Source organism: Paenibacillus sp. P5_B5, assembly GCF_056400365.1.
Window position 1 is genome coordinate 57,672 of the sequence record NZ_JBFULK010000008.1, and the last position, 57,671, is coordinate 115,342.

Sequence of the window (57,671 nt, forward strand, 5' to 3'; positions counted from 1 at the left end):
ATCCTCAGGGATCAAAATGATCGGATCACAGGTTGACCTTAATCGTCATGAGAATCTGTTAATTATCGCTTGTTCTGTAGCAATGGGGTTAGGTGTAACTGTTGTTCCTGGGCTATTCGATCAACTGCCTACAGGCGTTCAAATCTTAACGGATAATGGTATCGTAGCAGGAAGCTTTACGGCAATTGCATTAAATCTACTGTTTAATGTGTTAGGACAGAAGAATAAGACAGCTGAAGCTGGCGAATAGGATATAAAGCTTTGGACAATATTAAATGATAAATGTATAATAATTCTAATATTTTTAAAAGTGATGAAGAGAAGAGTAGATAAATCCATTCTTCTGGACAGAGAGCTCCGGTTGGTGCAAAGGAGCAAGAATGATTTATTGAACCAAGCCTCCGAACAGCATGTCGGAACGAATAACCGTAAGAAACGCATCCGTCTATAACAGACAGTGAAACCGTTTCTTCACGGGGGATGACATGACAGGTGCTCCTGTTACAGAGCTAGAGTATAAGCATTCTATGGAATGCCGTACTTGATGAGGTTAATATGGCGACATATTAATAAACCTGGGGTGGTATCGCGAGAATCTCGTCCCCAAGACAATTTGTCTTGGGGGTGAGATTTTTTTGTTTGTATGAATGAATTCAATTCGCAATACGCTTGATAATAAGAAGGAGGGTATAAGCATGAGTAAGGACTTAGAAGCGGTCACGGACAATTTTATGTATAGAATGATACATGAGGATCTTCAAGCTGGGACATATGGTAGAGATATTTGCACCAGATTTCCGCCTGAACCAAATGGTTACCTCCATATCGGCAACGCATATGCCATTCATACGAATTACCTTATAGCCCAAAGATTTAATGGCAAGTTTAATTTGCGCTTTGATGATACGAATCCTCTGAAAGAGAATATAGAGTATGTGAACGCCATCATTGAAGACATGAACTGGCTGGGCTACGATCCAGGCAACAATATATTCTATGGATCAGACTACTCGGAAGAAATTTTCGATGCTGCTGTAACTTTGATTAAGAAGGGTAAAGCCTATGTTTGCGATCTTTCTCCAGAAGAAGTGACAGCATACAGAGGCACGCTTACTGAATTAGGTAAGAATAGTCCTTACAGGAACCGCTCTATCGAGGAAAACCTGCAATTGTTCAGCGAGATGAAGGAGGGTGTTCATCCATCAGGAGCTAAAGTACTACGAGCGGTGATTGATATGAGTTCACCAAATATGAATATGAGGGATCCTGTGATCTATCGAATTATTCATAAGGAGCATTATCGAACAGGGAATAAGTGGTGCATTTATCCGATGTATGATTTTGCTCATCCCATTCAAGATGCTATCGAAGGGATAACCCATTCCTTGTGTTCCATTGAGTTTAAGGATCATCGTCCCCTGTATGAGTGGGTATTGAATGAACTGGGTGTTATCGAACCGCCTAAACAAAGAGAATTCGGTAGACTAAGTATTACAGGCGTTGTAACGAGTAAACGTTATTTAAGACAATTAGTTGAAGGGCATTATGTTGATGGCTGGGATGATCCCAGAATGCCTACGATCCAGGGACTAAGAAGAAGGGGATATACACCAGAGAGTATAAGGAATTTTATAGAAGAAATTGGTTTGATTAGAAATCAAAGTACAGTTGATATTGCTATATTAGAACATGCTTTGAGACAGGATCTCAAGTCCAAAGTAAATAGTGTTATGGTCGTATTAAATCCGCTGAAAGTAGTCATTACAAATTATCCAGAAGACGGCGTGGAATACGTAACCATTGAGAATAACAGCGAGAATAAGGAGATAGGGGAGCGAAATGTACCTTTTTCGAGGATTATTTATATTGAAAAAGATGATTTTATGGAGCAGCCGTCTAAAGGCTTTCATAGGCTTACTCTTAATTCAGAAGTGCGACTTAAAGGTGCCTATTATATTCGATGCAATGAGGTAATAAAGGATGAACAAACAGGTGATATTATCGAGCTTCACTGCACCTATGATCCTAGGACCAAGAGTGGTACTGGGTTTAATGAGCGCAAAGTAAAGAGTACGATTCACTGGGTATCAGCAGAGCATGGAACCAAAGTAGATATCCACCTGTATGATAGGCTTATTCTGGATACAGATCTTGTGAAAGATGACACCAAGTCGTGGGATACCTTAATCAATCCTGAATCTTGTGTAGTCGTTAAGGATTGTATCGCCGAGTCATCATTGGCAATAGCACAGCCTGAGGATAAATTCCAATTTATAAGACATGGGTACTTCTGTGTGGATAGTCAGAACACGGCGACAAATAAACTGGTCTTTAACAGAATCGTTCCACTGAAAGATACATGGAAGAAACAAAGTCATAGCTGATCACCATGAGTATTTAAATAAAAAAGTGCTTTAATGCAACCAATTTCATTTAATAATCGTTAATAAAGGATAATAAGTTCATTGAAATGGAGAGGAGAGTTCAATTCATGAAAATAATTAAAAAATGGGGAATAAGCTTTCTAATTGCAATCGTTGCGTCATTTACTATTAAAACATTTGTCGCAGAAGCTATGGTTGTTCCGACTGGTTCGATGCTTCCAACCATTCAAATTAATGACCGATTAATTGTTGAGAAAATAATATGGATGGATGATTATCAGTTTGGTGATATTGTTGTATTTTATCCACCTATAACCGAGAAAGTTAATGAAAGGTATGTAAAAAGACTCATAGGAATTCCTGGTGATGTGATTGAAATTAAGAACGGGGCACTGATTCGTAACGGTGTTAAAGTATCAGAAACTTACTTAAACGAGCCAATTCGGTATGAATTTGGTCCGATTACTGTCCCCGAAAACAAATACTTTTTTTTAGGCGACAACCGTAATGAAAGTTTCGACTCTCATTCGTGGACTACCCCTTTCGTGGATAAAGAAAGATTGATAGGGAAGGTAGTTTTAAAAATTCCAACGCATTTAATTGATAAGAGGGATTTAAGGTAAGCTTTTTACTAGGACTTGTCTCAAGAGCGGTCAACTTCGTAAAAACCCTTATATAACAAACAAAAATGGCGTGTCAAATTGGTTGTCAATTTGCACGCCATTTTATTATCTACACTACAGAGCTTTTAACGATTTCTTTTTCCAGAAAAATTGATAATACGTAAACTGAGCTGCGAGGTTGAATAAGAAAGCAAGGGGATAGGCTAGCCATATACCTTTGATGCCAAGCGTTGTGTATTGAGATAGTAAATAAGCTGCTGGCACTTGGATAAGTAGAATGCTTGTAATTGTAAAGAGCGTCGGCCACAATACAGTTCCCGTTGCTCGCATAGTTGCGGAGATCGCCTGTGTGTGCCCCAGAATGACATAACTCCAGAACGAGATAAGAATAAGCTGATGTGCAATATGGATCGTTTCTTCATGATCCACAAATATGCCTAAGATAGGTATTGCTAGGAAGCAAACGATCAATATAAGTATGCCTCCAAGCAGATAATTCAGCATAATTCCTGTTTTGGTTATATGCTTTATATCCGAAATCCTCCCAGCACCCATCGCTTGTGCAACAAATACTGAAACTGCAATCGAAATACTGAGAGCTGGTATCTGAACATAACTCGCAATCTGATTAACTATACCATACGCCGCAGTTGCGTTTGAACCATAGTCATTTACAAAAGTAACAACGGCAATTTCAGACATGGCCATTGTCACCATGCTGATAATCGTTGGAATTGCCAAACGGAGCAAGGTTTTCAGAATCGAGCCTCTTAACTTAAGGTTCTTAAATACAAGTCGATCCAATTTAAGCACGTGATCTTTTTTGTGTAAATACCCGAGCAAGAGAATTAACGTCAGTAAGCCGGATACCACAGAGGCATAAGCAGCGCCATATAATCCGAATATTGGCAATCCGAACCAACCGAAAACGAGAATAGGGAGCAGAACGATGTTCAAGATCGTACTGATCAGCAAAAAGATGAAAGGCGTCTTGGAATCTCCAACTCCACGTATAAAGGTTGTGTAGACCATGTACAAGAAGGTAATAGGTAAGGTAACGAAGAGAATACGAGCATAGCCTGCACTCTCACTTAGAATATTCTCAGGCGTACCCATCCATAGCAATATATGGTCTGCAAAAATACCTCCAAAAAGCGCGACAATGATGGAGATAAGCAGCGTAAAGGCTAGTGTAACCCCCACGACTTCCTTCATCCTAGGGATATTACCCCCTCCGTAAGCCTGGGCTACTAGAATTGAACTACCTGAGCCTATACCAATCGCAAAAGAGATCAGGAAAAATAATAAGGGGAAAAAGGCTGAAATGGCAGCAAGCGCATCTACTCCAAAGGCTTGCCCAACTAGGATGATTCCAAATACTTGGCCTAATGATTGTATAACGCTAGCTAAAATCACTGGCATAAGAAATACAATTAACGGTTTTACTTTTGAAAATGTAGGATTTTCTTTGCTTGTAGTATTCATTGAAACAGGACTCCTTTAATTAAAATATCACTAGGAAACTTTAATATATGGAGCACTCGGTGTCAATAATTTTTTATAAACAATTATTTTATTTGTTTAGTAATTAGTAGATATTTTTACAAAATGTTTATTTTTAATTGTTTCCCAAAGAATAAATAGAACCGTCAATCATACAAAAAGGATAGATAAAGCTGTTAGGTGATCAGCTTTATCTATCCTTTATTTATCCGTATATCCTGTGGACAGTATAAGTTTCGTATGATTTCATAGCTCGTTTAATTATTTTGGAATTACAGAAGTGAAGGCAGAGATATCGACATGAAGTCCATCTGCTAGACGTTGTCCTAACTCGCTATCAGCGCGGAAGAAATTACAAATCGCGAGTAGCTTTGTCTTGTCATGAACATCTTGTAAATCATTCACTAAGTTCTTCACTAGGTTATTCTGATCTTGTTCTGAGAACGTGCGGTAGCGCTCACCTGCTTGGGTGAAGTTATCCGTTTTCTCAATCTGTTGACGTGTAATAGGGCCATTAGTTGGAATTACGCTATCCCGATAAACTGGAGCTTCTTTGGGTTCCTGTTCATGACGAGTTGGCTCATAATTGACAGTTGATGTGTTCTGGTTTACTTGCATGAATCCGTCACGTTGTTGGTTACGGACTGGTGCGTAAGGGCAGTTGACCGGAATTTGCAAATAGTTCGGTCCAAGGCGGTGACGCTGTGTATCTGGATAAGAGAATAATCTTCCTTGAAGAAGCTTATCTTCTGATGGCTCAATACCAAGTACAAGAGCGCTAGGAGAGAAAGCTGATTGCTCTACCTCAGCGAAGAAATTGGCCGGATTACGAATAAGTGTCATTGTACCAACTCTATGGTAAGGAAAGAGGTCTTCAGGCCATACCTTTGTAGGGTCAAGCGGATCGAAGCTGAGCTTGTCAAAGTCATCAGGTGACAAGTATTGAACTTCCAAATCCCATTTAGGGAAATTACCACTCTCAATGTTCTTGAATAAGTCCTTCGTTGCATGGTTGAAATCTTGTCCTTGAACTTCACGTACTTCATCTGCAGATAGGTTGCGAATTCCTTGGTGTGGATTCCAGTGATATTTTACATATGTAACCTTTCCAGCATCGTTAATCCACTTGAAGGCATGGATGCTAAAGCCTTCCATTTCACGATAGCTAGCAGGGGTACCATAGTCAGAGAATACCCAAGTTAACATATGGGTTGATTCTGGCGATAACGTCATGAAATCCCAATAGCGATCTGGCGTTTGGATATTCGTATCCGGTGCTGGTTTTAAGGAATGTACCATGTCTGGGAACTTGATTGCATCGCGGATAAAGAATACAGGTATGTGATTACCCACAAGATCATAATTACCATCTTCCGTATAGAACTTCGTTGAGAACCCACGGGGATCACGTGCAGTTTCTGGCGAACCAGCAGGATGTATGACGGTCGAGAAACGAACAAATACGGGTGTTTCTTGTCCAGGATTTTGTAAGAAAGCTGCTTTCGTATAATCTTTCATACTGTTTTCTAAGACGAAGACACCATGTGCACCAGCGCCACGAGCATGTACGACGCGCTCTGGAATACGCTCACGATCAAAGTGTGCTATCTTCTCAATTAAATGATAGTCTTCAAGCAGAGTAGGGCCATTCGGGCCTGCTGTTCGGGAATTCTGATTATCGCCAACTGGTGCGCCTTGATTCGTAGTTAAGTAATTATGATTGCTCATTTGTTTCACCCTCCAAAAATTATTAGACTTAGACTTAATCTAAATCTATCCTATGAAAGAATCATATCATTAACAAATATGATGAACATGAAGGATTTATGAATACAAGATGAAGGTTTGATGAAGGGATTACATTAGTCAGCAAGACGATATCCGATGCTTCGAATAGTAGCAATATATTTAGGTAACTTAGGGTCATCATTAAGCTTATTACGCAATCTTTTGATATGGACATCTACAATATTACTTCCGCCAAAATAATCCTCTCCCCACACATCATCCAAAATTTCTTGCCTAGTTAATACAGCACCATCAGCCTCTAGTAAAACTTTAAGTAAACCAAATTCCGTACGTGTTAACTCAATTCTCGTGTCCGCTTGATTGACAGTCATTCGGCGATAATCGAGCACAAGGTCTTTAAAGCTTGCTTTCCGAGTTTGATTCTCAGACGGGTGATCATGCCCTGCGATTAGCTGTTTTAAGTTAGATACAATTTGAAGTGCGGGAGCAGGCCACTGCATATAGAGGTTTCTATTGTCATTTGTACTAGTGATAAATCGAGTAAGCATGAAATGTATAGTTGGGATGCTGACCTCGCTTAGGATTTCGTTCATCTCTGATTCGAATTCCAAATTCCGCCGATCAAGTATCAGTGCATCTGGATGCATTTGATTTAATAAATGGGGATTCATATGGTGAAAAACCATAATATCATAGCGATGAGCGGTCAGCTCCCTCACAAGTTCATGAAGAGAGGAAGGCTGCGAGCTAATCAGAATAATACGCTTTGTAGAGTCACTTGAAGCGCCGATCATCTGATTGTCTACTTTTTGTTGGACTGACATTTTGGACACACTCCTTTAAAAACAATATTCTCCTCTTCGATGTTATATCCCGTTTCTTGTGCAATAGCATCTAACCACTCTTGAGATGGCTTCGCAAATACTTCATCAACCTTGCCACACACACGGCAGACAATATGTTGATGGTCTTCGACATGCCCGTCATAACGGCTAGAATCGCCTTCAAGCTTTAGTTCTCGAATCATTCCTTCTTCGGTTAAATAGCGTAAGGAATTATATACAGTTGCATAAGCGAGCTGATGCCCTTGTTTTCTTAAGATTTCAATGATATCTGCAGCTGTCGGGTGGTCATTAGCTTGTGAAACAATTTCATAAATAATTTTGCGTTGTGGTGTCAGGATTCCTTTTCTAGTCATGATGATGTACTCCTTTGGCGATCTATATTTAGACTTAGTATAAATATAATCGAGTAATAGTTCAACTATTTTTAGCCGTAGAAGTAAGTGTAGGTCGAATAACGGATCAAGGAATCAACAATAATCAAGGAATCATGTTATAAAGTTAGCATCACGATGATCTTGTTTTACAGTAAGCCAAATTGGTTATGCTGTTAATGAGGTGATGGTAATTGTGATGGTTTTTCTTGTAACACTTAGCGTTGTTGTACTTCCCTTTATTATGCTTGCAGTTTATCAATTGCTTGGTCGCTGGGTAGTTATCCTAGATGTAGTAGCTGTAATCGCAGTTATTCTGTTCGAAGTAACCTCAGCTGTTGCAGTTTATCTAATTCGCAGGGATGGAACGATATTCATGACGAATATTCATAGACTGTTTGATAACTATATTTTCCTTATAAGTGCTGCTTATCTTGGTATTTATGGAGCCATGCAATTGATTCGATATATGTTCAGGCATTACAAATAAATATGAGTTGCCAAAATGCTTTCGTTGATGAAATTCTCATCTGACGGAAGCTTTTTTGTCTGCATAAAATAATTCATATTATTAAATAGTTATTGAGCTTTGTCGAAAGGTATGATATGGTAAAAAATAAATTTTTGAAAATATAGTCTAATTAGAATAGTTAATTAATACTAGTTAGTTCAAATATAACAATATTAATTACATAATTTAGATAAATTTAAAAATACAAGGAGGCTAAGTATGGGAAGATACATACTGAAACGGCTAATTGCAATTATCATCACCTTATTTATGATTATTACACTGACTTTCTTCCTCATGCATGCCATACCTGGGGGTCCATTTACAGGCGAGAAGAATGTACCAGAAGTAGTAGCCAAGGCTTTAAATGAAAAATATCATTTGGATGATCCTTTATGGAAACAGTATGTGGACTATCTGAAGGGTGTTGTTCAATTTGATCTAGGTCCTTCCTTTAAATATGAGGGGATGACAGTCAATGATTTAATTCGTGCAGGGTTTCCTGTGACAGCTAAGGTCGGATTGTTAACGATCATTGTCATTCTAGTTATTGGAATACCAATTGGTATTTTTGCAGCGATTAATCAGAATAGATGGCCGGATTCGGTCATCATGTTGCTCGCTACACTTGGGGTAACCATACCTTCCTTCGTCGTGGGAACATTGCTGTTATATGTGTTCTCACTGAAGCTTGGCTGGACACCTGCTTTTGGGGTAGAAGAATGGCAGGGCTACTTGCTGCCTGTTCTAGCACTTGCAGGATACTCCTTATCCTTCATCTCTAGGTTAACGAGATCAAGTATGATAGAGGTTTTTCAGCAGGATTATATGCGTACAGCAAGAGGGAAAGGGCTTCGTCCTTCTAAAATTATATTCAAGCACGGACTACGGAATGGGATGATTCCAGTCGTTACAGTTGTAGGACCGCTTGTTGCTTCTATGCTGACGGGATCTTTTGTCATTGAGAAGATTTTTGCTCTTCCCGGTATTGGTAGACATTTTGTGCAAAGTATTACGAATCGCGACTATACAACCATAATGGGAATAACAGTTTTCTACGCGGTTATCCTTGTTGTGATCGTATTTATCGTTGATTTAATTTATGGATTAATAGATCCGAGAATTAAACTTAATAAATAGAAGGAATGATATGATGAGGGACTCTACTAATAACGTTGTTAACCTATCAAATGGCACTTTCGATCCTTCTCTTTGGAATAAATTATTAGATGAAGATAAGGATGAGGGAAGTGTAGGAACTGTCAGTTTAACTTACTGGCAAGATGTATGGAAAAGACTGAGGAAGAACAAAGGAGCATTATTTGGGCTCATAATTATATTTTTGCTGATCTTATTTGCATTATTCGGACCTCTATTAACGAACCATTCCTATGAAGAACAGAATTTATCTTTTTCGAATATTCCGCCAAGATACGATATTTATCAAGTAGGCAATGAGTATTTCTATCTACATAAGAATATCAAGTTATATGAAACGAAGGCAGACGGAACCTTAGTTCAGCAGCTTTCCAAAGACAAAGAAGACATGATTAAGAAGCAGCTTTCTTATAAAACGGGTAGCGGCACTGTATTCATTGATTATAGCCAAAAAAATAATATCGTTCTCAAGGATGCCAGTGGTCAAACTCTAGAAACGTATAAGAATGTATCCAATAAAACCTATCTATTAGGCACAGATCATTTAGGTAGAGATTTATTAACAAGAATTATGTACGGAGCCAGAATATCACTGCTTGTTGCAGTAGTCGCAGCACTTGTTAATCTTATCATTGGGATGATGTATGGCGGAATTGCCGGATTCTTTGGTGGCAAAGTCGATAATATCATGATGAGAATCGTGGATATTATCAGCATTATTCCATTAACTCTCTACGTTATTCTGATCATGGTTGTGCTGAATTCAGGATTGCTAAGTATTATTATTGCACTTGGTTCTGTTTATTGGGTTGATATGGCACGGATCGTTCGTGGACAGATGCTTTCTTTGAAAGAAGAGGAATTCGTGTATGCGGCCAAAACAATCGGTACAAGACCACTCAAAATTATTACGAGTCACTTATTGCCTAATGCAATGGGAGCGATCATTGTAACGTTAACCATGTTGATCCCTAGTGCGATTTTTACGGAAGCCTTCATGAGCTTTATCGGACTTGGTGTAACGGCGCCCATGGCTTCATGGGGAACGCTCTGTAATGAAGCATTAGAATCCATTCGCTCCTTCTCGTACCAGTTGTTTTTCCCTGCGATTGCTATTTGTATCACAATGGTTGCATTTAACTTGATAGGCGATGGGTTACGAGATGCATTAGATCCGAGACTTCGCAAATAAGTGATAGGAGGAGGTGTAACGATGAGTCAACAAATGAAAGATAGTTCAGTGTTACTAGAAGTGAATCATCTGCAAACTTCTTTCTTCTCACATTTTGGGGAAGTTAAGGCAGTTAGAAACGTAGATTTCAAGATTAATAAAGGTGAAGTTATTGGTGTTGTGGGTGAGTCTGGTAGTGGGAAGAGCGTAACAGCGATGTCCATACTTAAGCTTTTGCAGAATCCAGGTAAAATTGTTGGCGGTAATATTCTGTATAAGGGCGATGACTTAGCGAATAAATCGGAGAAGGAAATGAGACGTATTCGAGGCAATGAAATTTCGATGATATTTCAAGATCCGATGACTTCGCTCAATCCATTAATAACCGTCGGTGAACAGATAGTTGAGACGATTATGGAGCATCAGCGTCTGTCCAAGAAGGAAGCTAAGGAGAAGGCAGTCAAGTTACTCAAGCTCGTTAAAATTCCAGATGCTGAGAAAAGAATGTCGAATTATCCCTTTGAATTCAGTGGTGGTATGAGACAGCGTGTCATGATTGCCATTGCATTATGCTGTGAGCCTGATTTATTAATTGCAGATGAGCCAACAACTGCACTTGATGTCACGACACAATCGCAAATACTTAAGCTGATGAAGAACTTGAAGTCCGAATTAAATACGTCGATTATGCTGATTACACACGATCTTGGTGTCGTAGCAGATATATGTACGAGAATTATCGTTATGTACGGTGGCATGATTATGGAGGAGGGGTCTGCGGAGGATATTTTCTATAACCCTAAGCATCCTTATACAGCTGGACTTCTACAATCGATACCTAAAGCTGAAATGCAGGATAGTAAGCGACTTACTCCTATCAAAGGCTCGCCGCCTAATCTAGTAAATCCACCTAAAGGCTGCCCATTTGCTCCAAGATGTGATTATGCGATGGGGATTTGTGCTACTGCTTGTCCTGAGTATACTGACTTAGGCAATGGCCATCAGTCGATGTGCTGGCTTTTACATAAAGACGCACCTAAGAATGATTTTGTAAGTAAAGGCGGTGTAACTATTGGCTAATGAGAATATGCTTGAGGTTCGTAATCTAAAGAAGTATTTTAGCGTAGATAAGAAGTTTCTGGCCAAGGAACCTACTTATCTTAAAGCGGTAGATGATGTTAGCTTCTCCATTAAGAAAGGTGAAACGCTTGGACTTGTCGGCGAATCTGGCTGTGGTAAGTCCTCTACTGCAAGAACAATTATTAGACTTCATGAGTTAACAGCAGGTGAAATCATTCTAGATGGTGTTGACATTGGGCATATGAATGAAAAGCAACTCTTGCCACATCGCCGTAAGATGCAGATGATTTTCCAAGATCCTTATGCATCGTTAAATTCAAGAATGACAGTTAAGGATATTATATCCGAACCGCTTAATGTCCATAAGATCGGCTCTAAGAACGAAAGAATCGATATTGTTGAGAATCTGCTCGACAAAGTCGGCTTAAAGAAAGAACATGCGAGAAGATATCCTCATGAATTTAGCGGAGGGCAAAGACAGCGAATCGGTATTGCTAGAGCACTTGCGGTTAATCCGGAGATTGTCATTTGTGATGAGCCCATATCTGCACTTGATGTCTCAATTCAAGCACAGGTTGTCAATATGCTGCAGGATTTACAAGAAGAGATGGGTCTAACTTATCTATTCATCGCGCATGATCTTTCGATGGTTAAATATATCTCCAATCGCATGGGTGTAATGTATCTAGGTAAGCTAGTCGAAATAGCGGATAGCGAAGAAGTCTATAAGCATCCTGCACATCCTTATACACAGGCGTTACTATCATCGATACCAGCTCCCGATCCTAGAGCTCATCAAGCTGAGGAAGATGTGCTGCTTGAAGGGGACATTCCAAGCCCGATTAATCCACCTCAAGGATGTCGATTTGCGACGAGGTGTAAATATGCGATAGAACGATGCAGGCAAGAGGAACCTTTATTGAAAGAAATTGGTCCTAATCACCTAGCAGCTTGTCATCTAGTGTAAGTAAATAGGGTGTAAGTAAATATTGTGATTGTAACCCATAGAAGTGAATCAATTTCATAACTGATCTAAATGGTTATATTGAAACTATATATAGACAAATTAAAGCGTTTTGATCTATATATAGTCCCGATTGAAGCAGCTAAAGGTATTATGAAATTGATTCTAGTAGCAAGTAAAGTAATTAACTCTTCATCGGATATGACTTTAACGCGGTGATTGAATAAGATTTAGCTGCTATGGGGGAGATCATTTTATTATATAAATCTATTTTAGGGGGAGATTGTGTGTTAAAGACGAATGGTAAATTTCTAGTCATTGCAGTCATGATTCTTACGCTTATAGTTGGCTGTAGTAGCTCACCGAAGACTCAAGAAACAGGTGCGCCAAGTACGACTCCAGCAGCGGAAGCAACTAAGGCACCTGCAGCAAGTGGAGATACGCAAAAAATCGTTTATGTTCTGAATAATGAAGCGGATAAGCTGGATCCAGGTCTTACAGCTGAAACCTTCGCTACGCCAATTATTTCGAACGTATTCGAGGGCTTGGTTCAAATGAATGACAAGTATGAAGCACAACCAGGTGTAGCAAAAGAATGGAAAGTAAGTCCTGATGGTCTCGTATATACATTCACATTGAATGAAAATGCGAAATGGTCTGATGGCAGCCCATTAACAGCTAAGGACTTCTTCTACTCATGGAAACGAGTGATGACTGCTGAGACAGCATCTGACTATTCTTTCATGATGTATCCATACATTAAGAATGGTGAGAAGTTCTTCAAGGGTGAAGTGAAAGAAGAAGAGCTTGGTATTAAAGTAATCAATGATACGACGCTTGAAGTGACGCTAGAAGCTCCATCTCCATATATAATGCAATTGTTTGCTTTCTCTTGCTATATGCCGGTTCAACAAGCTGCAGTAGACAAGGATAAAGAAGCTTGGCACAGAAAAGCAGAATCATTCATCAGTAATGGTCCTTTTAAAGTAAGTGAATTGAAGTTTGGCGAGTCTTATACGTTAGTGAAGAACGAACACTACTGGGGTAAAGACAATGTGAAGCTTGAAGAAATTAAGTTCAGCATTGTTCCTGAATTAGCAACTGGTCTTACAGCGATGGAATCCAAGAAAGTGGATGGCATCAACGGGGTTCCTGCAGCAGAAATCGCAAGATTAAAAGCTGGCGATGATCGCTTTATCGTTCTACCTGCACTTGGTACTACGTACTACTTATTGAATAATAAAATTAAGCCTTTAGATGATGAGAAGGTAAGAAAAGCACTAGCTCTTGCGATTAATAGAAAAGAAATTGTTGAGAACGTAACACAAGGTGGTCAACAGCCTGCATTTGCATTAGTTCCTAACGGAATGGTACTTGAAGGTAAGGACTTTAGAGAAGTTGGCGGTAACTTCGGCTTAACTGAAACGGCAGACGTTGAAGCAGCAAAGAAATTACTAGCAGAGGCTGGTTTCCCTGATGGTGCTGGATTCCCTAAATTAACATTGAAATACTACTCAGGAGATATTCCTAAGAAGGTAACAGAAGCTCTTCAACAAATGTGGAAGAAGAACTTAAATATTGACTTAGAATTAAAATCATCCGAGTGGAAAGTGTACTACAAAGAGATTCAAGATTATGACTATGGAATTGCTTCTATGGGTTGGGGTGGGGACTATGCGCATCCGATGACATTCCTTGATGTGTTTAACTCCAAGAGTCCAAATAATATGACAAACTGGGGTAGTGCAGATTACGACAAGTTTGTAGATCAAGCTAAGAAGGATCTAGACCCAGCTAAGCAACTAGAAGCTATGCATAACGCTGAGAACATTCTGATGAATGAAATGAGAATTCTTCCGGTTTATCATAGTACGAATGTGATGATGATGGCTCAGCATGTTAAGGGCTGGAACAAAAACATTCTAGGTAATATCTATTTCAAAGATGCTTATGTTGAGGGTAGAGGCAAATAATTTGGAGGTGGGTCAAGATGCAGGATAATCCAATCGTAACGATTCATATGGCAAGTGGAAAACAGATTAAGGTTGAGCTGTATCCGGATCTTGCACCAAATACAGTTCGGAACTTTATTCATTTAACGACAAGTGGATTCTTTAATGGATTAACATTCCACAGAACGATCTCCGGATTCATGATACAGGGGGGCGATCCACTTGCATGCTGCGAGGGAGGACCTGGTTATGCGATTGTTGGGGAATTCACCGAGAACGGTCATGAGAACAACTTGTTGCATACGGAGGGTGTCATCTCAATGGCAAGAACTGATGATCCGAATTCAGCAGGCTCCCAATTCTTTATCATGCATAAGCCAGCAGTGCGTTTAGATGGTAAATATGCTGCTTATGGTAAAGTGATTGAAGGATATGAGGAAGTGGACCGGATCGCTAATGTGTCAAAGGATGAGAAGGATAAACCCTTAGAAATCGAGCAAATGCTAGTAGTTTCAGTAGAATTGTTTGGCAGAGTTTATGAGAAGCCAGATACGATTCAAGAACACGTATAAAACAATACAGCAAGGAGGAGCTATTCTAAAAGTAGTAATCTACTAATGGAATAGCTCCTCCTCTTTACATTTTCAACTCGATATAACATAAACAGAATTGCTAATTTGAAGTATTTGATTCTCTTAAGAAATCATCATTATATCTTTCCTGATATAAATCAATCAGTGGTTGAGCGTCTATAAGAGCAGATTCTGGAACCTTCCCCTTGTTGTAATCGATCATGATCTTCATCATTCTTTGATAATCTGACTGGCTTATCAGTTTGGTTACTTTGCAGAGGTTTGAATTGACGAGCTTGGCGGTGAAGAAGGCACTGCGTATCCTATGTTTCCTTGGCTGAATTCCTGCTCAATTTGATAAGACTCTGCTAGGCTTGGACGACGACTAGGGTCATTACCATCTAAGATCTCTGTTACTGGAGGGGAAACAGGTGGAGCGTAATCACCAAGATAAATTTTCCATACATCATCTTGCTTAATCAATCGATAAGCACTTGTCCATTGACCTTGCTTCTCTGTTAATAAGGAAAGGTAGGCACTAGCATGAGTGTCGTCGTCATTGAAAAATTTAATGATTTTGTACGCTAAAAGTCGATCTTGTCTTGATCTACCTTCCCAATCTTCTCTTAAATCAGAAGGACTTATTCCAGTAGCTGTGACAAAAGAAAATGCCTGATCAATATTGCCATCTATTCTAGTATCAAGGAATGCTTCAAGAATATGTTGAGGCTCTGAAACTGTAGCTGATGTTTTGCTATTTGTTAATAAGATACAACTAAGTGCAATCAGAATGATCAATCCGAATATGGAACGTCGATTCGTATTATGGTTAAATAACGTAATCATGGTTATTCTCCTTTTTAGTTTATCCTTGTTTCCTGATAGTCTAGCTATGCCAGGAATTGTCTTATGTTCAGTATAATGATCTAGCATTGTGATGATGGTTAGTCCATAAGCTTTAGATTCATGAGGGTGGAGATATGTCAGCGCGAGATTATCACAAGCAATTTCTTGATCCTCACGCATTCGGCGAAAAGCATACCAAAGTATGGGATTAAACCAATGAAGAATCAATAATCCTTGCATAAGCCAATTGATTGCAATATCCTTACGTTTGTAATGTGATAGCTCATGAAGGAAAATAAAGTGTAATTGTTCTAAGCTAAGATTCTGAGTGATTTCTTTGGGAAGGATTAAAGAGGGCTTCAGAATTCCATAAAGTGTAGGACTAACTACTTGATCTGACCACTTTAATCGAATATCCCTGTTTATGGACATGAGTTGTTTTGATTTATCCAATAAATCAAGGATGGAGGGATCGTTAATAGCTGGTAGATTGAGAAGCTTCTTAGCGTACTTTCTGTTAGTAGCAATCATCTGAATAATAAGTAAAATGACGATAAACAACCAAACATAGAACGCAAATTGCCAAATAGAATTGGAGCTGTTTACAGTTGATTGGGAGTTAACTAAAGTAACTTCTGCATCAACTATAGGCTCAGTTGTTAGGGGGATAATATCTGAGTTAGATGTATATGAAACAGAACTTGTTGAATTTGTAATTAGATTAATTAGATTAAATAGGCTAAAAGAGCTTTCAGGTGTCCATGGCAATATGAGGCGTAGCACGACAATGAACCACAACAGATAGTGCCAGCTAGGTTGTAATCGATTACCGATTATGAATTTGACTGCTAGAATAACACATACAATTAGACTAGCAATCGCTGATGTAGTTAATAACCATTGCAAATAATCTATCGGTAGGGTAGTTACTTGAAACACATGCACCTCATCCTTTCATTAGCTATTTCAATTTATTTTGTTTTTTGTTCTAGAATACGTTTTAATTCTTCAATATCATTGGGAGATAATTTTTCTTCTTCCAAAAAATGAACGAACATGGGCTTAAGAGCTCCGCCATAAATACGATTCAAGAAGGTCTTGCTTTCAGCCTGTATGCATTCTTCCTGAGTCAGTAGAGGATAATAGTTATAGGTTCTACCATCTTCTATAAAACTGAGTACCTTTTTGCAAACTAGTCTGCTAATCAATGTCTTGATAGTTTTAGCTTTCCAGCTTGTATTTCCTTCTAACCTTGAAACAATTTCATTAGATGATAATGGTGATTGTGTCCATAGAATTTTCATTACTTCCCATTCTGCTTCAGAAATTTTGGGTATTTCCTTCATGTGCTCAACTCCTTGACTACATATGTAATCCATAGTTAATATTTAAATATTACAATTGTAATCCAAATAAGTCAAATAAGAAGAATATAGAAGTAAATAAGCGAATGTAGATGCATTGAATGTTGTATGTATTTACATGTTGTAAGGAAGTTCATTATACTTAAGGTTATTATAGTTAGTTGGAGGAATAAGGATTGAAGAGAAGTCATCGAATATATGGTTTATTATTTATTTTAATTTGTTTATACCTATTACTAACAGCTTGCAATTCTCGTCCTTCTGAGAAAATTGATCTTACCATTTCAGCAGCGGTAAGCTTAACGGAAAGTCTCAAGGAAATTCAAACGTTATATGAAGCGAAACATCCTAATGTGAAATTAAATTTGAATTTAGGGGCATCAGGGACCTTGCAGCAGCAAATCGAGCAGGGAGCACCGTCAGATTTGTTTATTTCAGCAGGAAAGAAGCAAATGCAAGCACTTCTAGATAAACAATTAATTGACGTAGAGCATCATGCTAACTTATTAACGAATGAACTGGTGCTTATTGTCCCAACTGATGCAGAAGCGTTAATTAAGAAGCCCGAAGATTTGGTAGATTCAGAAGTGAAGAAAATCGCGATTGGGCAACCGGAAAGTGTACCAGTCGGTGCATATTCGAAGGAAGCATTGACTACAATGAGCCTATGGGATCCTTTACAACCAAAGGTTGTGCTTGCTAAAGATGTTCGCCAAGTACTCAGCTATGTAGAAACCGGTAATGTGGATGCGGGCTTGGTCTACAAGACAGATGCCCTTAGTTCAAGTAAAGTACATATTGTTCACACGCTAGATAAGTCTACTCATCAAGCAATTGAATATCCGATTGGAATCATTAAGGAAACCAAGTACCCTGAAGAAGTGAAGCAATTATTTGATTTTATACGGAGTAAAGAAGCGAGCGATATTTTTGTGAAAAATGGATTTTCGCTTCCGCAAACCTAATATGTCGACGATTAACTGGAATGAATTCATGTCGCCAATTTGGTTATCACTTCGGATATCACTCGTCTCAAGTGTGATTGTTTTTCTTCTAGGCATCCTAGCTGCACGCTTAATGACTAAAAGAAGGGTTAGGGGAAGAGTCTGGATTGAAACTTTGTTTATGCTGCCACTCGTTCTTCCTCCAACTGTAGTAGGCTTTATATTGCTTGTTATGCTCGGTAGAAGAAGCTTTATAGGAGAGGCAATCGAATATATATTTCAGCAGCCGATTGTATTTACCTGGTGGGCAGCTGTTGTTGCAACAGTGGTTGTTGCTTTTCCGCTCGTGTATCAGACCATGAAGGTAGGCTTTCAGTCTGTGGATCGAGATCTTGAGGATGCCGGTAGATCGATTGGTGCGAATGAGTGGCAAGTTCTGCGTCATATTACATTACCTCTAGCTGCTCGTTCCTTATTTGTTGCCTACATGCTCGGATTTGCCCGTGGACTAGGAGAATTCGGTGCAACGTTGATGATCGCGGGGAATATCCCATACAAAACACAAACGTTATCTACGGCTATTTATGTGGCAGTGGATTCAGGCAATATGAATCTTGCATGGCTCTGGACATTTGCAATTATCGTCATTTCATTTCTGTTACTGGTTATTATTAATTTGAAAAAAAGCTGAGGCTGAGCTTTCACATTATGTTGACGTATAATGATTACAAGTTATCCTAATTTGTAAAATTGCAACTTATCAGATTTTAATACGTCTGAATAAATAGAAGGGAGATGTACCAATGAAATCTAAATCGAAGTTGCTCATTATGCTATCAGTTGTCTGTGTATTCTTGTTTACAACATCAGCATATGCTTTTCAAGACATTAAAGGTGATCCTGCCGAGCAAAGTATTCTTAGTTTGAAGGAAGCAGGGATTGTGAGTGGGGTGGACGCGAATCATTATGACCCCAAAGGGAAGCTGTCCTTTGCACAAGCTGTCTATTTGATAACCAAAGGATTAGAATTAAACATTAACCACATTAAATTTGTCAAACAACCACTTGCGAGTGATTATTTTACATCTGTTTCGGATAGCGCCTGGTATGCAGATTCTCTGGTAATTGCACACTTGAATGGTTTGCCGCTGGGTAAAGATTTGAATCCAGACCAAATCATCACACGAGAACAATTCGCTGATCTGCTAAAGCACGCGATAGAGAAGAAGGGAGAATTCCCGCTTATTGAAATCTATATAGATATTGCAGATATGGATGAGGTACAAATAGCGTATAAAGATAGTGTCCAAGCCTTAACAATCATGAACATTATTCGATTAGATGACAAACAGAAATTCCTGCCGAAGCAAGAAGTGACCCGTGCACAAGCAGCGATGTGGGTACATGCAGCAAGGGAATTTGTGAAGACGCATACTGACAATACCACTCCTGATGAGCAGCTTATGCCCGATAAGGATGTAGCGGTGCTGGTTGAGAAACATACGAGTGAAGTGAGTAAGGTTACTGTCTCTTGGGGTGAGCAATCAAACTCGGGTTATGGCATAATTATCAAAGGGATCGAGTTTAAGAATAACAAAGAAGCGATCATCTCCTATGAGCTTAGCTATCCGGAGCCAGGAATGCATTATTTGATGGTTCTAACCCATCCGAAGGCAGTAACTTATATTCCAAGTCAATATAAGCCTGTATTGAAGCCTTATGCTGCTAAATTACGATAACTAGATTAATTAAGGGGATGTCCCAAACTTCCCACTCTTTCCCTGTAATTTTCAAGTCACTAACAGAAACTAAAAGTGCGTTTGATCAACTAACGTAATAAAGGAGCTTCCCTGTTAAGTAGGAAATTCTACTTAAGGGACAGCTCCTTTGTTTGTTTATAGAAATTAGGATGAGCTTTTCTTTGATTGAATCAAGATCGTCAAGCTGACCAAGCTAACGAATATGGTAGCTCCCATATCAGATAAGATTGCGATCCATAGAGTAAGCAGACCTGGAATTGTAAGAAGGAGGGCAATTATCTTAAGTCCTAATGCTACGCCTATATTAAATCGAATAGTGCGGTTCACTCGTTTAGCAATGGAGACTGCTTCAGGAAGCTTTCCTAAGTGATCCTGCATCAAGACGATATCTGCGGTTTCAATTGCGCTATCTGTACCCTTACCCATTGCAATGCCAAGGTTTGCAGAAGCTAGAGCAGGGGCATCATTGATCCCGTCGCCAATCATCGCTACACGGCCTTGCTTAGCCAAAGCTTTGATCTGATTGACCTTATCTTCTGGTAGTAGATCTCCATAATAATCGGTTACACCTACAGCCTTCGCAACCTTCTCAGCAGTTTTCCTATGATCACCTGTCAGCATAACAGTGCGGCGAATTCCACTTCGATGCAGGGCAGCAATAACTTCTTTACTCTCAGATCTGATTTCATCCGCGATACCGAACATACCGAGTATTTGTTGTTCATCCGCAACGAGAACTAAAGTTAAGCCTTGATCTTTGAGAAGATTGATTTGAGTCTGAATGGACGCTGGTATATTCAAATGAACTATCGTTTGCTCATTCCCCAGCCAATATTTAACCCCATTAATAACTGCTTCAATTCCACTGCCAGACATGGTTTGTATGTCATCTGCATCCACAGCTACGATTCCATGCTTATCGATTTCCTTCATGATTGCCTTCGCTAACGGGTGAGAGGAAGTCTTCTCAATGGATGCTGCAATCGTGTAGAATCTATCTTCATTATAGACAATTGCTTGTTCTACATGTGGCTCACCTTTGGTGAGTGTGCCTGTTTTATCGAAAGCAAGTGTATTTATTTTACCTAACTGTTCAAGATGAACGCCGCCTTTGATCAGCACGCCATTACGGGCGTTCCGAGTGATTCCAGCTACAATTGCAATTGGTGAAGATAGGATAAGTGCACATGGACAACCTACGATCAGAACGGCTAAGCCTTGATATAACCAGTGTATCCAATCTCCACTTAGGAATAAGGGAGGGATAAGCATGACAAGAGCAGCTACTATCATAATGAGTGGTGTATAATACTTCGCAAATTTGTTAATGAATAGTTCCGTTGGCGTCTTCGTTTCTTGTGCTTCTTGTACGAGATGAAGAATTTTGGCCAATGAAGAGTCGTGATAAGCTTTAACAATTCGTACTTGTAGAACTCCTTCATTGTTGATACTTCCACCAAATACGGATTCACCAATTGCTTTGTCTATAGGAAGTGATTCTCCCGTAATCGCTGCTTCATTGACGGAGCTTTTGCCTGCATAGACGGTTCCGTCAGATGGGATTTTGCCACCGGGCTTTACAATTACAATATCGCCAACCGCTAGAGAGCTAATCGGGACAACAGTTTCTTGACCGTCTATAAGCTTCGTTGCTTCTTTAGGTGCAACCTGCAACAAGGATTCCATCGAACGGCGCGCTTTCTCCATTCCAAGTCCTTCGAGCAGTTCGTTGAGTCCAAATAGAATAGCTACAAGTGTTGCTTCTTTCCATTCGCCTATCGCTAGGGCACCAACAAGAGCAATCGTCATTAACGTATCAATATTGAAGTTGAGTCGAGATAAGTTCTTCAATCCACGGAAGAAGGTCGTATAGCCACTAATAATAGTAGCAAGTAAATACAGAGGAATAACTATAAAGTCGGTTATTATTCCATCTAGAGCAAAAGCTGCTATGTAGATAACAGCAGACACAATCAATAGACGAAGCATTTTGTTGTTACCGTGACTATGACTATGTTCATGACCTGCATGATCATGGCCTTCATGATGATGACCCGCATGATGACCTTCCTGAGAATCTTGTGCTTTCTCAATATAGGCACCTTCAGATTTCAGGATTGCTTCGACTTTAGGAAGGGATACCTCCGAGGCTAGCTTCAAACGACCTGAATTGTAACTTAATGTAGCGGTATTACCATGTTCAAGCTGCTGAATTTCACGTTCAATTTTGAGTGTACAATTGCCGCATGATAAGCCTTTAACTCTATATTCGTTCATTCTGCATGCCTCATTTCAAATAAATGGACTACGATATATGAATACTTGCTCATATAATATTCCTGAATACTTATTTTGTCAACACAAATAGGATTAATTTCCCGATTTAGGATACCCAATTGTAATCATTTCGTATAAGCTATTCTTTTGTTATAATGTTTGATAACGATCATGCACGAAGAATCCAGATAAACCGTAATTTTCATGAGGACTGTGATATAGTTTTATATAACGAACAAAGAAGGTGAGACTATGGAACAACCAATAATCATGACTGAAGATTGTGAATCTACATGTATGGGAACTGAAACGGATCTTAACCTGATTAAAGCACGTATGATTGAAGATCAATATGCTGTTCAATTGGCTGATTGGTTCAAAGCGTTTAGTGATCCGACGCGGGTTAAATTAATTGATGCTTTATTGCAAAAGGAACTTTGTGTACATGATTTGACTGTACTACTGGATATGGGGCAATCTGCTATATCACATCAGCTTCGCTACCTTCGTAACATGCGTATTGTGAAGCGTCGTAAAGTCGGAAAGACCGTATTCTATTCATTAGATGACACCCACATCGAGCAAATATTCGTTCAAACCTTACAGCATACTAAGCATACCTGAGAGAGAACGTGAGAGTACGGAGTTCGCTTAAGCCGTTTTGATCTATATATAGCCTTGATTGTAGCAGCTAAAGGTATTATGAAATTGATTCGATTAACTAAATATTGTGGAAGTATAAGGGCTACTGACTTCGTTCAGTAGTCTTTTTTTTATTGGTAGCACTGATAAATTTAAGTGTTGATAATTGGTTGTTAAGTCAATGGATAGAACAGTTAGTCATTCAGTTGCAATTTAATGGTATAATATGGAATACGATATAACCAAACAGGTGGTGAATTGGATAAATGGAAAATGATTTTTTGAATGATGATAAACAAATTAAGACAGTACAAGAAGAAATACACAGAGAAAAATGGATCAAAATATTAGTCTGGTTGACCATCATTCTATTAGTTATTCCTGTATGTTATATGGGTTATTTTATATTTCTGATTTTCATTAAATAGTGGTTTGATGTTGATGAGTTAAAGCTGAGGAGGCTATACTTATGGAAATAACAACCTTAGAAGAGCAGGAATCACATAACAAGATTACTAATATGGTTAACAAACRTGAGTCGATATTTGGTTATATTTCATGTGTGCTCGGTATTATTCAGTTAATCATTTTAAATGTTGCGCTACTTTTAAAAATCAATATTTTTAGCAACATCATTTTATCGATGTTTTATGTATTACCTCCGATCGGATTGTGCATCAGTATAATTGGTATGTTCGTGATAAATAGAAGCAAGAAGCTATCTATTATAGGAGGCTCAGTACATATATTTTCACTTGCCTATGTCGTTCTATTTTTTGTACTGATAATGGGAGGCATATAAGAGCGGTGAAGGCAGGAAATCAAGTCCCAGCGGTTGGTAAATTCAATAACGTAACTTAGGGCTGCCGACGATGGTAGCCTTTTTATAAATTTATTGGAAAATTAAAATTAATTGTTGCTTTACAGCGTAATTTGATTTACTATTCAGAGTAATAAGATATTTTATATTATAAGGAGGTTATTCAAATCGAAGATTTACAGCTCAATGTAGCTTTACTTCGGCGGCGTGTCCCCAATTTGACTACTGCAGCTAAAAATGTTGGTTTACGTCCAGCTACAGTATCTAATCTGTGTACAGGTAAAATACCAGTTGGACGCGCTGAGGTTCGAACTCTGGTCACACTTGCTTCAATTGCTGGATGTACTTTGGATGAATTAATTATTCGAGGAGGTAATTTGGGTATGATCGAAACGGGAATTAAAGTGTTAGATTTATTCGCACCTGTTGTAAGAGGGGGCACGATGGGTTTCGTTGCACGTCCAGGAATGGGCCAGCTAGTTTTACTTGCTGAGCTGTTCCGCAGAGTTAATCAACGTGGGTATGAAACCATCATGTGGGTTCCTGAAGCTGAAGCACTTGGTATTAGTGATGCTGTTGAGGAAGCAAGTATGGTTTGTTCGAGTCTAGAAGAAGTGATCGAGCAAATTTCGCGAATTAGGGAAGACAAGGATATTTTCTTGGGCGCGGATCGTTCGATTGTGCTATCGGGTGAATTACACACATTGCGCGAAAGAATCAATGAGCCTGGTGCAAGACCCGTAACCATTGCACTTGTTGATTGTATAGGTGAATCAGTCGATGAGCAGGCTCCATATGGTCCGCTTGACACCTTATGGAAACTGGATATGGATCTTGCGACTAGACAGTTTTATCCGGCTATAGATCCAATTACTTCTACTTCTGTCATACTCGAAGGTGCACAATTAGAAGCGTCTCATTTAACGATTCAGCAGCGTGCACGCAAATTAATGAGGCGTTATCGGGAGCTAAGATCCCTGGTTCAAGTACGCGGCCTAGATAAGCTCTCCGAAATGGATAAGGCTGTTTATGAACGTGGGGAAAGACTAGAAGCATACTTCACGCAGCCTTTTTATGTGGCAGAGCCTTTTACCAAAAAGCAAGGTGAGTGGTTATCCTTACAAGAGATATTAGATAGTGTGCAAGGTATACTAGATGGAGCAGTTGATCAGCTAGAACCTGCACAATTAATGTATATCGGTTCTATTACTAAATAACAGGTGAGTGATCGAATGACGATGAAAATTATTGATGCCCATATTCATTTATCTCGTATTGCCAGTTTTCAACAGACTGCGGATGAGAAATCATATGTAACTTATACTTCAGAAGGGCTCAAACGCGAATTTGATGCCAGTGGAGTTGTTCTCGGAATAGGTATGGGTGTAACGGAGCAGACGGATGGAGCTTTTCCTGACTCAGCTTCTCCTAATCCAATGCCACTTGATTTAGAAGAAGTATTGCCGGACTTTCTACTTGAGTGCGTGGGTATTAATCCAGATAGGCTCGTGAATGATCCAGGTGAGAAGCAGCTGCAAGCACTTGAGAAGGCATTACAAAGGTCGTCAACAGCAGGGATCAAGCTGTATGCGGGTTATTATCACTATTATGTGTATGATCCTATATATTCTCCTGTATACGAGCTAGCTGCGCAGTACAAGATGCCAGTCGTTATTCATACCGGCGATACTTATTCACCTCGTGGACTGTTGAAGTATTCACATCCACTTGCAGTCGACGAATTGGCAGTTGCATATCGCGATATTAATTTTATGATCTGTCATCTCGGTGATCCATGGGTGATGGAGGGCGGCGAAATCGTCTCGAAGAATGATAATGTATTCGCAGACATTTCTGGCTTACAAGTGGGTAACCAGCAGGTGTTCAACAGATTCCAGAATGAGCCTCTCTTTATGGATCATTTGCGTCGTGGCCTAGTATATGCAGATCGTTATGATAAAATCGTGTTCGGAACGGATTGGCCGCTTGCGCCAATTGATGTATATATTAATTTTGTTAAACAGCTAGTTCCGGAAGCCTATTGGGAAGATGTGTTCTACAACAATGCATTTCGCGTATTCCCGAAAGTGCAGGAACGATTAGGATAAACGGAGTGTGCAGGATAGCATTGACAAGTTTCAATATATTGATTTAATCTTATACGCATCAACTATATATTGTGGGAATAGGTGCTTTGAACAACAATGAGGTCAAAGCTTAAAAGGGAAGTTCGGATTAAACCGACGCGGTCCCGCCACTGTAGCAGACCATAAACATTAACACCATTAAATATGTGAACAAATTAGTTTTATTTGTAGACATAGCAGTTTTAGTGGTTGTTAGCATTCATGTCTGTTAGCCAGAAAACCTGCCTATTCTGACGACACTATTTAAGTAACCTACGAGCGATAGGGAAGTGTCAGAGGACATCATTTATAGGATGAATTCTGAAGACATTTCCACTTTTACTCTTAAAAGTGGAGATGTCTTTTATTGTGGAAGAGTAAGTGTGATAATTCACAATTGCATTCAAAGCTTTCTTATCGTTATGTAACTGATATTCATGTTTACGTCATATCTAAGAACTTACAGAAAGTAGGCTTGTCTAATGCATGTAATTAAACGAGATGGTACACGAGTTGAATTTGATCAATCACGGATCTTCAAAGCAATAGAGAAGGCGATGAATGAAACGGGTACTCTTGATCAAGAGCTATGTACAGTCATAGCGAATACGATTAAGGGTTATGCTGAAGCTAGTTCTATCGATATGTCTGTGGAACAAATCCAAGATAAAGTCGAAGAGGAGCTAATGGCTAGTAAGCGTAAAGATGTGGCGAAGAAATACATGCTCTATCGGCATAAACGGACGGAAGAAAGACTGAAACGGACGCAATTATATCAAATTGGGCAAAATATAGTTCACACTCTCGATTTGGATCTCGTACGAGAAAATGCGAACCTAAACGGTGAATCATTCTCTGGCAAAATGTCTAAATTCGGTTCCGAATTTGCAAAATGGTACGTCGGTTATGCGATCCCGCCTAGAGTTCAAGAAGAAATAAATCATAATCATCTCTATATACATGACATGGATCAATATATCCTAGGAACGACGAATTGTATTTTCATTCCGTTCGGTCAACTGCTGCGTGAAGGCTTTCATACAAGTAACGGTACGATTAGACCACCGCAATCGATTATGACGGCAGCAGCGCTAGTTACGATTATTTTTCAAAATCAACAAAACTCACAATACGGTGGTGTGAGTGCGAATATGATTGATCATGACTTGGCACCATTTGTAGCAAAGTCCTTTCGCAAGCATTTTAATAAAGGGATGCGTTATTTACAAGAGGGGCTAAGTGGTACGGATTGCAACAGTACCGATAAACACAGTACCGATAACCACAGTACCGATGATAGGCAAGTTGCTGAGGATAACATTCACATGGGTAATGAGTGGCTGCAAAGTGAGTATCCGAGAACTTACGACTTTGCGATGAACGAGACGGTAAATGAGACGTATCAATCAGCTGAAAGTATGATTCATAACTTGAATACAATGAGCAGTAGAGCAGGGGGCCAGATTCCTTTTAGCTCCGTAAACTATGGGACATGCACTTCACCAGAAGGGCGTCTCTTAATCTATGCATTATTAGACTCCACGATTAGAGGACTTGGTAATGGAGAAACACCGATTTTTCCTCAACAAATTTTTAAATGTAAGAAGGGGATTAATCAGCATCCGGAAGATCCGAATTATGATTTATTTATCAAGGCTGTGGAATGCTCGGCCAAGCGTCTATATCCTAATTTCGCCAATATTGATGCGCCATTTAATCTGCAATACTATCAAGAAGGAAATCCAGATACAGAGTTTGCAACAATGGGCTGTCGCACACGTAATATTAGCGATCGTTTTGGCTGGAACCATCTTTCTGGAAAAGGAAATTTATCATTTAACACCATTAACCTTGTTCGGTTAGGGTTAGAGAATGGGATAGCTACGGGTGAGCGGTTAGCCCCTGATGAAGCTGGATTTATGTCTTCACTTCACACAGCGATGGAAGCTGCGTTAGAAGGATTATTACATCGTTATGAGATTCAAGCTATGCAGCAGGCCAAAGCTTCTGATTTCATGATGAGGGAGGGTGTATGGAAGCAAGGGAAGACCTTGAAGCCGACAGATTCCGTAAGAGAATTAATTAAACATGGTTCATTGTCAATTGGGTTCATTGGACTTGCAGAGTGTATGAAAGCCATGTACGGTAAGCATCATGCTGAGGATCCAGCTATTCATGAGAAGGCAGTTGAGCTTATCCGAATCATGCGGGATCATTGTGATCGATGGTCGGAAGAATATGATCTGAATATCACCTTATTTGCGACACCAGCAGAAGGACTATCAGGTAAGTTTGTAAAGAAGGATAGTCATGAGCTTGGTTGTATACTAGGTGTAACGGATCGTGAATATTATACAAATTCATTCCATATTCCTGTTTATCATTCAATCTCTGCTGCACGTAAAATTGAGCTTGAAGCACCTTTTCATGAGTTATGTAATGCTGGCGCCATTTCTTACATCGAATTAGATGGTAATGCTCGTAACAATCTGGAGGCGTTCCGGAAAATTGTCCAATATGCATTAAGTAAAGATATTAGCTACTTTTCTGTAAATCATCCGATTGATCGATGCCCAGCATGTGGATATGAGGGCGTGATTGGTAGCTCATGTCCGCACTGTGGAGCACTTGAATCTGATCATAGCTTCAGCCGATTGAGGCGGGTAACTGGTTATTTAACGGGTTCTTATACAGAAAGATTTAATGCAGCAAAACAAGCTGAAGTTCGAGATCGGGTTAAGCATCTATGAATATATGCGGCTACTATCCAGAAAGCATTAATGAGGGAAGTGGCATTCGAGCAGTCATTTTTATAAGTGGATGCAAGCATTATTGCCCTGGTTGTTTTAATCCGGTAACATGGAATTTCAATCATGGTAAGCCATTTGATCAGAATGAGCAGAAGCGAATAATAGCAGATTGTCAAAGCAATCCTTTACTCGATGGGATAACCTTGTGCGGAGGCGATCCTTTCTTTTCTGCAGGTAAGCTACAGCCCTTCGTGGAAGAATACCGAGCTAGTTGCCCCAGTCATACGGTGTGGGCATATAGTGGATTTACTTACGATGAAATTATGTCGGATCCAGTAAAGCGCCATCTGCTTACATTATGCGATGTGTTAATCGACGGTAAATTTATTCTGGAACAACAAGACTTAACACTTGCGTTTCGCGGAAGCCGTAATCAGCGCATTATTGATGTCCAGGCAAGTTTAATAGCTGGAGAAGTAATTGAGATGTAGTTCTAATGTTATAAAATAAATTAGCTATGTAGTTTAAGGAGCATCCGCGTGAAGACAGAAAAAGAGAAAATGCTAAATAGTGAATTGTATGATGGTGCTGATCCACAGCTTGTCAAGGAACGAGAGCATGCCAGAAAATTAACGCGGCAATTTAATCAGACTTTAGAGACTGAACTAGATGAACGTCGCGATATATTGAATAACTTATTTGGCTCCATAGGAGAGAGGATATACATTGAACCAAGCTTTCGTTGTGACTACGGCTCCAACATATATATTGGCGATAATTTCTATGCGAACTTTGATTGTGTGATTCTGGATGTAGCTGAAGTCCGAATTGGAGCTAATTGCTTTTTAGCACCTGGAGTCCATATTTATACCGCTGGACATCCACTCGAACCAACCTTAAGAAACACCGGTTTAGAGTTTGGTAAGCCGATTACAATTGGAGATAATGTCTGGATTGGTGGAAGATCGGTCATTAATCCAGGTGTAACGATAGGTCATAATGTAGTTGTTGCCTCGGGGTCGGTCGTAACCAAGGATGTTCCAGATAACGTAGTTGTGGGTGGGAACCCCGCGCGAATCATTAAACATATTGCTGTGAATGCATGAGGATTAATTTATAAATTAATGTCATTAATAATCGCGGAAGAACCTCTAATCTAACTAAGGGTTAGAGGTTTTTTTATGCTGGCAACGTTTTTAGCAAAAGTTGATGAATTGAGAAACAAATGGGAAAAATATGTTGAGCATTGGATCAAAAAGGTTTAATATATGGGTCATTATTGCTAGGAGGCCATAAAGTGAAATTTATTAAACTGCTGTTATTCATTCCTTTTATCGGGACATTAGGTTTTATACCTTATGTGAATCGGGTTGAGCCATATGTTCTCGGTTTACCTTTCTTTCTATTTTGGATATCGATGTGGATGGTCCTCACATCTATTATCCTAGCTATTGTTTATAAGTTCGATCCTGAGAATACAGGGAGCGAAGTTGAATGAATATCTCCATCGTCATCATTGCTTTATTTTTAGCGCTTGCTCTTTACTTAGGAATCAGATCAACAAGAGGCAAAGAGATGAGTCTCGATCAGTGGGCTGTCGGTGGACGGGGATTTGGAACCCTGTTTATTTTCTTACTTACAGCTGGCGAGGTTTACACGACATTCTCACTTCTAGGTGGCAGTGGGTGGGCTTATTCCAAAGGAGTAGCTGCTTTCTATGTACCGACCTACATCTTCTTAGGATATGTCATTGCCTATTGGCTAGCGCCTAAGGTGTGGGAGTACGGGAAGAAGCATCAGATTATTTCTCAGCCTGATTTTTATGTATCCAAATTTAAAAGTCGCGCTTTGGGTGTGTTTGTGGCTATTCTTGGGGCAGTAGCTCTCGTTCCTTACATTGTTATTCAGTTTAGGGGACTCGGGATTATTGTGTCAGAAGCATCTTATGGAGCAATTTCTCCAATAGTAGCTAGCTGTATCGGGACGATTGTGGTTACAATCTATGTGATGATCTCGGGTATTCATGGATCAGCTTGGACATCGGTTATTAAAGATTTTATGATCTTAATTGTGGTTGTTTTTCTAGGACTATACATACCTTTCCATTACTTTGGAGGCATACAGCCCATGTTTGAGGCTGTCCATACAGTGAAGCCAGAGCTCCTGACTTTAGCAGACCAGGGACTGAGTAGTTCATGGTTTATCTCAACCGTACTTATATCGGCAATCGGTTTTTATATTATGCCAACGACATTTATGGTTGTTTTATCTGCCAATAGCAGAAAGACTCTTGTTAAGAACACTATTAGCCTGCCACTGTATACACTTTTATTATTATTTGTCTTTTTTGTTGGATTTGCAGCTACTGTCCAAATTCCTGGTTTACAAGGGGCGGAGGGAGACCTGTCTCTCTTAAAATTAGCCATTGCAACCTTTGACCCATGGATAGTTGGTCTTATTGGCGCAGCAGGCTTGTTAACTGCATTAGTTCCGACTTCCATCATGTTAATGTCTGTAGCAATTGGATTAACCAAGAATGTATACAAAGTAATGGTTCCATCAGTGACAGATCAGAAGTTAACTCTTGTCTCGAAGCTGATCATTTTGATGCTTTCGGCAATCAGTCTCTATTTTACGATAACGGGTGGGGAAGCCCTAGCTATTCTTAATATTATGGCATACAGCTTAATTGTTCAGTTAGCGCCATCGCTTTATATGAGTGTAATGAATATGAAATACGTAAATATATATGGTGCATTCGCGGGAATGATTGTAGGCGTTCTTGTTGTGTTATATACGACCATTACAAATCAAACCATGGGAACAATGCTGCCTTCTGCTCCACAAGTTATTAAAGACTTAAATATCGGCATTATTGGACTTGTTATTAACCTCATCATCATGCTTCTTGTAAGTGCATTTACGAAGAAGTTAACGCAGAGGGATATAAGCGGAGACAAGCTCAACACTAATACAAGTATTTTGGATTAAAGGATTACAATTGATCTTATTTTGAGATAGCCGAGGGGGAATCAGGGTTACACTGCCTGTTCCTTCTCGGTTATTAGGCTTGGTGTGCTATTGACACAAGGATATAATTATTATATATTTACTTACAAAAAGTAACTAACGATTTCTCTATTATATAAAATAATGATTAAGGGTGATTCTAATAATGATGAATACAACACAATCCATACATCCAGCGATTGAAATTGGGCAAGTACATTTAAAGGTTAGCAATTTGGAGCGTTCGATTACCTTCTATAAAGAAGTGATTGGCTTCCAAATCCTCAAACAAGTGAATCGAACAGCAGAACTGTCTGTTGACGGTAAGAATGCTATTCTGGTACTAGAAGAAATTCCAAATGCAGTTGCGATGACAGGGAGAAGAAGAACTACAGGACTATATCACTTTGCAATTCTAGTGCCTAGCAGATTAGATTTAAGCTTATCTCTACGTAATTTACTGAAACACCAAATTGAAATAGGACAAGGGGACCACTTGGTTAGTGAAGCCCTCTATTTGAACGATCCTGATAAAATTGGAATCGAGATTTATGCGGATCGCCCGCGTGAGACTTGGGAGCTCGATCATAATAAACACATTAAGATGGCAACTGATCCAGTTGATATGCAAAGTCTATATGATGAAGGACATGGACATGTCTGGAGTGGACTTGCAGAAGGTACAACGATCGGACACGTTCATCTGCATGTAGCTGATTTGACAAGGGAGCATCAATTTTATTGCCAAATGCTTGGTTTTGATGTAGTTGCTCAAATGCCAAGTGCGCTATTCATTTCAGCAGGTGGTTATCATCACCATATTGGAATGAACACATGGGCAGGTGTTGGAGCACCTCCTGCGCCTGACAATGCGGTAGGTCTTAAATACTATACAATTGTGATTCCGAATCAAGGTGAGCTTGATCGTATCCTGCAGAATCTTCAAGATGCACATATTCCGCTTACAAAGCAAGATGGAGATATTCTAGTTCAGGATTATTCCAATAATAATATCTTACTAGTGAATCAATTTCATAACTGATCTAAATGGATAAATTGAAACTATATATAGACAAATTAAACCGTTTTGATCTATATATACTCCCGATTGAAGCAGCTAAAGGTATTATGAAATTAATTCATTTCAAAAGAAATAAGCCTTTCATCCAATTTTATTATATAATTGAATGTATGCAGAAATAATGCATCTATCAACTATCGGGTCAGAGCCATAAAAGGAGATTTCGACGACAGATGATTATTGTTAAAGGTTTAGCGAAAAAGTTCGGAAATACCAATGTTTTGTCAGGTGTTGATTTTTCAGCCTATGCTGGTGATTTCATCGTTGTGCTCGGTTCAAGTGGAAGTGGTAAGAGCACGCTTTTCCGTTGTTTAGCACTACGTGAGAACTGGGATGAAGGCGAATTAATTTATAATGGGAATAATGTCGATCGAACATCATGGAAGGTCAAGCTCAAAATGCGCCGTGAATGGGCCTTCTTAGAAGAAAAACCACATTTGAACAAGAGTCGTACGGCACTTAAGAATGTGATAAGTGGACGTTTCTTAATGACTCCATTATGGAAGCTGTTAGGTGTAGAAGAGAAGTTCGATGCCATTGATATGCTCGAAAAAGTAGGTTTGCAGAAAAAAGCACATATGAAGCTTGAAAAGCTTAGTGGTGGGGAGCAACAACGTGTTGCGATGGCCAAAGCTCTTGTTCAGGGAGCTAAAGTGTTAGTTGCTGATGATCCGGTTAAGGGACTAGAGCCTGAATCTGCCAAACGTGTACTTGAGGATTTGAAGAAATTATGCGAGACACAAAATATTACTGTTATTTGTGCTTTACCACAAATCGAACTTGCCGAAAAATATGCTACACGCATTCTTGGCATAGCAGACGGGAAGATCGCAGTTAATGTAAGTGGAAGACGTCTAACCCAGCGAGAAAAAGATCAACTTATATAAATTCTTATATGAGAAAAACACTTGCATTTCGTCGAAATAATGGTTATGCTACTAAATAACGCGATATCTAGTATTGTGTATCGGGAATGACCACTAGATATAGACTAATTGAATAATAAGAGAATTAGGTGTCGTAACGAACTAATAGGGAATTTGGTGAGAATCCAGAGCTGTCCCCGCAACTGTAAGTGCTGATGAAATGAACATGCCACTGTATAAGCACGTTATTATGGCGACTTATATGGGAAGGGTTCGTTTAAGATGAAGCACAAGCCAGTAGACCTGCCTATTCTCTTGGTTTCATGTCTTCGGGGGATAAGAAGTTGAAACGACGCTATGACAGGTAAGTTCTGTTTCCTGCGCTTGTTTATGTGCGTCGTTTTTGGTAATTATCCCATCTCTTTCGGAGATGGGTTTTTGACGTGTGTCAAGCGTTAGATAGTAGAGCAGATGTGTAAGCCAAGGAGTGACAACATGCTAATTGCATTCGATTCAAAAACAGGAAACGTTAAGCGATTCGTTCAGAAGCTTGATATGGAATGTCTTCAGATCACAGCGGATTGCGTAGTTGATCAACCCTTTATTCTAGTTACATATACAACAGGTTTCGGACAAGCCCCACAAGCAACACTCAATTTCTTAGCAGCCAATGGACATTTGCTTCAAGGCGTAGTTTCGAGTGGCAATATGAATTGGGGGGCCAGATATGGACTTGCGGGTGACCATATAGCAGATATGTATGGAGTCCCGTTACTGATGAAGTTCGAGCTAAGTGGAACTAACAAAGATGTCATGCAATTTAAACAGGAGGTTAGTCAATTTGTCTACGCAAATCGCAAAATGGATACAGCTTAATAATGAAATTATGGTACAAAAGAATGGTAGCTTTCAGTTTGATAAGGACCGGGAAGCAGCAAGAAGTTATTTTGTAGACTATGTAAATCAAAATACAGTTTTCTTTCATAATTTAGAGGAGAAAATTGGCTATTTACTAGAGCATCAATATTATGAGAAAGCCGTGTTTGATCAATATGCTTTTGCAGATATTAAGAAATTATATGAGTATTTGTATGCGAAGAAATTCAGATTCCCATCCTTCATGAGCGCATTTAAGTTCTACAATAATTACGCAATGTTGACTGATGATGGCACGAAGGTATTAGAGAGATATGAAGATCGTATTGCAGTAGTCTCTTTATTCCTAGGTAAAGGCGATATGGATAAAGCAATGAAATATGCAGATATCCTGATTTCGCAAGAGTATCAGCCAGCGACACCTACGTTCCTGAATGCAGGGAAGAAAAGACGCGGCGAGCTCGTTAGCTGTTTCCTACTAGAAGTTAACGATTCTATGAATTCGATTGGTTTTGCTATTAATTCTGCTTTACAGCTTAGTAAAATAGGCGGCGGTGTCAGCCTGAATTTAAGCAAAATTCGTGCCGCTGATGAACAAATTAAAGGCTTAGATGGCAAAGCAAGTGGCGTATTGCCAGTTATGAAGCTATTTGAAGATGCATTCTCATATGCGAATCAATTAGGTCAAAGAGATGGTAGCGGCGTTGTTTATCTGAACATTTTCCATGCAGATATTCAAGAGTTCCTAGATACCAAGAAGATTAATAGTGATGAGAAAACTAGGATCAAGACACTTTCACTTGGCGTTGTTGCTCCGAATAAATTCTTTGAATTAGTTGAGAAAGATAAGGATATGTACTTATTCTATCCGCTGACTGTTTATAAAGAATACGGTAAGCATTTGGATGATATGGATATTTCGGAAATGTATGATGAGCTTGTGAACAATCCGAATGTTCGTAAGAAGAAGCTAGTTGCAAGAGACCTAATTTTGAAAATAGCTCAGACCCAGATGGAGTCTGGTTACCCATACATCATGTTTGTAGACAATACGAACGAATATCATGCGTTAAAAGAACTCGGTCGTGTCAAATTCTCTAACCTATGCAGCGAAATTGCGCAGTTAAGTGAAGTATCAACCATCAATGATTATCATGAAGAAGATATCATTAATCGCGATATTTCTTGTAATTTAGGTTCTCTCAATATCGTGAATGTCATGAACAATAAGCGCATGAGAGATACAGTACATCATTCCATGGATGCACTAACGGAAGTAAGCGATCGTTCCGATATCAGGATCGTACCTTCAGTGGCGAAGGCGAATAGAGAGCTGCATTCAGTAGGTCTTGGCGCTATGAACCTGCACGGGTATTTGGCAAAGAATCGTGTAGCTTATGAATCGAAGGAAGCGAGAGATTTCGTTAGAACCTTCTTCATGATGCTGAATTTCTTCTCCCTAGAGCGTTCCATGGAGATCGCGAAGGAAAGAGGAGAGACTTTCGTAGGCTTTGAACAAAGTGAATACGCGAATGGTAATTATTTTGAGCGCTATATCGATACRGATTATTCTCCGGTTACAGATAAAGTTAAAGAGCTATTCGCTGGTCATGAAATTCCGACGATGGAAGATTGGATTCAGTTAAAAGAACAAGTTGCTAAGAATGGTGTCTATCATGCGTATCGTTTAGCGATTGCTCCAACCGGTTCAATTTCTTATCTACAATCCTCAACAGCTTCGATTGCACCGATTACTCAGAAGATTGAGGAGAGAGAGTATGGCGATTCTAAGACTATTTATCCAATGCCATTCCTAAGTGAAGAGAACTATTTCTATTACAAAGAAGCTTATGATATGGATATGTTCAACCTCATTGATTTGGTTGCTGAAGTACAGGTGCATATCGATCAGGCGATATCAACAATTCTTTTTGTCAAAGATGACCTTACTACACGTGATTTAGCGAAGTATTACATCTATGCCCAGAAGAAAGGTTTAAAAACGCTCTATTATACACGGACTAGAAAGAAAACGATCGACGAATGCGTAAGCTGCGTGATATAAGGGGGATTAAACCGATGAGTATAAAACAATTTGAAGCCGTTAACTGGAATGCACCAGAAACCGATTATACCGAAATGCTGTGGACACAGAACACCACTCAATTCTGGCTTGATACTGAAATTCCGATATCGAAGGATTTGAAATCTTGGCCTAAATTAAGTGAAAGTGAACAGTTAGCTTATATGCGGGTACTTGGTGGATTAACTTTACTTGATACAGAACAAGGTAACGTTGGTATGCCAATGATCGCTCAATTTGTGCAGGAAAAACAGAAGAAAGCGATCTTGATTTTTCAAGCAGCTATGGAAGAAATCCATGCTAAGAGCTATAGTACAATTTTCACGACCGTAGCTAGTGCACAAATGATTAATGAAACATTCGAATGGGTGAAGGATAATAAGCAGCTTCAATATAAAACATCCATCATCGATGGCTTGTACCGTGATATTAAGGCTGGCGACAATCTGAGCTTGTATAAAGCCATGGTCGCTTCCGTATTCCTAGAAAGTTTCTTGTTCTATTCTGGGTTCTTCTACCCATTATATCTAGCTGGACAAGGTAAAATGGTAGCGAGCGGCGAGATCATTAAACTGATCATTCGGGACGAAAGTGTTCACGGGGTATTCGTTGGTTTACTTGCGCAAGAGGTATATAACCAGCTCAGTATTGTGGAAAAACAAACAGCGAATGAGTTCGTACCTGAACTTCTGCATAAGCTGTACGAGAATGAGCTTGAATATACAGAGAAGCTGTATGATGAGATCGGACTTACTCATGAAGTGAAGAAATATATTCGTTATAACGGTAACAAAGCCTTGATGAATCTAGGTTTAGAACCAACATTCCCTGAAGAAGAAGTAAACCCTGTAGTGCTTAACGGGATTAGAACAGAGACAAGCACACATGATTTCTTCTCCACTAAGGGTAACGGCTATCAGAAAGGGAAAGTAGAGCCTTTGCAAGATAAAGATTTTGCCTTTCTGAATGAGAGAGTCAAGCAATCGGAGATTTTCTAATATAAACAATAGCTTCAGAAATACTGGAGCACAGCAAAGAATATGGAAGGGCAAGGGCACAATTGTGCTCTTGCTCTTTTTTTATAATCAGTGAAAAACACCTATTGACAGGAAATATCTGGTTGATGTATAGTTGGTTACACAAGTAATCAACCAATCAGGTGGTGAGGAAATGAACATATTAATAGATGACACCCGTCCGATTTTCGTTCAGATTGCTGAAAGAATCGAAGATGACATCATTGATGGAAGATTGCCAGAAGAATCCATGGTACCATCCAAGAATCAATTCGCATCCTTCTTTCAGATTAATCCTGCAACAGCCGCAAAGGGTGTGAATCTATTGGTCGATCAAGGGATTTTATACAAAAGGCGGGGGATAGGTATGTTTGTAGCAACTGGCGCACGTGGAGAGTTACTCGAGAAGCGCAGGAAGTTATTCTACGATCAATATGTTGTGACCATGATCCAAGAGGCAGCTAAGCTGGAAATTACAACTGAACAATTGATGGATATGATCAAGAAGGGAGAGCACACAGAATGAACGCTGTAATTGAAATTAACCAATTAACCAAATCTTATGGAAAAGTTATAGCAGTCGATGATGTTAGTTTTACGATAGAGCCTGATAAAATATATGGTCTACTGGGAAGGAACGGTGCGGGCAAAACAACGATTATGCACATGATCACTGCACAACAGTTCGCAACTAGCGGTGATATTAAGGTGTTTGGTGAATCTCCTTATGAGAATAACCATGTGCTCAGTCAAGTGTGTTTTATCAAGGAAAGCCAGAAGTATCCGGACACCTATCGTATTATAGATGTATTAGAGATCGCTGCATCGTTATATGCCAACTGGGATTGGGAGTTTGCAAATAGGCTCATTGCGGATTTTCGGTTACCCATTAAGAGAAGAATGAAGAAGCTGTCTCGCGGTATGCTATCGTCTGTCGGAATTATTGTTGGCCTTGCTAGTCGTGCACCGCTTACTATTTTCGATGAACCTTATTTAGGACTTGATGCTGTTGCGCGGAACATATTTTATAACCGATTAATCGAAGACTTTTCTGAGAACCCTCGAACTGTTCTATTATCTACACATCTCATTGATGAAGTAAGTGGCATACTGGAGCATATTATGTTGATCGATAATGGAAAGCTCATGATGGATATGGATGCTGATGAACTTCGAGGTCAAGCTTTTACAATTGTAGGTGTTGCCTCGGTTATTGAAGAATTCACACAAGGAAAGCAAATTATAGCACGCGAAACTTTTGGAGGGTTAGCTTCTGTTACCGTCATGGGTGAATTAAGTTCAGATAACAAACGAAAAGCGAAGTCACTGGGACTTGAATTAGCACCTGTTCCCTTACAGCAGTTAATCGTACATCTCACAAGCGATAGTTTGGGTAGAAAGGAGGTAGAGGTTAGATGAACCGAATCCTAACCGTGATGAAAATTCATGCCAAAGATCGATTCTCATGGTTCTACTTACCATGGATCATTCTATTATCAAGCTTCCTTATCAATGCAGTTATAAGTAGCTTCGTGTCAGAAAGTATGATTACAGGTGGTTTATCTTCGATTTTCGTCTATATGTTCGTAGGTGGAGTTGTTGTACTGGTGCAAACCTTTCCTTTTGCACTAGGGTTAAGTGTACGTAGATCGGACTTTTTCTCTGGTACAATGTTGTATTTCCTATCCATAAGCTTATATACTGTCATTGTTCTGCTGATCCTATCATTTATCGAGAGTCAAGTATTCATTGGATGGGGAACAGATTTGTATTTTTTCCATCTTCCTTATGTGAGTGATGGCATGCTGATTGAACAGTTCTTCGTTTTCTTTCTCTTCGTGCTTCACTGTTTTCTTAGTGGTTTTATTATTTCAAGTCTTTATCGCAGATTCGGTAAGAACGGCACTTACACATTCTTCATTCTCATCCTCATGGTATCTTCAATCGTTTCCTTTTTGATTACTAGAAATCAATGGTGGGATGATATTTTCAACTGGTTTGCTGTACACACAGCATTTGAGTTGGCGATTTGGACGATTCCGTTAACATGCATCTACATGATTTTATCCTATCTAATGTTACGCAAAGCGACTGTGTAAACAGTGTGCATCATAAGCTATAACTAATATGACAAAAGGTGCTATCACACATGCTCTTCATTGAGCAATGGGGTAGCACCTTTTGACATAGAGGTGAAGTTAGCCATTTATCATCAGAATGTCTTTGATATCCTGTTCAGTCAGGGAGGACAGGCCTTCTTGTCCAGGCTTGATCACTTCATCAATTAGATTCATCTTCTTCTGCTGCAGCTCGTACATTTTATCTTCCACAGTGCCTTGAGCGACGAGCCTTATAACCTGCACAATCTTCTTCTGTCCGATGCGATGTGCTCGGTCTGCAGCTTGCTGCTCCACTGCAGGGTTCCACCATAAATCATAGAGAATGACGGTGTCAGCACCAGTTAGGTTTAGTCCCGTACCGCCAGCTTTCAACGAGATAAGGAAGAGGTCGCGCTCACCACTATTGAAACGATCACATATCTGGATGCGTTTAGCTGTAGGCGTTGAGCCATCTAGATAGAAGTGAGGGACTCCTTGATAACCGAGTTCTCGTCCAATTAACCCTAGCATCTCTGTAAATTGCGAGAATATGAGCATTCGTTTGCCAGCGCTTCGACATTCTTCTACGATCTCAAGTAATTGCTCGAATTTAGCAGAACTTCCTTCGTAGTCATCGACGAATAGGGATGGATGGCAGCACAGTTGTCGGAGTCTTGTTAACCCAGCAAGGATCTTGATTCGATTCTTCTGAAAGTCTCTATCATTCAGATGTTTCACAGTTTCTTGTTGCAGCTTGGCTAAATAGGCTACATATAGTTTCTTCTGTTCTGGCAACAGCTCAGAAGCTTGCAGGGATTCTATTTTATCAGGTAGCTCTCTAAGTACATCCGTTTTCAACCTGCGGAGGAGGAAGGGACGAATTCGCTTCGATATGGTTTCACGCGATAGTTCACCAAATTCCTTACGATTAGGGAACAATTCCGGGAATACCACGTTGAAAATCGACCAGAGCTCTTCTAGTCTGTTCTCAACTGGAGTTCCTGTAAGTGCAAATCGATACTCAGCCTCAATCGCCTTCACTGCATGTGCAGTCTGAGTGGTATGATTCTTGAAGGTTTGGGCCTCGTCCAAGATGAGCGTGTGAAATGTCTGGTCAACGTACTCTACAATATCTCTACGTAACAATGGATAAGAGGTGATGATGACATCGACTTGATCTGCTTCGTTCAGAGCGTTAGTCCGCTCAGATTTATTGCCATCGGCGATTACAGCCCGAATCTCTGGTGCGAATTTCTTCAATTCATTCAGCCAGTTATACACCAGTGATGCTGGTGAGATAATGAGCGCAGGGCGATGTGAACTCCTGATCTCCGGTAAGACAGATAAGATAAAAGCAATACTTTGTATGGTCTTACCAAGACCCATATCGTCTGCCAATATACCGCCAAAGCGGTAGTTGGCAAGCGTCTTCAGCCACTGAAACCCATAAGTCTGATAATCACGTAGAACAGGAGCTAGATGATCTGGGACAGGGAAATCAAGATGATCTGGATTCCGCATGTTATCTAGAAGTTTACGCAATGACTTCCCTAGCTTAATGCTAGTTCCTTGATTCTGTGGGTCCATCAAATGCATACCACGAACGATCGGAACTCGAAAGCTTGTTCCATTGAAATCTGCTTTACGAATACCAACCTCGTTCATGAAGCGGATGATCTCATGAAATTCCTTATCGTCAAGTGGTAGTAACGATCCATTCGGCAGGCGATGATATTTACTTTTCTCTTCTATGGACGTGAGCAGACTACGGATATCTGATTCAGGAATACCCTCCATATCGAATCGAATTTCTAACCAATCTGTACGATCACCGATATCCACTTTTATGTTAGGCGGTGCGTAACCTGTCTGTAGCCTTAGCTTGACAGAAGAAGTAGCGTATACCTTAACGAGCTTCTCCAGCTGGGGAACGATCTCGTACAGGAAATCAAATTCGGATTCCTCATTATCCATAAAATAGCCACTTTCAGTTCTAGCAAAATCGCTTTGTTCCATTAGCGCTAGGATACGACGTTCTTGTTCTCCGTCTCTTATGAGAATTCGACCTTCGCCACGTCTCTGATCGTTGCCTTCTAGAGGGTTAATAATAATATCGCCATATTGAAACTCTAGGCCTGCAAGCAGGCGATCCCTTACACGATCCAAATAGAGTCTAGCCTCTAGCTTAGTCTGAACGATTCGTTCGGATACTGCTTGTGCGATTTGGACACGTCCTAGCTTCATAAGACCAGGTAATACTTGATCCATGAAAGGCTCCATTTGCTGCTCTGGAATCTTAATTTGATGCTTCCGATTAGCTTCTAGCATATGCTTTAAATCCGACAGACGCTTACACTCATCGATAGGCAGCTTAATAAGCTTACCATCGTAGATAACAATGCCGTAGGACTCCATCACCGTAATTGCATCTAATCCATCCACGTTCAATTGATAACCTGCATCCTGTGATTGATCAAATGCAAATTTCAGCGGAAGCGCCTCGTCTGATAACTGAAAACCTTCATATATATGGTTACCAAGTTCAAGCTTGACTGCTGAACTCTGAGCAAGCAGGGGAAGAAGGGACTCCCAAGAGAAAGGAGGAATAAGCAGCATACGATCGCCGCTGACACTCCTTGCGCGAACCGAAGCATAAGATGTTTCTTGATATAGCTTCTCGTTCTGATAAACCTGAATGAGCTGTTGAATAATGGCATCATGCTCGATACTAAAGCTGTGTCTCTCTGGATCATAGGTGAAATTCTTCGTGAATACATAAGATTTCATGCTGATGATATGGTCTAGGAAGTCCCTGATTCGCTGCACGATATATAATCGTTTGGAGCCAACCTTCATCTCGATGCCGAACATGTACTCACGTTGACCATAGTAAAAGGGTCGACAGATGAACTCCACGTCAAGTGCTTCTCTAGCATCAAATAGGGGTCTAGTATGAGTTGGTAGCTGCGGTTTATCATGGAATAGCTTTAATATACCCCTTGTTAGTTCTTCCTCAATTGTAGATTGCTCAGATTGCCTGTGAGTAGACAAAGCAGTTCTAGGTTCAACACGTCCAGATTTAGCATAGCTGCTATCATCTGGATAGAGATAGGAGGAATAAGATCGAATAGGCGAATCACCACCCTGTCGATTGTCATGGATATCTAAAAGAACCGCTGCAATATGCTTGCAATATTTGTAGTCAGACATGTAGGAAGAGCAGGTACACTGCGCATCTACATCGCCATTAGAGTCAATTGTAATTTGCACCTTATCGTCTTGTGTGTCTTGGACTGTGGCTTCGTACTCGGAAGCTTCGTGATCACACTTCTGATATGTGACCTTATTTGCTTGGTAGAATTGTTCACCACTGTCATATGAGGCGGGTCCGCACAATAACTTAATGACCCGTCTGGTCAGTTGAAAGCTCATTATTTCAATCATTCCTTTGGTAAACGAAATTATCCTTATCGAAAAGTTATCTTCCATATGATAACAGAAACTCTAAGCAAGTAGAAAGGGTAGGACTTCATATATATCAAAGAACCAGCTATTGTCCGATAACTCGGCGGTAGCTGGTTATTTAACTTTATCTTCTAAACCTGTTCATTCTTATTCAGGGATATTATTAACACTTGGATCTGGCGTGTAATTACTCTTATAGTCCTCATAATGAACATCGGTTACCATTCCGGATGAAGCATGATGTAAATCATGACAATGGAACATCCAATCTCCCGGGTTATCTGCTTCAAATGCGATGACGTATTCTTCACCAGGTTTGACATTTAACGTATCCTTGATGACGGGGGAGCCTTGAACTGGTTGACCGTTTTTACTTAAAATCTGAAAGAAATGACCATGCAGATGCATCGGGTGGTCATCCTTGGGCGAAAGATTTACAAGCTTAGCTTTAACTTTCTCGCCCTTATTTACTTTGATTTTATCTGTATCGGGATATACTTTATCATTGATTGTATACACGGTTTGACCGTTTTTCAAAGCTGTATTCAAATTTAGTGTTGTTGTTTGGTCATATGTTTGATCTAATGTGAATTTCATATTAGCTGTAGCACCATATTTCGTAAGATCGAATAGGGGATGCTGTTCTTTCCAATCAGTAGCTACCTTCTTGCTTGTGATCCCCTCATATGAAATAAGAGCACGCATATTCATCATTCGATCTTCGTTACCATGTTCCTCAAGCAGCCAATTACCGGGATTGTTCGCTGTGAACTCAATATCATATCGTTCGCCAGGCGCAATTGCTATTAGTTGATTACTAATTAGAGCTGGACTGTTAATAGCTTGACCATCAGAAGCAATGATCTTGTAATCGTGACCATGTAGATGAAGCTTATGGGTCAGATAGCCAGCATTAACAAGGCGTAGGCGAACTTTATCCCCTTGTTTGACCAGTAAAGGCTCTATTGCATCACCCGATTTACCATTGATGGTATAAATATCATACATACTCATATCATGGTCACTAGGAGCTGCACTCCCCGTACTCATGTTAATGGAGCCATGATCCATGTTCATACTCCCATGATCCATATTTTCCATATTCATTCCATCCATGTTACCCATATTGTTCATACCGTCCATACTGCCCATACTCATCCATTCATCGAGTACAAGGGTATAATCCTTATCGGACGTTTCGGTCCGATCTTCGACGACAAGTGAGCCATAGAGCCCCTTATCCAATTGGTTAACACTGTCTTGGTGAGAGTGATACCAATACGTTCCAGGTATGGTTGCTTTAAATTCGTAAGTAAATGATTTTCCTGAAACAACGGCATCCTGAGTCACACCAGGAATACCGTCCATTGGATTAGATACCGGATAGCCGTGCCAATGGATGGAGACAGGCTGTTGTAATTTATTCTTAAGCGTAACTTTCACTGTTTCTCCGACTTTCACACGAATTTGGGGTCCAGGTACTGAATTATTGAAAGTCCATACAGGCAATGTTAATCCTGGTTTGACTTCAAGATTACTTTCTTGTGCGGTTAATGTCAGTTCCTTGCCATTCGCTACACTTGTAGCTTTCGTCTGCATGGCAATTATAGGTTGGTTTGGTTCGTTCTTATTCATCGTACTATGATCCATTTGACTCATGGGATCAATCGTACATGCGGTCAGTACTATTGATAATGCTGTCAAAATTAATACTCGGTATAACCATTTATATGTGGTCATTCTGAACACACTCCTGATTCATCGTGATGTAGTTTAGTGTAAACCAAAATTGTGTAGGATATAAATTCAAGCCCACCAACAAGTTCAATATGGGGGTTCTGGTCTAGGGCTTGCAATCGATTCGTAAATGGGTTGAACTATATGGTGGTACAATTCAAGTATTTAGTAGGGCTGGCATAGGAACGACATTTGATATTTGTTTCTCCGAATCACGAGAAGACATTTGATGCCTGAGCGGATTATGGTAGAATGATATAATGAACCTTAACATACTATAAATAAATCTAGAATGGGGTGTTAGACATGAACTTTAACGTCACACCATCTGCTATAGCTTGTTTTAACAAGGAATGGGGATTTAACGCAGGTGATAAAATACGTATTTTTGTTAGATATAGTGGAGGCGGCGAGGATGCTTTCGCATTTGGCATTATGAAAGCTAATCCGTTATACCCAGCAATTACGATTGTAGCTCAGGATGTGACTTTTTTCATCGAAGCGAATGATCTTTGGTACTTGGATGGCAAGGACTTGACACTTGATTGTCACGGGGAAGATATCGTATTTCTTTTAAATTAACCTCATTCATACATGACAGTAAGCCCAACTTGTTTTGGGCTTTTTCTGTTTTAGTACGATCTTATCTACTGCATGGTTGGAATTCTAGAGCAGTAAAACTTCTTGCTCGTCGTTGAGCATGTTCCACTTTCAGTTCAAGAGCTATCCTTGTATATTTATAAGCTTATTCGTGCATTTGGTGAGGAAAAGTTGATTCATCTATCATTCGCAATCTCAGCAATCGCTATGGTCATAATGTTGTTATCAGGCAACTTCTGGTATGTTATGATTATTACCTTGCTATTCTTTTCGTTTACTTCCATTTTACGACCAGTAATTAGCACCTTATTGTCCAAAATGGCAGGAGGAGAGCAAGGCTTTGTTATGGGAATGAATAAATGTCTATCGTATGGAACCGTAAGTTATCGAGAGCTTAAGACTATTTCTTCAAGTGATGATCTATAGAAAAGGGTGAATTTCAACCATGATCATGAATGAAAAAATCAAATCATCTGAGGTACAACTAACAGGTATCAACGGTGAGGATCTTGGAATCGTAAGAACAGCTGATGCACTTGCCATGGCTCGCAAGCTTAAGGTTGACTTAGTATGTACATCGCTGATGTCAAGTCCACCGCCATGTAAGCTGGTAGGTGCAGGAGCAGCTAAGCAAGAGAAACAGCAAGCTCGGAAACGAGAGCAAGCACCTAAGCTTAAGGAAATTAGACTAACCCCGCAGATCGAAGATCATGATTATGACACGAAGAAACAACAAGCAGAGCGGATCTTGAAATCTGGAGATGCTGTTCAGTTCGTAGTTCGTATTCAAGGTAAAGAAGGGGATAGAGCGAAACAATTACTTGAGTCACTTCTGAAGGACTTAAGTTCAGTAGGACGCAAGAAGACAGGGATTCAGCTTAGCGGTAAGCAAGCTGTAGTTCAGGTAGATCCACTATAATGTAAGGCTTCATCGATTTAAGCGTTCTTGTTAAGCGTACACACAAAGGCGAAGAAGAAGTGATTCTGATGATCCGTTGGGAATCTGAAGCAGCTTGGAAGGGCTGGGAGAAGAGTGAAGTGCATCTAGAAGGTAACAGTATCTCATCTAGAAGGTCACAGTATCTCATCAATAATGTACAAAGCTGATATCTGATTCATTCAGGTATGGGCTTTTTTCTTTGCAGATGGAAATGACTGATACCACACACGAATGGTGGGACTCGGACTGGGCAAATTATAAATGCTGGAAGAAACTAAGCGAGGTTCACACCAATGACGCTAAAATTAGCTAAGCTGATGATGATTTTATTTAGTGTTTTAGTTATTGTGTTTTATTCTAAGCGGAGCTGTTCGTGGATAAATCAAGTGGTTAAGATTGAAAAATAGTAAAAATCTAATATAATTGTTGAGTTAGCGATATAAACTACTTAGGATATGGTTGGTGACCTATGGACTTTTTACGATCGATGTATTCTGTACTACCACTTCTTATAAACTTGCTGTTAGCGATTGTGATCCTCTTTCGAGAAAGACGCAATATAGGTAATACATGGGCATGGCTCATGGTATTGCTGTTCTTACCGGTGGTTGGGTTCCTTCTATACTTGTTATTTGGTCAAAATCTTAGTAAACGCAAGCTCTATAGAATTAAAGCAGAACAACAAGTAATGGTCGAAGCGCTTGTTGAGAATCAGAAAACTGATTTAATTGCTCAGCAAATTAAGTTTAAAGACCCACTGATGATTGATTTTCAGAATATGATTTACATGAACTTGTCGAGTGGAAATTCCATCTACACACAGGATAATGAAGTTGGCATATTTGCGGATGGTAATGACAAATTTGATGCATTAGTGAAGTCCATTCAGGAAGCTAGACATCATATTCATCTTATGTATTATATTGTTAGAGATGATGGATTAGGTCGCAGATTAGTGGAAGCATTGACTGAGAAAGCGCGGGAAGGTATAGAAGTCAGGTTCTTATATGACGATGTAGGAAGTGCCAATCTATCTAAAGAAATGTTTAAATCGCTAATTGAAGCTGGGGGAAAAGTAGCTATTTTCTTTCCATCACATATTCCGTATTTAAATATTCGAGTAAACAATCGGAATCACCGGAAGCTTGCTATTATCGATGGCAGACAAGGATATATCGGGGGCTTTAATATTGGAGATGAATATTTAGGACTTGATAAGCGCTACGGATACTGGCGTGACACGCATCTGGTAATTAATGGGATCGCAGTGCATCAGATGCAGGCTCAGTTTATGATGGATTGGAACCTAGCCACGCCAAGTAAATTGACGAATAGTAAAAAATCATTGAGTTATTTTCCTGTTATTCAAAATTTAGGAAATGTTGGTATCCAAATCCTCGCTAGTGGACCTGATAATGAACAAGAGCAAATTAAGAATTCATATATCAAGGCAATTAACTTAGCCAAAGAGAGTATTTATTTGCAAACTCCTTATTTTATACCTGACGAGAGTTTATTAAATGCTTTGAAAATGGCTTCTTTGTCTGGTGTAGCTGTGAAAATCATGATCCCTAGTGTACCTGATCACAAAATGGTTTACTGGGCTTCGTATTCGTACTTAGGTGATTTACTTGAGGTTGGGGCACAGGTTTATTTGTATACCAAAGGATTCCTGCATGCCAAAACGATTGTGGTGGATGGGATCGTAAGCTCAGTAGGTACAGCGAATATCGATATTCGTAGCTTTAAGTTAAACTTCGAGGTCAATGCCTTTCTATATGATAGCTCAACCTCGGATAGATTGAAGCAAATTTTCGAGAAAGATATGGAAGATTGTAGAGAATTAACGAGAGCTGAATATCGTAATCGATCCAAATTTAATTATGTCAAAGAGTCTTTAACAAGGCTTTTGTCACCGATTCTATAGGTGTAGTGTTATATGAAGTACCTCAAATGGCATGGTTCAATATTTGACATTCTTCGCGTGATACTCTAGATTAAATAAGGATATTGTCTATTTATATCAAAATTTACTATATATATGTTACACATTATCTTATGAAGGCATACATTATGTTTTCGACACTATTAAAAGGAGTTTTTTTATGAAATCCAGTACAAATAACAAAACAAATACGAATAAGAACACTACCAATAAGAAAATAACTAAAAAACGCTCCAACAAAAAACGTATTGCATGGATAATTGGAATTCCACTCTTAGTTCTGATCCTAGCTGGAACTGTGTACGGCATCTTTATTGTCAATAAAGCCAAAGAAGTTGTCGCTCAAGCCTATACGCCAATCGAAATAGGAGCTGGAGATAAATCGGCTAAACGCGCGAATGTAGTCAAGCCTCTCACAGATTCGATCTCTATACTAGTCATGGGCGTCGATGAAAGTGACGAACGAGCTGCTGCATACGGTGAAGCGATTCGGACAGATGCTTTACTCCTACTAACGCTTAATAAAGATGATAAATCGGTTAAATTATTGAGTATACCACGTGATTCTCGTGTGTATATTCCTTCAAGGGATCGTAAGGATAAAATTACACATGCACATGTATTTGGCGGTGTAGAAAGTACGGTTCAGACAGTAGAGAATTTCTTGGATATTCCGGTTGATTATTATGTGAAGTTTAACTTTAAATCATTCATAAAAATTGTCGACTCTCTTGGGGGTATTGATCTAGATGTACCTGTCGATTTCTCAGAGCAGGATAGTAAGGGCAAGAAGAATGCGATTCATCTTAAAAAAGGCTATCAGCATTTGAACGGGGAAGAGGCGCTTGCTTTATCCAGAACACGTCACATTGATAGCGATTTGATGCGCGGTCAACGTCAGCAGATCGTTTTTGAAGCGATTATTCAAAAGGCAATGTCATTCCAATCTATCAATAAGTTAAGTGGTTTGCTAGATGCCATTAATAACAATTTCACAACTAATTTGACGTTTGATAATATGACAAGCATTGCGATGAACATGATGAATACAACCTTGCAACTGGAGAAACTACAGATCGAGGGCGAGGATAAATATATCGACGGTGTTTATTATTACGAACCTTCTAAGGACAGCGTACAATCGATCAGCTTATCACTTAAAAGTCACTTAGGTCTAACGACTAATTCAGGACCTACAAAGCTAAATTAGATTTGATAACAACAAAACTCCCTTATCATAAATTGGTTAACAGCCAATAGGATGAGGGAGTTATTTTTTTATTCGCAGTCTGGAACATTGGCAAATGAGGGAAATGAAGCCGCACGTTTGCTTTATTGGTTACTCTTGTATTATGATTTTTGTAGATAAAGATATATGATTAAGGTATATAGACTCTTAATCATAATCAGTGCTTGCTAAAGACAGAACCATATGTAGCTCGTAGCGGAGGGGACGGAATTGTCTTGGAGAAGCGAAGCATTCGCCTTTGCCACCGGATTTCTACCGCTATAAGCGGTATACGATCAAGAAATCTGGGGGCAACAGCGATCGATAGGACAATCCGTCCACGCAGCGTTCATCAATCGACACGATTCCATTTTTTCAAACACTGATTTGGTGTTGAGCCGTTATAGAACCAGAAAGTTAATCGTTTGGAAGGGGAAATACTGTGAACGCATTGAAAGTAGAACAGTTTAGAAGATTCAAGGATGAAATTACAAGATTCATGATGACATACAAATTTGCGCTTGATGAAATAGAAACGAAAATTGAAATTCTGAAAGAGGAATTTCAGTTTCTTCATGATTATAATCCGATCGAACATACAAGTTCACGGTTGAAAACACCAGAAAGTATTCTCAAAAAACTTCATAAGAAGGGGGGAGAAATAACTTTTGATGGTATTAAGTCTCATATCAAAGATATTGCCGGGGTACGGATTACCTGCTCCTTTATTAATGACATCTACCGTATAAGTGAAATGCTCGAAAGGCAGCAAGATATCAAGATCCTAGAGGTAAAGGATTATATCAAGCATCCAAAACCGAATGGCTACCAGAGTTTACACTTACTCATTGAAATTCCTGTTTATATGTCAGATCGCCGAGAGGATGTATCTGTTGAAATTCAAATTCGGACGATTGCGATGGATTTCTGGGCGAGTCTTGAACACAAAATTTACTATAAGTATAATCAGTCCATTCCCCCTCATTTACTACAGGAATTAAAGAGTGCTGCCGATTCGGCAACTGCATTAGATCAACAAATGGAGCGTCTTCATAGTGAAGTGGCTAAAATCAAAGAATTTCAAGCGATTGATGCTGAAGAAGAGCTTAAACATATCAGTATTCGAAATCAGCACTTCCAAGTGCCAACTGCTTTGTTAAAATTGATTGAATCAGACTCTGACCTGTCTGATGAGTCCTAGTTCATAGATTGAATCCTATTTGTGAATAATCTAATAAGTAAGTGTTATAATGATCTATGTTACACATACTGAAATAACAAAGTTGAGGTATGACTATGAATGTACGCAAATTACGATTATTTGACACAGAGAATATTCATTCCAGCGAAGACCGTGAAGAAGTGGAGAAAGATTATGCAAGATTGATTCAATCTCCTTCATTCAGAAGACTACAAGGTAAATCCCAAGTATTCGGTGCAGGTACGGGTGATTATTATCGAACAAGACTGACACATTCCCTAGAAGTCTCGCAGATTGGCAGAGAAGTTGCTGGAAGACTAAATAAGACATATGAATTCTTGTCCAAAAGAGTGCACCCTGGGTTGATTATTCAGCCTGAGGTGGTAGAATGTGCAAGTCTTGCACATGATTTAGGACATCCTCCGTTTGGTCATAAGGGTGAGGAGGTTCTAAATGATCTAATTACCTCTCAGTTTGGTATGTCATATGAGGGGAATGCGCAGAACTTCCGTATTCTGATGTTCTTAGAGAAGCGAGCAGGAAGTGATCGAGGCTTAGATCTGTGCGCGGCTGTACTTTTGTCGATCAATAAATATCCGTATTGTCTGGATGAACCAGGAAGGATTAAGGGTGTGTATACCAGAGAGTGGGAAGGTATTCATTACTTACGGAAGCTTTGGGAAATGCCTGACAATTGTGCCACGCTTGAAGCTCAGTTAATGGATTTATGCGATGATATTGCCTATTCTACACATGATATTGAGGACGGAATTCGGGCTGGCAAAATTCAAATGAATCGGAGCTTCATTGAGGATGATCGATTAGTAGCCCATTTAGTCCAGGAAATAGTTGAAGATAAAAGCGAAGACCATATCACATGGGATCATGTCGATGTTCCATCCATGGTTAGACAAGTGCTTGGTCAGTACTTAGAGCAATGGGAAACCATTTATGCAGAATGCAATCGGGAAGCATCTAGAACTCGCCGCGAAATGAAAGCCCGCTGGGTGAGTAGATTCGCACAACATGTAGGAATCATTGATAATCCACTTACGGGGTGGAAACGTGTGACATTCGTACATGAAGGTCAAGAGGATATAGAGCTTCTTCGTACGATGGGAATTCTAAAAAAATTAGCATGGGTGACATTGATTAAGGATTTCCGAGTCCAGCGATTGCAAAAACGTAGTGAAATTATGCTACAACGTCTGTGGGAAAGCTTCATTCAATATGATACTGGACGGCTGATTACACCTCCTGATTGGATTGAGAGCTACGAGGAACAGAAGGATAAATGGCCATGGGAAAGACTAGTAGCTGATTATATTTCAGGCATGACGGATGCTTACGCTGAGAAAGTGTATATGGAGTTGTTTGCAAGCCGTTCAGGATCGATTTACGAAAGAGATTGATGGCAGTAAACCTGCATATTTAGGCTAATGGGGCTAAAGCAGGTTAAAACAGGCTAAAACTAGCGCTCTTTGACACTTGACGTTTCATGTCGTTAAATCTATAATGTTGAACCAAGCAATAAATATTATTCGGCGATGATCCAAGACATGATTCCCTTCACGAACTGTTCAGAGAGAGAAGTCCTAGCTGTAAGCTTCTCCAGTAACCGGATGTGGAATTACCCCTTAGTAGCTGTAACGTTGAACCCACTAAGCAATTGGCAGTAAACGTAACCGTCCCATCCCCGTTAACGGATGCCTAGAATAAGGACTAAGGTAGGATACCTGCTTAAGTGAATCAACTTAAAAGTGAATCACCTTAAGAAGCGTAGATGACTTAGTCGAATTAGGGTGGAACCACGAGCTGAACGCACTCGTCCCTTGGGAGAGATGCGTTTTTTTGCGTTTAATAAAACGTATTCGCTCTTAGAAGGGACGGTACAACCGTTTCTTGTTGCGTTCAACATTATAGAGAGTGGAGGCAGTTAACATGGGAGTTAAGGTTACATTATTAGGTGGAGATGTTCGAGAGTATGCGAATGGAACCACAATCGAACAGGTTGCAGAGTCCATAAGTGTGGGGCTGAAGAAGAATGCGATTGCAGGTAAGGTGAATGGCAAGGTGGTTGATCTCTATCATCCCATTGAAGAGGATAGTGAAGTTGCCATTGTCACTCTTGATAGCAAGGAAGGACTGGAAGTTTATAGACACAGTACAGCCCATCTAATGGCGCAAGCGATCAAGCGTATATATGGCAATAAGGCTGTCAAACTGGGAATCGGACCTGTTATTGAAGATGGCTTCTATTATGATATTGATATAGCTAATCCATTGTCTACAGATGACTTGTCAGCCATTGAGAAAGAAATGGAAAGAATCGTACAAGAGAATCTTCCGATTGTTCGCCGTGTTGTTGATCGTGCAGACGCAATTAAAATCTTCGAAGAGCTTGAAGATCCGCTCAAGCTAGATCTGATTCGTGATCTTCCTGAAGATTCGGTGCTTACAATTTACGATCAAGGTGAATTCTTTGACTTATGTCGTGGTCCTCATTTGCCGTCAACTGGTCGTATCAAAGCATTCAAGCTGATGAGTGTTGCAGGTGCTTACTGGAGAGGTGATTCCAATAACCAAATGTTGCAACGGATATATGGCACTTCATTCCCCAAAAAAGCACAGTTAGATGAGCATATACATTACCTTGAAGAAGCGAAGAAACGTGATCATCGCAAGCTTGGCAAAGAGCTCGGATTGTTCATGTTCTCAGAGGAAGCACCAGGCATGCCGTTCTATTTACCTAATGGAATGACGATCCGTACGGAGCTTGAGGACTTCTCGCGCGAATTGCAGAAGAAGAAGAATTATGATGAGGTTCGGACACCATTCATGATGAATCAGCGGATATGGGAGCAATCGGGTCACTGGGATCATTATCATGAGAATATGTACTTCACTGAAGTTGATGATACGAAGTTCGCGCTTAAGCCGATGAACTGCCCGGGTCACATGTTGATTTTCAAAAATAGTCTTCGCTCTTATCGCGAGTTACCTATTCGGATGGCTGAGTTTGGTCAAGTACACAGACATGAGTTTTCTGGTGCGCTGAATGGTATGATGCGTGTTCGTACCTTCTGTCAGGATGATGCACATATATTCGTGAGACCGGATCAGATTGAAGAAGAAATTAACCGTGTCATCGCGCTGATTGATGAGATATATCAAGTGTTCGGATTTGAATATAAGATTGAATTGTCCACTAGACCAGTGGATTCAATGGGATCCGAGGAATTATGGACACAAGCAGAAAATTCTTTGAGAAATGTTTTGGAAAACAGAGGGATTAACTATATCCTTAATCCAGGGGATGGTGCCTTCTACGGTCCCAAAATTGACTTCCACATTCTAGATGCGCTTAAACGGAGCTGGCAGTGCGGAACAATTCAACTGGATTTCCAAATGCCAGAGAAATTCGAACTATCCTACATTGGTGAGGATAATCAGAAGCATCGCCCAGTCGTTATTCATAGAGCAATCTATGGTTCAATCGACCGATTCATCGGTATTCTAACTGAACATTATAGCGGTGCATTTCCATTATGGTTAGCGCCAGTTCAGGCTAGAATATTACCGGTATCTGAGAATTACATCGACTATGCGCTTCAAGTAAAAGAAGCATTAAGAGAAGTCGGGATTCGCGCCGAAATAGATGTGCGTAATGAGAAGCTGGGATATAAGATTCGTGAAGCACAGCTAGAGAAAGTACCGTATATGCTCGTACTTGGCGAGAGTGAGCGTAGCGAAGGAACAGTAGCTGTTCGTAAGCGTGGAGAAGGCGATCTTGGTTCTCTTAGTCTACAAGAAATCACTGATTTGATTAGCAAGGAAATCCAAGATAAGAAATAACCCAATAGAAGAAATAACAGCTATTAATAAGGATTGCAAAAGTGATTGTGTTAAGGGATGAAGAGCCCTGCACAATCACTTTTTTGCATTTATCATGTGTTCCTCATCCGGATCAGGCGAATTGACACATCTATTCTTTAAGAAATCTTAAGCATTTCTTAGTCGGAAGTTAATATGCGTTGGTTATACTTCTTAGTAACGACATCTGACAAATATAATAGAAATGGGGTTAATCCTATGACTAAGAGGCACGGAAATCTAACAATTAAATTCATATTAGTTGTTGTCTTTACACTCTATCTCTATTTACTAATGAAATTAATTTTATTTAAATTCGGACCGATTGAATTTGATTTTCTACTGGATCAATTGAAGCATACGCTAGCTAATCCGGATCGAATCGGAAGAACCTTATCCTATTCAGGAAATCTAGTACCATTTAGAGAAATCTCAGAGAATATTGATCATATTGTTTATGGAGGCAGTATGGTAAGCTTCATCAATTTTGCGGGAAATATTGTTGCCTTTATTCCGCTCGGGTTTATGTTGCCGATACTATTTAGAAGAAGCAAGTTTTCCCTTGTCAAAATTGTGTTCATCTCACTCTTGTTAAGTCTAAGCTTTGAAACCATACAATTAGTACTTAGCATTGGGACGTTTGATGTGGATGACTTGATTCTCAATACCTCGGGCGGTATGATCGGATACTTCATTTTCAAAGCTGGTGTTTATTCCATTAAGTTTATGAACATACAACCTGTTTGGAAAGAAGAACGACTGAATTCCAAATTGTCATAGAAAGTTAGTAAGAATAATGCAGGAAAAGAATAAAGAATGAGAAACGGCCTCAATTTCCTTCAAGGGATGCTGATGTCGTTTTTTTGTGTTGGTAGCTGAGACGAAGAAGATGAAACAGTCTTTATGGTAGTAATCAAGGATGAAAAACTTGGAATAGTTTCATATTGTTTATGAGTGATGATGAATACGAATGAAGCTTTCGAATACATCTGAAATAGAGGAGGTGTTACATGGAAACGACCGTGTATCGTCCAAAGAATAAGGTGCGGATCGTAACGGCATCGAGTTTATTTGATGGACATGATGCTTCGATTAATATTATGCGGAGAATCTTACAAGCATCGGGAGCTGAAGTTATTCATCTAGGTCATAACCGTTCTGTAGAAGAAGTCGTCAATGCTGCTATACAAGAGGATGTCCAGGGGATTGCGATTAGTTCGTACCAAGGTGGGCATGTCGAGTATTTTAAGTATTTATATGATCTTTTACAGACTAAGGGAGCTACTACGATCCGGATATTTGGAGGTGGAGGCGGAGTCATTATACCGGAAGAAATTAGAGAGCTCGAAGCTTATGGTATTGTCAAAATTTATTCGCCTGACGATGGTAGACGTATCGGACTACAAGGAATGATTAATCATATTCTCGAGGAATGCGATTATCCGTCCATACGAGAGCTCCTTCTCCATGATGATACAAAGCAAATTCAGAAGAATCATACTCTTGCACTTGCCAGAATGATCACCGCTGCAGAAGACAGATTTAATGGAATGAACCTAACTGTACAGGATCATGATAGCCAAGATCAAAGCCAAGATCAAAGCCAAGATCAAAGCCAAGATCAAAGCCAAGATCAAAGCCAAGATCAAAGCCAAGATCAAAACATTCAAGATAATAATATCTTCCATCTAACAAACGAAAAGATATTTAACGAGGTTAAATATACACCGATCGTTGGTATAACAGGTACAGGTGGTGCGGGGAAATCATCATTAACAGATGAGCTGGTAAGACGTTTCTTAGATGATTTTAAACATAAAACAGTAGCTATTCTATCCATCGATCCTTCAAAACAGAAGACAGGTGGCGCACTGTTAGGGGATCGAATTCGGATGAATGCGATTAATACCTCACGTGTATTTATGCGTTCGCTTGCTACGCGTAAATCTCGCACAGAGTTATCTGCGGCAATCACAGATGCGATTCATATCGTTAAGAAGGCAGGTTACGATCTTATTATTGTTGAAACCGCTGGGATTGGTCAGGGTGATGCGAAGATCGCAACAATTGCTGATGTCAGTATGTATGTGATGACAGCGGAATTCGGCGCTCCATCACAACTTGAGAAAATTGAGATGCTAGATCATGCAGATCTGATCGTCATCAACAAGTTTGAACGTCAAGGCTCAGAGGATGCACTTCGTGAAGTGAAGCGGCACTACAGACGAATACACAACTTATTTCATAGTGAAATAGCTGAGTTTCCTGTATATGGAACAATTGCGAGTCAGTTTCATGATCCGGGTACGAATATTTTGTATCAGGCATTAATTAATGTCATTAACCATAAATGCAACGTTACATGGGTATCACAGCTAGAGAATAAAGATAACACTCGTCATCGGAACCCAATTATTCCTCCTGAGCGAACGATGTATTTGGCTGAAATCGTAACGGTTATTCGAAGTTATCAGCAGTCTACAGAAGAACAAGTTAGGATAGCCCGCAAGCTTTATCAATTACATGGGGCGATCAACATTCTTCAGCATGCAGATGCAGGAACAGATGTGATTGCTAAATTAAATGAGCAACTGACAGCTTATGAAGATAAGCTTGAGTCAGATTGTAGACGAATACTTAAAAACTGGCCATCTGTCCGAGCATCCTATCAGCAGGATGAACTTGTGACGACGATCCGGGATAAGAAGCTTCACACCAAGTTATATTCGACTTCCTTATCCGGATTGCGTATTCCTAAGATAGCTTTACCTCATTACGAAGATTGGGGAGAAATTCTAAGGTGGTGCTTGAAGGAGAACTTGCCAGGCGAGTTTCCTTATACAGCCGGTGTTTTTCCTTTTAGAAGAGAAGGAGAGGAGCCGAAGAGGCAATTCGCAGGGGAAGGGACGCCTGATCGAACCAATCAGCGATTTCATTATTTATCAAAGAACGATGAGGCTAAACGACTGTCAACCGCATTTGACTCTGTAACACTGTATGGTCATGATCCAGATTATCGTCCAGACATCTATGGCAAGGTAGGTCAATCTGGCGTATCTGTCTGCTCATTAGACGATATGCACAAGCTATATGATGGATTCGATCTGTGCCATCCTTCAACTTCCGTATCTATGACAATTAACGGTCCCGCTCCGTTCATACTCGCGATGTACATGAACACTGCAATCGATCAGCAGGTAGCTAAATTTGTTCAAACGAATAACAGAACGCCAGATGACG

50 protein-coding genes, 1 pseudogene, 2 riboswitches and 1 other annotated feature (2 of these 54 cut by a window edge) are annotated in these 57,671 nt (G+C 39.8%); of the genes and pseudogenes, 42 read left to right on the forward strand and 9 right to left on the reverse strand.

All coding sequences use genetic code 11. The features are described from left to right. The 3 genes from AC1DOK_RS12480 to lepB form a co-directional block, all read left to right on the forward strand. A protein-coding gene (locus AC1DOK_RS12480; RefSeq protein WP_477554606.1) for a nucleobase:cation symporter-2 family protein crosses the window boundary here: on the forward strand, positions 1 to 250 show its 3' end. The gene continues 1,049 nt to the left of window position 1, outside the view; only the last 250 of its 1,299 coding nucleotides appear in the window; its start codon lies off the left edge, out of view; the stop codon is at positions 248 to 250. Between the two features lie 54 nt (positions 251 to 304). Beyond that, positions 305 to 608, forward strand: a binding site (T-box leader). An 87-nt stretch (positions 609 to 695) separates the two neighbouring features. After that, the gene (locus tag AC1DOK_RS12485; protein WP_477554607.1) at positions 696 to 2,384 is read left to right on the forward strand and encodes a glutamine--tRNA ligase/YqeY domain fusion protein; all 1,689 of its coding nucleotides are present in this window, start codon (positions 696 to 698) and stop codon (positions 2,382 to 2,384) included. 107 nt (positions 2,385 to 2,491) lie between these two features. Beyond that, positions 2,492 to 3,007 carry a signal peptidase I gene (gene lepB, locus AC1DOK_RS12490; RefSeq protein WP_477554608.1) on the forward strand — a complete coding sequence of 172 codons (516 nt, stop codon included), beginning with the start codon at positions 2,492 to 2,494 and terminating at the stop codon, positions 3,005 to 3,007. Between the two features lie 114 nt (positions 3,008 to 3,121). Here lepB and AC1DOK_RS12495 read toward each other — a convergent pair whose 3' ends face one another. From AC1DOK_RS12495 to AC1DOK_RS12510, 4 genes are all read right to left on the reverse strand, one after another. Continuing rightward, positions 3,122 to 4,492 (reverse strand): MATE family efflux transporter, encoded by a 1,371-nt coding sequence (locus AC1DOK_RS12495; protein WP_477554609.1) that lies wholly within the window; start codon positions 4,490 to 4,492, stop codon positions 3,122 to 3,124. A gap of 279 nt (positions 4,493 to 4,771) precedes the next feature. Then, positions 4,772 to 6,238 carry a catalase gene (locus tag AC1DOK_RS12500; RefSeq protein WP_477554610.1) on the reverse strand — a complete coding sequence of 489 codons (1,467 nt, stop codon included), beginning with the start codon at positions 6,236 to 6,238 and terminating at the stop codon, positions 4,772 to 4,774. A gap of 134 nt (positions 6,239 to 6,372) precedes the next feature. Further along, entirely contained in the window at positions 6,373 to 7,083 is a 711-nt protein-coding gene (locus tag AC1DOK_RS12505) for a winged helix-turn-helix transcriptional regulator (RefSeq protein WP_477554611.1), read from the reverse strand. After that, positions 7,062 to 7,457, reverse strand: a complete 396-nt coding sequence (locus tag AC1DOK_RS12510) for a Fur family transcriptional regulator (RefSeq protein WP_477554612.1) — start codon at positions 7,455 to 7,457, stop codon at positions 7,062 to 7,064. Before AC1DOK_RS12510 ends, AC1DOK_RS12505 begins: the two co-directional genes overlap by 22 nt. A gap of 214 nt (positions 7,458 to 7,671) precedes the next feature. Here AC1DOK_RS12510 and AC1DOK_RS12515 point away from each other — a divergent pair, with 214 nt between their 5' ends. From AC1DOK_RS12515 to AC1DOK_RS12545, 7 genes are all read left to right on the forward strand, one after another. Then, positions 7,672 to 7,965 carry a hypothetical protein gene (locus tag AC1DOK_RS12515; RefSeq protein ID WP_477554613.1) on the forward strand — a complete coding sequence of 98 codons (294 nt, stop codon included), beginning with the start codon at positions 7,672 to 7,674 and terminating at the stop codon, positions 7,963 to 7,965. A gap of 240 nt (positions 7,966 to 8,205) precedes the next feature. Further along, positions 8,206 to 9,126, forward strand: coding sequence for an ABC transporter permease (locus AC1DOK_RS12520; RefSeq protein ID WP_477554614.1), 921 nt, complete (start codon positions 8,206 to 8,208; stop codon positions 9,124 to 9,126). Between the two features lie 13 nt (positions 9,127 to 9,139). Continuing rightward, complete coding sequence (locus tag AC1DOK_RS12525) at positions 9,140 to 10,336, forward strand: ABC transporter permease (RefSeq protein ID WP_477554615.1); 1,197 nt, start codon at positions 9,140 to 9,142, stop codon at positions 10,334 to 10,336. Between the two features lie 21 nt (positions 10,337 to 10,357). Next, positions 10,358 to 11,395 (forward strand): ABC transporter ATP-binding protein, encoded by a 1,038-nt coding sequence (locus tag AC1DOK_RS12530; RefSeq protein WP_477554616.1) that lies wholly within the window; start codon positions 10,358 to 10,360, stop codon positions 11,393 to 11,395. Further along, complete coding sequence (locus AC1DOK_RS12535) at positions 11,388 to 12,362, forward strand: ABC transporter ATP-binding protein (protein WP_477554617.1); 975 nt, start codon at positions 11,388 to 11,390, stop codon at positions 12,360 to 12,362. Before AC1DOK_RS12530 ends, AC1DOK_RS12535 begins: the two co-directional genes overlap by 8 nt. A gap of 284 nt (positions 12,363 to 12,646) precedes the next feature. Continuing rightward, on the forward strand, positions 12,647 to 14,332 hold the full coding sequence (locus AC1DOK_RS12540) for a peptide ABC transporter substrate-binding protein (RefSeq protein ID WP_477554618.1): 1,686 nt from the start codon (positions 12,647 to 12,649) through the stop codon (positions 14,330 to 14,332). Positions 14,333 to 14,349: 17 nt separating this feature from the next. Continuing rightward, a complete protein-coding gene (locus AC1DOK_RS12545) occupies positions 14,350 to 14,883 on the forward strand; it encodes a peptidylprolyl isomerase (protein ID WP_477554619.1) in 534 nt (177 codons plus the stop codon). A 267-nt stretch (positions 14,884 to 15,150) separates the two neighbouring features. On the opposite strand, the gene AC1DOK_RS12550 is transcribed toward AC1DOK_RS12545, so the two are convergent. After that, entirely contained in the window at positions 15,151 to 16,668 is a 1,518-nt protein-coding gene (locus AC1DOK_RS12550) for a M56 family metallopeptidase (protein ID WP_477554620.1), read from the reverse strand. Between the two features lie 32 nt (positions 16,669 to 16,700). After that, the gene (locus AC1DOK_RS12555; RefSeq protein ID WP_477554621.1) at positions 16,701 to 17,075 is read right to left on the reverse strand and encodes a BlaI/MecI/CopY family transcriptional regulator; all 375 of its coding nucleotides are present in this window, start codon (positions 17,073 to 17,075) and stop codon (positions 16,701 to 16,703) included. A gap of 194 nt (positions 17,076 to 17,269) precedes the next feature. On the opposite strand from AC1DOK_RS12555, the gene modA reads away from it, so the two are divergent. From modA to AC1DOK_RS12570, 3 genes are all read left to right on the forward strand, one after another. Then, positions 17,270 to 18,058, forward strand: coding sequence for a molybdate ABC transporter substrate-binding protein (gene modA / locus AC1DOK_RS12560; RefSeq protein ID WP_477554622.1), 789 nt, complete (start codon positions 17,270 to 17,272; stop codon positions 18,056 to 18,058). 1 nt (position 18,059) lies between these two features. Further along, entirely contained in the window at positions 18,060 to 18,728 is a 669-nt protein-coding gene (gene modB, locus AC1DOK_RS12565) for a molybdate ABC transporter permease subunit (protein WP_477554747.1), read from the forward strand. Positions 18,729 to 18,840: 112 nt separating this feature from the next. After that, entirely contained in the window at positions 18,841 to 19,776 is a 936-nt protein-coding gene (locus AC1DOK_RS12570; protein ID WP_477554623.1) for an S-layer homology domain-containing protein, read from the forward strand. Between the two features lie 165 nt (positions 19,777 to 19,941). Here the strand turns inward: AC1DOK_RS12570 and AC1DOK_RS12575 are convergent, their stop codons facing one another. Further along, positions 19,942 to 22,074 (reverse strand): heavy metal translocating P-type ATPase, encoded by a 2,133-nt coding sequence (locus AC1DOK_RS12575; RefSeq protein ID WP_477554624.1) that lies wholly within the window; start codon positions 22,072 to 22,074, stop codon positions 19,942 to 19,944. 252 nt (positions 22,075 to 22,326) lie between these two features. Between AC1DOK_RS12575 and AC1DOK_RS12580 the strand changes: the two genes are divergently transcribed. From AC1DOK_RS12580 to AC1DOK_RS12660, 17 genes are all read left to right on the forward strand, one after another. Beyond that, positions 22,327 to 22,698 (forward strand): ArsR/SmtB family transcription factor, encoded by a 372-nt coding sequence (locus tag AC1DOK_RS12580; RefSeq protein WP_477554625.1) that lies wholly within the window; start codon positions 22,327 to 22,329, stop codon positions 22,696 to 22,698. A 487-nt stretch (positions 22,699 to 23,185) separates the two neighbouring features. Further along, entirely contained in the window at positions 23,186 to 23,518 is a 333-nt protein-coding gene (locus AC1DOK_RS12585; protein ID WP_477554626.1) for a hypothetical protein, read from the forward strand. Between the two features lie 185 nt (positions 23,519 to 23,703). Next, entirely contained in the window at positions 23,704 to 24,753 is a 1,050-nt protein-coding gene (locus AC1DOK_RS12590; protein WP_477554748.1) for an ATP synthase beta subunit C-terminal domain-containing protein, read from the forward strand. A gap of 21 nt (positions 24,754 to 24,774) precedes the next feature. Next, the gene (locus AC1DOK_RS12595; protein ID WP_477554749.1) at positions 24,775 to 25,644 is read left to right on the forward strand and encodes an amidohydrolase family protein; all 870 of its coding nucleotides are present in this window, start codon (positions 24,775 to 24,777) and stop codon (positions 25,642 to 25,644) included. Positions 25,645 to 25,706: 62 nt separating this feature from the next. Continuing rightward, a riboswitch (cobalamin riboswitch) is annotated at positions 25,707 to 25,926 on the forward strand. A gap of 218 nt (positions 25,927 to 26,144) precedes the next feature. After that, positions 26,145 to 28,412, forward strand: a complete 2,268-nt coding sequence (locus AC1DOK_RS12600) for an anaerobic ribonucleoside triphosphate reductase (protein ID WP_477554627.1) — start codon at positions 26,145 to 26,147, stop codon at positions 28,410 to 28,412. Continuing rightward, the gene (gene nrdG, locus AC1DOK_RS12605) at positions 28,409 to 28,903 is read left to right on the forward strand and encodes an anaerobic ribonucleoside-triphosphate reductase activating protein (RefSeq protein ID WP_477554628.1); all 495 of its coding nucleotides are present in this window, start codon (positions 28,409 to 28,411) and stop codon (positions 28,901 to 28,903) included. Before AC1DOK_RS12600 ends, nrdG begins: the two co-directional genes overlap by 4 nt. A 48-nt stretch (positions 28,904 to 28,951) precedes the next feature. After that, positions 28,952 to 29,518 carry a sugar O-acetyltransferase gene (locus AC1DOK_RS12610; protein WP_477554629.1) on the forward strand — a complete coding sequence of 189 codons (567 nt, stop codon included), beginning with the start codon at positions 28,952 to 28,954 and terminating at the stop codon, positions 29,516 to 29,518. A 191-nt stretch (positions 29,519 to 29,709) separates the two neighbouring features. Further along, entirely contained in the window at positions 29,710 to 29,910 is a 201-nt protein-coding gene (locus AC1DOK_RS12615; RefSeq protein WP_477554630.1) for a DUF3311 domain-containing protein, read from the forward strand. Beyond that, the gene (locus AC1DOK_RS12620; RefSeq protein ID WP_477554631.1) at positions 29,907 to 31,403 is read left to right on the forward strand and encodes a sodium:solute symporter family protein; all 1,497 of its coding nucleotides are present in this window, start codon (positions 29,907 to 29,909) and stop codon (positions 31,401 to 31,403) included. The genes AC1DOK_RS12615 and AC1DOK_RS12620 overlap by 4 nt, the downstream gene beginning before the upstream one ends. Positions 31,404 to 31,587: 184 nt before the next feature. Next, positions 31,588 to 32,463 carry a VOC family protein gene (locus AC1DOK_RS12625; RefSeq protein ID WP_477554632.1) on the forward strand — a complete coding sequence of 292 codons (876 nt, stop codon included), beginning with the start codon at positions 31,588 to 31,590 and terminating at the stop codon, positions 32,461 to 32,463. 212 nt (positions 32,464 to 32,675) lie between these two features. Next, positions 32,676 to 33,389: an ATP-binding cassette domain-containing protein gene (locus AC1DOK_RS12630; protein ID WP_477554633.1), complete on the forward strand. Its 714-nt coding sequence runs from the start codon at positions 32,676 to 32,678 to the stop codon at positions 33,387 to 33,389. Between the two features lie 108 nt (positions 33,390 to 33,497). Further along, a riboswitch (cobalamin riboswitch) is annotated at positions 33,498 to 33,693 on the forward strand. Positions 33,694 to 33,863: 170 nt separating this feature from the next. Then, positions 33,864 to 34,244, forward strand: coding sequence for a class Ib ribonucleoside-diphosphate reductase assembly flavoprotein NrdI (nrdI, locus tag AC1DOK_RS12635; protein ID WP_477554634.1), 381 nt, complete (start codon positions 33,864 to 33,866; stop codon positions 34,242 to 34,244). Further along, a complete protein-coding gene (gene nrdE, locus AC1DOK_RS12640; protein WP_477554635.1) occupies positions 34,177 to 36,309 on the forward strand; it encodes a class 1b ribonucleoside-diphosphate reductase subunit alpha in 2,133 nt (710 codons plus the stop codon). Before nrdI ends, nrdE begins: the two co-directional genes overlap by 68 nt. Before the next feature lie 20 nt (positions 36,310 to 36,329). Beyond that, positions 36,330 to 37,325 carry a class 1b ribonucleoside-diphosphate reductase subunit beta gene (gene nrdF, locus AC1DOK_RS12645; RefSeq protein WP_477554750.1) on the forward strand — a complete coding sequence of 332 codons (996 nt, stop codon included), beginning with the start codon at positions 36,330 to 36,332 and terminating at the stop codon, positions 37,323 to 37,325. A 172-nt stretch (positions 37,326 to 37,497) separates the two neighbouring features. Then, on the forward strand, positions 37,498 to 37,869 hold the full coding sequence (locus tag AC1DOK_RS12650; protein ID WP_477554636.1) for a GntR family transcriptional regulator: 372 nt from the start codon (positions 37,498 to 37,500) through the stop codon (positions 37,867 to 37,869). After that, complete coding sequence (locus tag AC1DOK_RS12655) at positions 37,866 to 38,762, forward strand: ABC transporter ATP-binding protein (RefSeq protein WP_477554637.1); 897 nt, start codon at positions 37,866 to 37,868, stop codon at positions 38,760 to 38,762. The genes AC1DOK_RS12650 and AC1DOK_RS12655 overlap by 4 nt, the downstream gene beginning before the upstream one ends. Further along, complete coding sequence (locus AC1DOK_RS12660) at positions 38,759 to 39,442, forward strand: hypothetical protein (RefSeq protein WP_477554638.1); 684 nt, start codon at positions 38,759 to 38,761, stop codon at positions 39,440 to 39,442. The genes AC1DOK_RS12655 and AC1DOK_RS12660 overlap by 4 nt, the downstream gene beginning before the upstream one ends. Positions 39,443 to 39,541: 99 nt before the next feature. On the opposite strand, the gene AC1DOK_RS12665 is transcribed toward AC1DOK_RS12660, so the two are convergent. Further along, positions 39,542 to 42,874 (reverse strand): DEAD/DEAH box helicase, encoded by a 3,333-nt coding sequence (locus AC1DOK_RS12665; RefSeq protein WP_477554751.1) that lies wholly within the window; start codon positions 42,872 to 42,874, stop codon positions 39,542 to 39,544. Between the two features lie 180 nt (positions 42,875 to 43,054). Further along, positions 43,055 to 44,647 carry a multicopper oxidase family protein gene (locus AC1DOK_RS12670; RefSeq protein ID WP_477554639.1) on the reverse strand — a complete coding sequence of 531 codons (1,593 nt, stop codon included), beginning with the start codon at positions 44,645 to 44,647 and terminating at the stop codon, positions 43,055 to 43,057. Between the two features lie 303 nt (positions 44,648 to 44,950). On the opposite strand from AC1DOK_RS12670, the gene AC1DOK_RS12675 reads away from it, so the two are divergent. From AC1DOK_RS12675 to icmF, 12 genes and pseudogenes are all read left to right on the forward strand, one after another. Further along, a complete protein-coding gene (locus AC1DOK_RS12675; RefSeq protein WP_477554640.1) occupies positions 44,951 to 45,226 on the forward strand; it encodes a HesB/YadR/YfhF family protein in 276 nt (91 codons plus the stop codon). A 102-nt stretch (positions 45,227 to 45,328) separates the two neighbouring features. Further along, positions 45,329 to 45,670, forward strand: coding sequence for a hypothetical protein (locus tag AC1DOK_RS12680; protein ID WP_477554641.1), 342 nt, complete (start codon positions 45,329 to 45,331; stop codon positions 45,668 to 45,670). Between the two features lie 19 nt (positions 45,671 to 45,689). Continuing rightward, positions 45,690 to 46,163 (forward strand): translation initiation factor IF-3, encoded by a 474-nt coding sequence (gene infC / locus AC1DOK_RS12685; RefSeq protein ID WP_477554642.1) that lies wholly within the window; start codon positions 45,690 to 45,692, stop codon positions 46,161 to 46,163. Between the two features lie 5 nt (positions 46,164 to 46,168). Beyond that, positions 46,169 to 46,351: pseudogene (locus AC1DOK_RS12690) on the forward strand (antibiotic biosynthesis monooxygenase); the annotation flags it as partial. Between the two features lie 302 nt (positions 46,352 to 46,653). Continuing rightward, positions 46,654 to 48,111 carry a cardiolipin synthase gene (gene cls, locus AC1DOK_RS12695; protein WP_477554643.1) on the forward strand — a complete coding sequence of 486 codons (1,458 nt, stop codon included), beginning with the start codon at positions 46,654 to 46,656 and terminating at the stop codon, positions 48,109 to 48,111. Positions 48,112 to 48,289: 178 nt separating this feature from the next. Further along, entirely contained in the window at positions 48,290 to 49,339 is a 1,050-nt protein-coding gene (locus AC1DOK_RS12700) for an LCP family protein (protein ID WP_477554644.1), read from the forward strand. A gap of 203 nt (positions 49,340 to 49,542) precedes the next feature. Next, positions 49,543 to 49,743 (forward strand): hypothetical protein, encoded by a 201-nt coding sequence (locus AC1DOK_RS12705; protein WP_477554645.1) that lies wholly within the window; start codon positions 49,543 to 49,545, stop codon positions 49,741 to 49,743. A 56-nt stretch (positions 49,744 to 49,799) separates the two neighbouring features. Next, a complete protein-coding gene (locus AC1DOK_RS12710; protein WP_477554646.1) occupies positions 49,800 to 50,558 on the forward strand; it encodes a GTP pyrophosphokinase in 759 nt (252 codons plus the stop codon). Between the two features lie 95 nt (positions 50,559 to 50,653). Then, positions 50,654 to 51,970, forward strand: coding sequence for a deoxyguanosinetriphosphate triphosphohydrolase family protein (locus AC1DOK_RS12715; protein ID WP_477554647.1), 1,317 nt, complete (start codon positions 50,654 to 50,656; stop codon positions 51,968 to 51,970). A gap of 529 nt (positions 51,971 to 52,499) precedes the next feature. Further along, positions 52,500 to 54,413, forward strand: a complete 1,914-nt coding sequence (gene thrS, locus AC1DOK_RS12720; RefSeq protein WP_477554648.1) for a threonine--tRNA ligase — start codon at positions 52,500 to 52,502, stop codon at positions 54,411 to 54,413. Positions 54,414 to 54,650: 237 nt separating this feature from the next. After that, on the forward strand, positions 54,651 to 55,211 hold the full coding sequence (locus tag AC1DOK_RS12725; protein WP_477554649.1) for a VanZ family protein: 561 nt from the start codon (positions 54,651 to 54,653) through the stop codon (positions 55,209 to 55,211). A gap of 230 nt (positions 55,212 to 55,441) precedes the next feature. Next, a protein-coding gene (gene icmF, locus AC1DOK_RS12730; RefSeq protein WP_477554650.1) for a fused isobutyryl-CoA mutase/GTPase IcmF crosses the window boundary here: on the forward strand, positions 55,442 to 57,671 show its 5' portion. The gene runs 1,151 nt beyond the window's last position; 2,230 of the gene's 3,381 nt are visible here — the first part of the coding sequence; it begins with the start codon at positions 55,442 to 55,444; the stop codon falls past the right edge of the window.

Coding starts and splice junctions, on each gene's coding strand:
- AC1DOK_RS12485 (WP_477554607.1), top strand. CDS start 696: ATGAGTAAGGACTTAGAAGCGGTCACGGACAATTTTATGTATAGAATG.
- lepB (WP_477554608.1), top strand. CDS start 2,492: ATGAAAATAATTAAAAAATGGGGAATAAGCTTTCTAATTGCAATCGTT.
- AC1DOK_RS12495 (WP_477554609.1), bottom strand. CDS start 4,492: ATGAATACTACAAGCAAAGAAAATCCTACATTTTCAAAAGTAAAACCG.
- AC1DOK_RS12500 (WP_477554610.1), bottom strand. CDS start 6,238: ATGAGCAATCATAATTACTTAACTACGAATCAAGGCGCACCAGTTGGC.
- AC1DOK_RS12505 (WP_477554611.1), bottom strand. CDS start 7,083: ATGTCAGTCCAACAAAAAGTAGACAATCAGATGATCGGCGCTTCAAGT.
- AC1DOK_RS12510 (WP_477554612.1), bottom strand. CDS start 7,457: ATGACTAGAAAAGGAATCCTGACACCACAACGCAAAATTATTTATGAA.
- AC1DOK_RS12520 (WP_477554614.1), top strand. CDS start 8,206: ATGGGAAGATACATACTGAAACGGCTAATTGCAATTATCATCACCTTA.
- AC1DOK_RS12525 (WP_477554615.1), top strand. CDS start 9,140: ATGAGGGACTCTACTAATAACGTTGTTAACCTATCAAATGGCACTTTC.
- AC1DOK_RS12530 (WP_477554616.1), top strand. CDS start 10,358: ATGAGTCAACAAATGAAAGATAGTTCAGTGTTACTAGAAGTGAATCAT.
- AC1DOK_RS12545 (WP_477554619.1), top strand. CDS start 14,350: ATGCAGGATAATCCAATCGTAACGATTCATATGGCAAGTGGAAAACAG.
- AC1DOK_RS12555 (WP_477554621.1), bottom strand. CDS start 17,075: ATGAAGGAAATACCCAAAATTTCTGAAGCAGAATGGGAAGTAATGAAA.
- modB (WP_477554747.1), top strand. CDS start 18,060: ATGTCGACGATTAACTGGAATGAATTCATGTCGCCAATTTGGTTATCA.
- AC1DOK_RS12570 (WP_477554623.1), top strand. CDS start 18,841: ATGAAATCTAAATCGAAGTTGCTCATTATGCTATCAGTTGTCTGTGTA.
- AC1DOK_RS12575 (WP_477554624.1), bottom strand. CDS start 22,074: ATGAACGAATATAGAGTTAAAGGCTTATCATGCGGCAATTGTACACTC.
- AC1DOK_RS12580 (WP_477554625.1), top strand. CDS start 22,327: ATGGAACAACCAATAATCATGACTGAAGATTGTGAATCTACATGTATG.
- AC1DOK_RS12595 (WP_477554749.1), top strand. CDS start 24,775: ATGAAAATTATTGATGCCCATATTCATTTATCTCGTATTGCCAGTTTT.
- AC1DOK_RS12600 (WP_477554627.1), top strand. CDS start 26,145: ATGCATGTAATTAAACGAGATGGTACACGAGTTGAATTTGATCAATCA.
- nrdG (WP_477554628.1), top strand. CDS start 28,409: ATGAATATATGCGGCTACTATCCAGAAAGCATTAATGAGGGAAGTGGC.
- AC1DOK_RS12620 (WP_477554631.1), top strand. CDS start 29,907: ATGAATATCTCCATCGTCATCATTGCTTTATTTTTAGCGCTTGCTCTT.
- AC1DOK_RS12625 (WP_477554632.1), top strand. CDS start 31,588: ATGATGAATACAACACAATCCATACATCCAGCGATTGAAATTGGGCAA.
- AC1DOK_RS12630 (WP_477554633.1), top strand. CDS start 32,676: ATGATTATTGTTAAAGGTTTAGCGAAAAAGTTCGGAAATACCAATGTT.
- nrdI (WP_477554634.1), top strand. CDS start 33,864: ATGCTAATTGCATTCGATTCAAAAACAGGAAACGTTAAGCGATTCGTT.
- AC1DOK_RS12650 (WP_477554636.1), top strand. CDS start 37,498: ATGAACATATTAATAGATGACACCCGTCCGATTTTCGTTCAGATTGCT.
- AC1DOK_RS12655 (WP_477554637.1), top strand. CDS start 37,866: ATGAACGCTGTAATTGAAATTAACCAATTAACCAAATCTTATGGAAAA.
- AC1DOK_RS12660 (WP_477554638.1), top strand. CDS start 38,759: ATGAACCGAATCCTAACCGTGATGAAAATTCATGCCAAAGATCGATTC.
- AC1DOK_RS12665 (WP_477554751.1), bottom strand. CDS start 42,874: ATGAGCTTTCAACTGACCAGACGGGTCATTAAGTTATTGTGCGGACCC.
- AC1DOK_RS12670 (WP_477554639.1), bottom strand. CDS start 44,647: ATGACCACATATAAATGGTTATACCGAGTATTAATTTTGACAGCATTA.
- AC1DOK_RS12675 (WP_477554640.1), top strand. CDS start 44,951: ATGAACTTTAACGTCACACCATCTGCTATAGCTTGTTTTAACAAGGAA.
- infC (WP_477554642.1), top strand. CDS start 45,690: ATGATCATGAATGAAAAAATCAAATCATCTGAGGTACAACTAACAGGT.
- cls (WP_477554643.1), top strand. CDS start 46,654: ATGGACTTTTTACGATCGATGTATTCTGTACTACCACTTCTTATAAAC.
- AC1DOK_RS12700 (WP_477554644.1), top strand. CDS start 48,290: ATGAAATCCAGTACAAATAACAAAACAAATACGAATAAGAACACTACC.
- AC1DOK_RS12715 (WP_477554647.1), top strand. CDS start 50,654: ATGAATGTACGCAAATTACGATTATTTGACACAGAGAATATTCATTCC.
- thrS (WP_477554648.1), top strand. CDS start 52,500: ATGGGAGTTAAGGTTACATTATTAGGTGGAGATGTTCGAGAGTATGCG.
- AC1DOK_RS12725 (WP_477554649.1), top strand. CDS start 54,651: ATGACTAAGAGGCACGGAAATCTAACAATTAAATTCATATTAGTTGTT.